Annotated in this window: 48 protein-coding genes and 1 pseudogene; 1 reads left to right on the forward strand and 48 read right to left on the reverse strand. The window is 43.9% G+C overall.

The features are described 5' to 3' along the window. Nucleotides 1–391 precede the first annotated feature (391 nt). The 48 genes and pseudogenes from murA to D0463_RS10760 form a co-directional block, all read right to left on the reverse strand. The gene (murA, locus tag D0463_RS10535) at nt 392–1696 is read right to left on the reverse strand and encodes a UDP-N-acetylglucosamine 1-carboxyvinyltransferase (protein WP_117307368.1); all 1305 of its coding nucleotides are present in this window, start codon (nt 1694–1696) and stop codon (nt 392–394) included. 32 nt (nt 1697–1728) lie between these two features. Then, a complete protein-coding gene (locus tag D0463_RS10540) occupies nt 1729–2478 on the reverse strand; it encodes a YwmB family TATA-box binding protein (protein WP_117307369.1) in 750 nt (249 codons plus the stop codon). 190 nt (nt 2479–2668) lie between these two features. Next, entirely contained in the window at nt 2669–2911 is a 243-nt protein-coding gene (locus D0463_RS10545; RefSeq protein ID WP_117307370.1) for a DUF1146 family protein, read from the reverse strand. 144 nt (nt 2912–3055) lie between these two features. Continuing rightward, nucleotides 3056–4576: an NADH-quinone oxidoreductase subunit NuoN gene (nuoN, locus tag D0463_RS10550; protein ID WP_117307371.1), complete on the reverse strand. Its 1521-nt coding sequence runs from the start codon at nt 4574–4576 to the stop codon at nt 3056–3058. A gap of 6 nt (nt 4577–4582) precedes the next feature. Continuing rightward, the gene (locus D0463_RS10555; protein ID WP_117307372.1) at nt 4583–6103 is read right to left on the reverse strand and encodes an NADH-quinone oxidoreductase subunit M; all 1521 of its coding nucleotides are present in this window, start codon (nt 6101–6103) and stop codon (nt 4583–4585) included. Beyond that, entirely contained in the window at nt 6100–7971 is a 1872-nt protein-coding gene (nuoL, locus tag D0463_RS10560; protein ID WP_117307373.1) for an NADH-quinone oxidoreductase subunit L, read from the reverse strand. Before nuoL ends, D0463_RS10555 begins: the two co-directional genes overlap by 4 nt. 139 nt (nt 7972–8110) lie before the next feature. Then, entirely contained in the window at nt 8111–8425 is a 315-nt protein-coding gene (nuoK, locus tag D0463_RS10565) for an NADH-quinone oxidoreductase subunit NuoK (protein ID WP_117307374.1), read from the reverse strand. Further along, a complete protein-coding gene (locus D0463_RS10570; RefSeq protein ID WP_117307375.1) occupies nt 8422–8943 on the reverse strand; it encodes an NADH-quinone oxidoreductase subunit J in 522 nt (173 codons plus the stop codon). Before D0463_RS10570 ends, nuoK begins: the two co-directional genes overlap by 4 nt. Continuing rightward, a complete protein-coding gene (gene nuoI, locus D0463_RS10575) occupies nt 8940–9359 on the reverse strand; it encodes an NADH-quinone oxidoreductase subunit NuoI (protein WP_117307410.1) in 420 nt (139 codons plus the stop codon). The genes D0463_RS10570 and nuoI overlap by 4 nt, the downstream gene beginning before the upstream one ends. A gap of 605 nt (nt 9360–9964) precedes the next feature. After that, the gene (nuoH, locus tag D0463_RS10580) at nt 9965–10972 is read right to left on the reverse strand and encodes an NADH-quinone oxidoreductase subunit NuoH (RefSeq protein WP_117307376.1); all 1008 of its coding nucleotides are present in this window, start codon (nt 10970–10972) and stop codon (nt 9965–9967) included. Beyond that, a complete protein-coding gene (locus tag D0463_RS10585; RefSeq protein ID WP_117307377.1) occupies nt 10972–12072 on the reverse strand; it encodes an NADH-quinone oxidoreductase subunit D in 1101 nt (366 codons plus the stop codon). Before D0463_RS10585 ends, nuoH begins: the two co-directional genes overlap by 1 nt. 3 nt (nt 12073–12075) lie before the next feature. Beyond that, entirely contained in the window at nt 12076–13245 is a 1170-nt protein-coding gene (locus D0463_RS10590) for an NADH-quinone oxidoreductase subunit C (protein WP_117307378.1), read from the reverse strand. Between the two features lie 2 nt (nt 13246–13247). Continuing rightward, nucleotides 13248–13760 (reverse strand): NuoB/complex I 20 kDa subunit family protein, encoded by a 513-nt coding sequence (locus D0463_RS10595; protein WP_117307379.1) that lies wholly within the window; start codon nt 13758–13760, stop codon nt 13248–13250. Further along, nucleotides 13751–14125, reverse strand: coding sequence for an NADH-quinone oxidoreductase subunit A (locus D0463_RS10600; protein WP_117307380.1), 375 nt, complete (start codon nt 14123–14125; stop codon nt 13751–13753). The genes D0463_RS10595 and D0463_RS10600 overlap by 10 nt, the downstream gene beginning before the upstream one ends. A gap of 208 nt (nt 14126–14333) precedes the next feature. Further along, nucleotides 14334–14738 (reverse strand): F0F1 ATP synthase subunit epsilon, encoded by a 405-nt coding sequence (locus tag D0463_RS10605; protein WP_117307381.1) that lies wholly within the window; start codon nt 14736–14738, stop codon nt 14334–14336. 25 nt (nt 14739–14763) lie between these two features. Then, the gene (gene atpD, locus D0463_RS10610) at nt 14764–16161 is read right to left on the reverse strand and encodes a F0F1 ATP synthase subunit beta (protein WP_117307382.1); all 1398 of its coding nucleotides are present in this window, start codon (nt 16159–16161) and stop codon (nt 14764–14766) included. An 85-nt stretch (nt 16162–16246) separates the two neighbouring features. Next, nucleotides 16247–17104 carry a F0F1 ATP synthase subunit gamma gene (locus D0463_RS10615; RefSeq protein WP_117307383.1) on the reverse strand — a complete coding sequence of 286 codons (858 nt, stop codon included), beginning with the start codon at nt 17102–17104 and terminating at the stop codon, nt 16247–16249. A gap of 35 nt (nt 17105–17139) precedes the next feature. Further along, nucleotides 17140–18648 (reverse strand): F0F1 ATP synthase subunit alpha, encoded by a 1509-nt coding sequence (gene atpA, locus D0463_RS10620; protein WP_117307384.1) that lies wholly within the window; start codon nt 18646–18648, stop codon nt 17140–17142. Between the two features lie 25 nt (nt 18649–18673). Beyond that, a complete protein-coding gene (locus D0463_RS10625; RefSeq protein ID WP_117307385.1) occupies nt 18674–19210 on the reverse strand; it encodes a F0F1 ATP synthase subunit delta in 537 nt (178 codons plus the stop codon). Beyond that, nucleotides 19207–19728: a F0F1 ATP synthase subunit B gene (atpF, locus tag D0463_RS10630; RefSeq protein WP_117307386.1), complete on the reverse strand. Its 522-nt coding sequence runs from the start codon at nt 19726–19728 to the stop codon at nt 19207–19209. Before atpF ends, D0463_RS10625 begins: the two co-directional genes overlap by 4 nt. 164 nt (nt 19729–19892) lie before the next feature. Next, nucleotides 19893–20105 (reverse strand): F0F1 ATP synthase subunit C, encoded by a 213-nt coding sequence (atpE, locus tag D0463_RS10635; RefSeq protein WP_117307387.1) that lies wholly within the window; start codon nt 20103–20105, stop codon nt 19893–19895. 63 nt (nt 20106–20168) lie between these two features. Next, nucleotides 20169–20864, reverse strand: coding sequence for a F0F1 ATP synthase subunit A (atpB, locus tag D0463_RS10640; RefSeq protein WP_117307388.1), 696 nt, complete (start codon nt 20862–20864; stop codon nt 20169–20171). A gap of 22 nt (nt 20865–20886) precedes the next feature. Next, entirely contained in the window at nt 20887–21255 is a 369-nt protein-coding gene (locus D0463_RS10645; RefSeq protein WP_117307389.1) for an ATP synthase subunit I, read from the reverse strand. Between the two features lie 327 nt (nt 21256–21582). After that, complete coding sequence (locus D0463_RS10650) at nt 21583–23805, reverse strand: S8 family serine peptidase (RefSeq protein ID WP_301950641.1); 2223 nt, start codon at nt 23803–23805, stop codon at nt 21583–21585. An 86-nt stretch (nt 23806–23891) separates the two neighbouring features. Further along, nucleotides 23892–25061, reverse strand: a complete 1170-nt coding sequence (gene wecB / locus D0463_RS10655; protein ID WP_117307390.1) for a non-hydrolyzing UDP-N-acetylglucosamine 2-epimerase — start codon at nt 25059–25061, stop codon at nt 23892–23894. Nucleotides 25062–25081: 20 nt separating this feature from the next. Next, nucleotides 25082–25711 (reverse strand): uracil phosphoribosyltransferase, encoded by a 630-nt coding sequence (gene upp, locus D0463_RS10660; RefSeq protein ID WP_117307391.1) that lies wholly within the window; start codon nt 25709–25711, stop codon nt 25082–25084. 234 nt (nt 25712–25945) lie between these two features. Further along, nucleotides 25946–27187: a serine hydroxymethyltransferase gene (gene glyA / locus D0463_RS10665; RefSeq protein ID WP_117307392.1), complete on the reverse strand. Its 1242-nt coding sequence runs from the start codon at nt 27185–27187 to the stop codon at nt 25946–25948. A 363-nt stretch (nt 27188–27550) separates the two neighbouring features. After that, complete coding sequence (locus D0463_RS10670; protein ID WP_117307393.1) at nt 27551–28135, reverse strand: TIGR01440 family protein; 585 nt, start codon at nt 28133–28135, stop codon at nt 27551–27553. A 32-nt stretch (nt 28136–28167) separates the two neighbouring features. Then, a complete protein-coding gene (rpiB, locus tag D0463_RS10675) occupies nt 28168–28614 on the reverse strand; it encodes a ribose 5-phosphate isomerase B (protein WP_117307394.1) in 447 nt (148 codons plus the stop codon). A 226-nt stretch (nt 28615–28840) separates the two neighbouring features. Then, nucleotides 28841–28999 (reverse strand): hypothetical protein, encoded by a 159-nt coding sequence (locus D0463_RS19390; RefSeq protein WP_160118407.1) that lies wholly within the window; start codon nt 28997–28999, stop codon nt 28841–28843. A 148-nt stretch (nt 29000–29147) separates the two neighbouring features. Beyond that, nucleotides 29148–30095, reverse strand: a complete 948-nt coding sequence (locus D0463_RS10680; RefSeq protein WP_483295732.1) for a methyl-accepting chemotaxis protein — start codon at nt 30093–30095, stop codon at nt 29148–29150. Beyond that, a pseudogene (locus D0463_RS20415) lies at nt 30090–30437 on the reverse strand (HAMP domain-containing protein); the annotation flags it as partial. The gene D0463_RS10680 and the pseudogene D0463_RS20415, both read right to left, overlap by 6 nt. Before the next feature lie 25 nt (nt 30438–30462). Continuing rightward, the gene (locus D0463_RS10685) at nt 30463–30906 is read right to left on the reverse strand and encodes a low molecular weight protein arginine phosphatase (RefSeq protein ID WP_117307396.1); all 444 of its coding nucleotides are present in this window, start codon (nt 30904–30906) and stop codon (nt 30463–30465) included. Between the two features lie 180 nt (nt 30907–31086). Continuing rightward, nucleotides 31087–31632, reverse strand: coding sequence for a manganese efflux pump MntP (locus D0463_RS10690; RefSeq protein ID WP_254052768.1), 546 nt, complete (start codon nt 31630–31632; stop codon nt 31087–31089). 423 nt (nt 31633–32055) lie between these two features. Continuing rightward, nucleotides 32056–33102 (reverse strand): L-threonylcarbamoyladenylate synthase, encoded by a 1047-nt coding sequence (locus D0463_RS10695; RefSeq protein ID WP_117307397.1) that lies wholly within the window; start codon nt 33100–33102, stop codon nt 32056–32058. Between the two features lie 192 nt (nt 33103–33294). Further along, a complete protein-coding gene (locus D0463_RS19395; protein WP_160118408.1) occupies nt 33295–33738 on the reverse strand; it encodes a GNAT family N-acetyltransferase in 444 nt (147 codons plus the stop codon). Between the two features lie 172 nt (nt 33739–33910). Next, on the reverse strand, nt 33911–34660 hold the full coding sequence (gene spoIIR, locus D0463_RS10705) for a stage II sporulation protein R (protein ID WP_117307398.1): 750 nt from the start codon (nt 34658–34660) through the stop codon (nt 33911–33913). A gap of 129 nt (nt 34661–34789) precedes the next feature. Further along, a complete protein-coding gene (gene prmC / locus D0463_RS10710; protein ID WP_117307399.1) occupies nt 34790–35644 on the reverse strand; it encodes a peptide chain release factor N(5)-glutamine methyltransferase in 855 nt (284 codons plus the stop codon). Then, nucleotides 35637–36707 carry a peptide chain release factor 1 gene (gene prfA, locus D0463_RS10715; RefSeq protein WP_117307400.1) on the reverse strand — a complete coding sequence of 357 codons (1071 nt, stop codon included), beginning with the start codon at nt 36705–36707 and terminating at the stop codon, nt 35637–35639. The genes prmC and prfA overlap by 8 nt, the downstream gene beginning before the upstream one ends. Before the next feature lie 102 nt (nt 36708–36809). After that, nucleotides 36810–37262: a hypothetical protein gene (locus D0463_RS10720; RefSeq protein ID WP_117307401.1), complete on the reverse strand. Its 453-nt coding sequence runs from the start codon at nt 37260–37262 to the stop codon at nt 36810–36812. A gap of 292 nt (nt 37263–37554) precedes the next feature. Next, nucleotides 37555–38175, reverse strand: a complete 621-nt coding sequence (locus D0463_RS10725) for a thymidine kinase (protein ID WP_117307414.1) — start codon at nt 38173–38175, stop codon at nt 37555–37557. Nucleotides 38176–38429: 254 nt separating this feature from the next. Next, nucleotides 38430–38630, reverse strand: coding sequence for a 50S ribosomal protein L31 (rpmE, locus tag D0463_RS10730; protein ID WP_117307402.1), 201 nt, complete (start codon nt 38628–38630; stop codon nt 38430–38432). 133 nt (nt 38631–38763) lie between these two features. After that, complete coding sequence (rho, locus tag D0463_RS10735; protein WP_117307403.1) at nt 38764–40053, reverse strand: transcription termination factor Rho; 1290 nt, start codon at nt 40051–40053, stop codon at nt 38764–38766. Nucleotides 40054–40280: 227 nt separating this feature from the next. Beyond that, nucleotides 40281–41243, reverse strand: coding sequence for a class II fructose-bisphosphatase (glpX, locus tag D0463_RS10740; protein ID WP_117307404.1), 963 nt, complete (start codon nt 41241–41243; stop codon nt 40281–40283). A 98-nt stretch (nt 41244–41341) separates the two neighbouring features. Continuing rightward, entirely contained in the window at nt 41342–42625 is a 1284-nt protein-coding gene (locus D0463_RS10745; RefSeq protein ID WP_117307405.1) for a UDP-N-acetylglucosamine 1-carboxyvinyltransferase, read from the reverse strand. A 212-nt stretch (nt 42626–42837) separates the two neighbouring features. Next, nucleotides 42838–43488, reverse strand: coding sequence for a fructose-6-phosphate aldolase (gene fsa, locus D0463_RS10750; protein WP_117307406.1), 651 nt, complete (start codon nt 43486–43488; stop codon nt 42838–42840). A 194-nt stretch (nt 43489–43682) separates the two neighbouring features. Continuing rightward, on the reverse strand, nt 43683–44540 hold the full coding sequence (locus D0463_RS10755; RefSeq protein ID WP_117307407.1) for a class II fructose-bisphosphate aldolase: 858 nt from the start codon (nt 44538–44540) through the stop codon (nt 43683–43685). 307 nt (nt 44541–44847) lie between these two features. After that, the gene (locus D0463_RS10760; RefSeq protein WP_117307408.1) at nt 44848–45222 is read right to left on the reverse strand and encodes a response regulator; all 375 of its coding nucleotides are present in this window, start codon (nt 45220–45222) and stop codon (nt 44848–44850) included. Between the two features lie 282 nt (nt 45223–45504). On the opposite strand from D0463_RS10760, the gene D0463_RS10765 reads away from it, so the two are divergent. Continuing rightward, a complete protein-coding gene (locus tag D0463_RS10765) occupies nt 45505–46044 on the forward strand; it encodes a DUF2529 domain-containing protein (RefSeq protein ID WP_117307409.1) in 540 nt (179 codons plus the stop codon). Nucleotides 46045–46384: the final 340 nt, after the last annotated feature.

Here is a 46384-nt window from a genome sequence, read left to right on the forward strand (position 1 = left end):
AATGGATTTTTTAGTTCAAATAATCTTTTGAGAAGAAAACTGCCACCATTTTAGCGAATATATCCCGGCATCGTTCATATTTCCGGTCATCGCTCATTTATCTTAGCAACCGCTCATATATTCCGGTCATCGCTCATTTATCTCAGCAACCGCTCATATATTCCAGAAATCGCTCATATATTCAAATAATCGCTCATAACCATGAAAATACTCTCTTTCTAGACCCTTGAAAATTGCTTTTTTAAATTAAATGACAATTACAGAAGAAACCTTCCATCATATGCAGAGAATATACCGCCCTTTCAAACGAAACGTACATCCTCCATACTCTTTAGAAATAGAAAAAACCGATTCCCACTTATACTAAAGGGAATCGGTTTTATTGTATATCTTATGCGTTTAAGTCTGCTACAATTGTTTCGTTTTCTACGATAGATTCTTCGTTGATGCGTTCCACATCTGCGCCAAGAGCGGCCAGTTTTCCGTGGAAATTCACATAGCCTCTGTCAAGATGCTTCAATTCGGTAACACGTGTAATACCGTCAGCTACCAATCCGGTTAGGATTAATGCTGCGGCAGCACGTAAATCCGTCGCCGCCACTTCGGCCCCTTGTAATTTAGTCGGTCCGTTCGTAATGACCGAACGGCCTTCAATCTTGATGTCCGCATTCATGCGACGGAATTCTTCCACATGCATGAAACGATTTTCAAAAACCGTTTCCGTGATCATGCTTGTTCCTTCCGCACGTAACGATAATGCCATCATCTGGGATTGCATATCGGTAGGGAAGCCAGGGTGAGGCATCGTTTTGATGTCCACTGCCTTCAATTTTTCCGGTCCAATCACACGCAAACCATCTTCTTCTTCCGTAATCGAAACACCCATTTCTTCCATTTTTGCAATCAAAGAAGATAAGTGTTCAGGAACCGCGCCTTTTACAAGGACGTTTCCGCCTGTAATCGCCGCAGCTGTCATGAAAGTTCCTGCCTCGATACGATCAGGAATAATCGAGTGCTCAGCACCGTACAATTTTTTTACGCCTTCAATTTTAAGTGTCCCTGTTCCTGCACCCTTCACTTTTGCCCCCATTTTATTAAGGAAGTTCGCAAGGTCTACAATTTCAGGTTCTTTTGCTACATTTTCAAGGATAGTCGTTCCCTCTGCAAGGGATGCTGCCATCATAATGTTCTCAGTTGCACCAACACTTGGGAAATCAAGGTACACTCTTGCGCCTTTTAACCTACCATCCACTTCTGCTTCGAGAAAGCCGTTTCCGACTTTAACGGTTGCACCCATAGCTTCAAAGCCTTTTAAGTGCTGGTCAAGCGGACGAGAACCAATTGCACATCCTCCAGGCAAAGCTACGCGTGCCCGGCCGTTTCTTGCTAGTAGGGACCCCATAACCAATACAGAAGCACGCATTTTTCGAACATATTCAAACGGTGCTTCATCGAATAGCTCTTTTGATGCATCTACAGTAACTGTATTATCGTGAAATGCAACCTCGGTGTTGAGGTTACGCAAAACTTCATTGATTGTATATACATCGGAGAGCGTTGGTACGTCTTTAATGATGCTTTTTCCATCACTTGCTAATAATGTTGCAGCGATAACCGGCAAAACGGCGTTTTTTGCGCCTTCGACTTTAACTGTCCCGCTTAGCCTTTTTCCGCCGCGGACGATGATTTTTTCCAAAAGTATTCCCCTCCGCGTCCATTTTCTCTATATTAATATTCAAATGTGACGATTGGTGTGCCAACTACAAAGGTAGTCTTACCGCCCAATCCGTCTGTCCTTAAAGCCAGTTGCAAGTTCAATTCTTCATTAGTTAGCGTTTGTTCAAACATAGATGTCTGCGCGGATACGGAAATGAAACGATCTTCCTTTATGCTTTCAATTTCCCGCGCTTGGAATAATTCTAATAATCTTCCAATTTCATTACGTAAAACCTTTTCAATATTATCATTGATTACGCCTTTAATACAAGAGAAAATTGTAGGATTTTCTCGAAATATGTCGGTTAACCTATTTTGAAAAGTTTTCCCGAAGAAAAGGGCATGCCGATCTTCCCAAGACTGACCCTTTACTTCATATATGATATACGAAACCGGTTCGGTTTTATTGTCGGTCGCCATCAGCTTAATCGACTCTGTCAATCCAGTTCCGGAATTCTTATATTCAGCTTGCGCCTTCCATTCACCTTTGTTTTTATCAACTTCCCATTTAAAATGCGGAAAAGCCTTGCTCAGTTTTTCTATTGCTTTGTTGAAATCTGTCTCACTTCGTATGTCGGTGTTTTTTTCTCTTGCATAAACAGTCCATTCTTCTATTTCTACGTTTCTATCATGCTGCAACCGTTCAGTCATTGTAATGATATCCGTTTTGTTCTTTGCCACAATTGTACTATTCCCAAACATAAAACCTATGAAACCAATAAATACTATGTATGGCAAAAACTTCTTCATTTTGTTTTTCATCTATACCACCCTCTCCTATCTTCTATTTTTTCCAGATAGCAGGGATGCATACTTCAAGTTTATCGTCAGCAATCGACAGGATGCCATTCTCGAATGACAAAATAAAATGAAACAAGACGGATAACACCAAACCTATTAATTTGTTCGTTACAAACTTCACAATAAATCTAGCAAAAAAATAAATAGCTCCTTATTCTTGATTAAACAAATAGGGAAGCTGTCCCGACCAAGAGAGATAATCCAGGAAGAAATTGCTGACAGCTGATCCAATTGCAACGGTGAGAAGAATATATAACACTCGTGCTTTCACAACTGAATTGGACCTTAACAATTTATCAAACTGTAAGGCTTGTAAAGCCCACCAGGTGACGGCAATAAAAAATAAATGTGCCACAATCCCGATCAGTGCCTGTTGGCCCATGGCTGAAAACATAAAGCGACCTCCTTAAAAACAACTCAAATTCTATTGTATCACATACCGGGCAACAAATTGAATGAAAAATTGGAAAAAATTTTACTTTTGTTGGTTTGTTCCATAAAAAAAGGAGCTCTAAAAGCCCCTCTCATCGTTTAATAGCTATTGAAAGAAATTCGAGAAATCATCAAAATTGCTGTGAAGGAAATCAAGCGGCAGGCTCGGAGCAACTCCGAAAACCACGGTGCCTAGCGCACAAACGGTCAGGACAATCGAAATTCCCGCCGGCATTCTCATTTTTTCATTCGTATGGGGCTGCCGGAAAAAAATCTGCGTCAAGATACCAAAATAATAGAAATAAGATATGACAGTCGCCCCCATCATGATGGAAGCTAAAACGTAATGACTGGGTTCGACCGCAAAGGAACCAAGGATAATGTTCAGCTTTCCGATAAACCCGGCTGTTCCCGGAATCCCCGCGAGCGAAAGAATAAAGATCCCCATCAGCACGGCCAGCACCGGCGAACGTTTATAAAGGCCGGCAAACTCTGAAATATCCTCTGATTCCGATTTATCGGTGAGCAGCTGGATGATCGCGAACGCTCCCAAATTCATCAGCATATACGCCAGTAAATAAAACCAAACCGTATCGAATAAAAAGGTTCCCCCGCCCAGGGTGGCCACAGCTACGAGCACATAGCCCGCCTGTGCAATGCTTGAATAAGCAAAAAGGCGTTTTATATTCCGAGACCGCAGCGCGATTACATTCCCGATAATCATCGTCGCACTAGCCAGGAATGCCACATAAACCAGATTCTTTTCAAGGAAGGTAAATGCTCCTGAACTATCACCAGGCGCGGTGATGTACAGATAAATCAAAATGCGGTATATGATTACAAACCCAGCTGTTTTCGAGATGACACTCAGAAATGCTGTGACCGGTGTCGGTGCACCCTGATAAACATCCGGTGCCCACATATGAAATGGGGCCGAAGCTATTTTGAAGGAAAGGCCGACAAGAATCATGAAAAAGGCGAGACCGAATAGGTATTGAAACTGGCTGTCAAAGTTCCCTACCATTCCTTCAGCCATTTCTCTTAAATTCGTCGTGCCTGTCAAACCGTAGAGATAGCTCATCCCGAATAAAGTGACTGCTGTAGAAATACCTCCATTAATGACGTATTTCATGGCCGATTCATTCGATTGAAGGTTCTTTTTTCTCATACCCGCCAATATGTAAGAAGAAATCGACAGCAATTCAAGCCCGACAAACAAAGTAATTAAGTCACCGCTCGAAGACATGATCATCGAACCGAGCAGGGCTGAAAGGAATAAATAATAAAATTCACCGCGGTACTCACCAATGCCTTCGGGCGGTTTATAGCTATGGGCAAGTAAGATGACCAGCGCGGCACCTGCCAGTAAAATCAGTTTAAAAGCAATCGCGAATGAATCTAGCTTAAAGGTGTCATAAAGGATACTTACCGTTTCTTGATTCATTAAACTGAGCAGGCTGACAAAAGCGAGCATGATTCCTGTTAGACCAAACCAGGCGAGCGAACGCCGGTTGAATTGCTTCGGGGCGAACAGGTCCAGAAGCGCGAGCAGGACAGCTGTGCCCAGGATGATAAACTCAGGTGCCATCGCTCCCCAATCATAAGAAAGCATTGTTTCCATATCCATCCCGCATCACCCCCCTAATCCTACCATTATGTTTTTCAATGCTTCCTGCAAGGGCGAACTCAAAATTGTCGGATAAACGCCTATCGCTATACTTAAAGCAAGCAAAACCAACGCAGGCACCCATTCAATTTTTCTAATATCGTAAATTCCTTCGGCTGCCGTATGTTTGAGAGAACCGAACGTTATGCCCAGCACTGCTCTCAGCAAATAAACAGCTGTTAAGATAATGCCGATTGCTCCAATTGCCGCAAGGACCGGTTCTTGCTCAAACAAACCGAGGAAGGCCATAAATTCGCTGACAAACCCGGACATGCCCGGCAAACCAAGTGAAGCCATCGCACCAGCGAGAAGAAATCCGGATGTGATCGGCATATTTTTTGCCAGTCCGCCTAAATCACTGATTGTTGATGTTCCAACCCGTTCATGCATGACACCGACAAGAAAGAATAACAATGCGGCAATTAATCCATGTGACACGACCTGGAATATGGCTCCCTGGATGCCTGCTTCATTCATGGCCCCCACCCCAAGGAGGACAATGCCCATATGGGAAATGGATGAATAAGCGAGTACCATTTTGAAGTCTGTCTGGATTAGTGCCAGAAAAGCTCCATAGAGAAAATTAATAACGCCAAGAATCGCGACGAATAACGCAATTTCCCGGAATTCAACTGGAAAGATCCCCATCCCAAAACGGATTAAACCGAAGGCACCGATTTTCAACAACACCCCCGCATGAAGCATAACAATCGCAGGCGGAGCCTGAACATGCACCTTAAGCATCCATGTATGCAGCGGGAAAATAGGAAGCTTGATACCGAATGCCACGAGTAAGCCAAACAGTAGCGCATACTTCATCGGTTCAGAAATCGGCGCAAACAGCGGAACTCCGCCTACAGTCATAATATGCTGCAACGCTTCAATATTCACAGTACCCGTCCGCGCAAATAACACCATAATTACAATCAGCAGGATCGCTGAACCGAGCCCGTTATACATCAAAAAACTGAAGGCTGCTTTTTCCTTTTCCAGATATCCCCACTTTCCGATTAAAAAGAACATCGGAATCAAGGTGATTTCAAAGAAGATGAAGAAAAGAATCAGATTTTGCGCCGTAAAAACGCCGAGCATTCCAATCTCGAGCAGGAGGAACAGCGTGAAATATCCCTTCCATTCCTTTTTGATATGTATCGAAGCAATGGCCGCAAGCGTTGCAAGCGTTGAGGTCAGGATGACCATGATTAATGAAAACCCGTCGACGGCGAGCTCGTAATCTACCGCAAACAGATTGGGATCATAATTTTTTAAGTTGCCGAACCTAAACCAGTCTGCTTTGATCGAGAACCTTGAAAGCTCTGTTCCTGTAGCGTACTGAAAATAGAGGTACAGCGAAATCAACAAGGGCGGCAATGTACCTAAAAACCCAAGCAATTTAAGGTTTCTTTCGTCAGTCTTCGGAACAATGAGCATGAGCAGCATTCCTAATATGGGGGAGAAAACTAAAAGTGTCAGTAGATTTAAGTTCATCCGAAATACCCCCCTGTGAGCGCAAAGATCACCAGCAGAACCGCTAATCCGAAGAAAGCAATCATTCCGTATACCTGAACCTGCCCGTTCTGAAGCCTTGAGCCAATCCTGCCGAGGCTTTGAACCGTTCCGGTGACAGCATACACAAAGCCTCCGACTATGAATCTATCAACATATGATAAGAAAAGGGCAATCCACCTAGTCAGTGCCACAAATGAAAACTGATACATTTCATCAACAAAGTATTTATTAGTTAACGTTATATAGGCAGTCGAATTTTCCCCGCCCAGCCAATCCCTTGAAATCAAGCGCTTCCCATAGATAAGATAAGCGAGCAAAACCCCGCCCAGTGAAACGAGAGTTGCGGCAATCATGATCCAGCCCGGTGCGTCACTATGCGATTTAGGCAAATACTCATTTCCCTCTGTCAGCCAATCGCCAAGAAATGTGCCGAACCACGGAGTATTCACATAACCGCTGATGATGGCAAGAACACCGAGTACAATCATTGGCAGTGTCATCACTCTTGGAGATTCGTGTACCCTCGTTTGTGAAGTGTTGGCTTCTCCTGTAAAAACCATGAAAAATAAACGGAACATATAAAATGCAGTAAGAAAAGCAGCGAACAAGGCAATCCAGAACAGCCCATGGTTTCCGTGCACCCAGGCCGAAACAAGAATTTCATCCTTACTGAAAAAACCTGAAAATAAAGGTACCCCAGAGATAGCCAATGCTCCAATCAGAAACAGTGGTCCGGTGATTTTGAGCTTTTTCCAGAGTCCTCCCATCTGTTCGATATTCTGCGTATGGACAGCATGGATGACACTTCCTGCCGCCAAAAACAACAATGCTTTAAAAAAAGCATGCGTCATAAGGTGAAACACGCCCGCTACATAACCAGCAGAACCGAGGGCCAGCATCATATAACCAAGCTGGGAAACCGTTGAATACGCGAGCACTTGCTTAATATCTTTCTGGACCAGTCCGATGCTTGCCGCAAAGATAGCGGTGAAGCCTCCCGTGACCGCGACTACCATCATCGCCGTTTCACTCGCCGAGAACAGCGGGAACATCGCGGCAACTAAATATACACCTGCAGCAACCATTGTCGCGGCGTGAATTAACGCCGAAACAGGCGTCGGTCCTTCCATCGCGTCAGGAAGCCATGAATGAAGCGGGAATTGTCCAGACTTTCCGACGGCCCCGACAAAAATCAAGATCGCGGTTAACGTAATCATTTCCGCTGAAATCTCCCCTGCCTGAACAGCCTGGAAGATTACATCATATTCGAAGCTGCCGACCTGCCAGAATAAGAGAATGATACCGATCAATAAACCGACATCCCCGATTCTTGTCATAATAAAAGCTTTTATGGCCGCTTTTTTGGCCTCCTCTTTCTTAAAATAAAAACCAATTAATAAGAATGAGCCTGCTCCTACAAGTTCCCAGAAAAAGTAAAGCTGCAGCAGATTAGGAGCCATAACAAGCCCGAGCATCGCGAATGTAAAGAATCCAAGATACGCATAAAATACCGGGAACCGCTCATCGCCATGCATATATCCTTTTGAATACATATGTACCAAAAAACTGACTAACGATACGATTACTAACATTAAAGCATTTAACTGGTTAATCTCCATTCCCGCCGTTAATTGTACATCCCCTATTGCGAGCCAGCCGGCCTCGGCTTTATAAGTCGGTGCCTGAAAGCGTTCAAATAACACGAGCACGGACCATACGAAAGAAGCAAAGGTGAACAACATTCCTACGTATGAACTGCCTGCTTCTTTTAAACGTTTACCGAATAGAAGAAGGAACAGAAATGAGACAAGCGGGAAAAGCGGTATAAGCCACGCAATCTCCATCATCGTATCAATCCCCTTTTTAAAAAAGCGTAAGCGTCTTGCAAATAAGGAAGACGACTAAAACCGCCACATCGTTATGTCTTCGTCGTTCTGACCCGTTAAAGGAACGTCGACGCCAGTCCATCCTGGGCAAGTCCAAATATTAGTGCTTCATGGAATCCATTTCATCAATATTAACCGTCTTGCGGTTGCGGTATAGCGCCATCAGGATGGCCAGCCCGACTGCTGCTTCCACCGCAGCGATCGTAATCGTAAATAATGAGAAAATCTGGCCGGTTATCGATGGCGTAACTCCGTACTTACTGAAAGCAACCAGGTTGATATTCGCTGCATTCAACATTAGCTCGATGCAAATCAAAACGATGATGACATTTCGTTTTGTCAAAACTCCATATAGCCCGATGCAAAACAAAACGAGCGCCAATACAAGGTAAGCCGATAAAGGTACAAAAGTCATGACTGATCTCCCTCCTCTTCATCATCCTTTTTCGCCAGGATGATAGCCCCCACAAGAGCTACCAATAATAGCACGGACGTTACCTCAAACGGAATGACGTACTTAGAGTATAGCTCGATTCCGATTTGTTCCGTGTTTGATTCATGGAGGGAAGTCTGCTTCTTGGGTATATCCAGATTATAAATGCCCATATACACGGCAAATCCAAATCCTAAGGTAGCAAGAATAACCATTAGTCTCTTCCAAATGCTTACCTTCGGTGCCTCTGCATCATTATGGCGGGTAAGCATGATTCCATACAGCATGATGACCGTAATCGCCCCTGCATAAATCATAATCTGGACAACAGCGACAAATTCGGCCGAAAGCAGTATATAGATGCCGGCAATACTGACAAATGTGAAAGTGAGCGCCACGACCATATGGACAACCTTTGTCAGATTCAATAGAAGTACACCGCAGATAATGGCTACAAGTGAGAGAGAGATAAAGGCTAAAAACTCACCTGACAGGCTCATACTTTATTCTCCTTCCGAATATTTTCGTCATTTTCATCAAGCCACTCCAGATTTTTAAACAGCTCATCCCGGCTATATTCAGCAAGCTCGAAGTTATTCGTCATTACAATGGCCTCAGTGGGGCACACTTCCGTACACAGGTCACATAATATGCAAATCTCGAAATTAATATCATAGGTATCAATGATCTTACCCTTCTTTGCAGGATCAGGATGTTTGTGGCCCGTTAACTGAATGCAATCGGTCGGGCAAATATTCACACATTGGTTACAGACAATACATTTCTCAGGATAAAACTTTTGGATTCCACGAAACCTGTCCGGAAGCGGAAGCGGCTTGTTCGGATAATCATAGGTTACTTTTTTCCGGGTCAGGTTTTTCATTGTATACCCTAACCCCTTCATTAAACCTAGCATTTTATCACCCCTTGCTTTCGTGTAAGCGGCAATGCCCATATTGGCAGGACCAGTTTTGTTGCGGACTTTTCCACTTTTGTTGCTGTTTTTTTCGTTTTGTTGCGGATGCAGGGACTTTTGTTGCGCGAATTCTATTTTTGTTACAAAGCCCTCTTTTTCTTGCGGACTTTTCCACTTTTGTTGCTGTTTTTTTCGTTTTGTTGTGGATGCAGGGACTTTTGTTGCGCGAATTCTGTTTTTGTTGCAAAGCCCTTTTTTTGTTGCGGACATCTCCACTTTTGTTGCTGTTTTTTCGTTTTGTTGCGGATGCAGGGACTTTTGTTGCGCGAATTCTATTTTTGTTGCAACGCCCTCTTTTTCTTGCGGATTTTTCCACTTTTGTTGCTGTTTTTTTCGTTTTGTTGCGGATGCAGGGACTTTTGTTGCGCGAATTCTATTTTTGTTGCAACGCCCTTTTTTTGTTGCGGACTTTTCCACTTTTGTTGCTGTTTTTTTCGTTTTGTTGCGGATGCAGGGACTTTTGTTGCGCGAATTCTGTTTTTGTTGCCGGACCTATTTTCGATGCCTTCACTGTATCTATGCTGCCGGGATGCTAGGTTTGTTGATCATATCGTGCTGAATATCTCCTTTAATATTGCCGTGACGAATATATTCGCTAACGCGACCGGCAGCAGCACCTTCCAGCCGAATTCCATCAGCTGATCAGCCCGGACACGCGGGAAAGTAACCCGAATCCAGATGAGCAGATAGATTACGAGACTGAATTTAAGCGCGAACCAGACCGCGCCTGGAATGAATCCTAAAAACGGAAACGGATTCCATCCACCTAAGAATAATATGGTAGTCAGCGCTGCCATTGCAAACATATACACATATTCCGAAAGCATGAACATCGCCCAGCGAAATCCTGAGTATTCGACATGATAACCCGCAACCAGCTCAGATTCCGCTTCAGGAAGGTCAAAGGGCACTCTGTTCAACTCAGCGACCGAGGCAATTAGAAAAACAATAAAGGCAACCGGCTGCAGGACGATATACCAGATGTTTTCCTGTGCGGCAACGATTTCATTCAGGTTCAAGCTTCCCGTTAACAAGATAATGCCGATGACAGACATGACCAGCGGAATTTCATAAGAGATCATTTGTGCCGCAGCACGCATTCCCCCGATCAGTGAATACTTATTATTCGATGCCCAACCCGCGGTTACCATGCCAACGGTAGTTAAACCGGAAACTGCGATATAATAAAGCAGCCCTACGCCAAGATCGGCAAATTGAAGCCTGTCAGTAAATGGCAATGTCGCAAGCACCATGAATGCCGGTGCAAAGGCAATGATGGGCGCAATGATGTAGAGCGGTTTGTCAGCGGCCTTTGGAATTGTATCTTCCTTGATTAACAGCTTCAAGACATCCGCTACCGTTTGCAGCAGGCCCCACCTGCCGCCAACCTGATTAGGCCCGATCCTCATTTGCATAAAGCCCATTACCTTTCGTTCGGAAAGAATGCCAAAGGTTACAAATCCCAAAACTACGAAAAGGAATATCACTGCTAGAAGAAAAAAGATTCCGAAATTCAAGAGACCAGGAGAGGATTGGAGCAATTCTTGGATCATCAGCCATCTACCTCCCCAAGAACAATATCAATCGCCCCTAAAATCGCTATAAGATTGGCCATATTTTCACCCTTCAGCAGCTTTGGCAGGATCTGCAGATTGTAGAAGGATGGTCTTCTAAATTTCAACCGATAAGGTTCCTTCTTTCCTTCACTTGCTATATAGCAGCCAATTTCACCCCGCGGAGATTCGATTCTTACAAATGCCTCTCCTTTTGGCGCTTTAATGATTTTCGGAACCTTGGCAAGAATCGCGCCCTCGGATGGAAATTGCCGGGCGGCTTGCTCGAGGATTTTCAGTGACTCCTCAATCTCCTCAAGGCGGCAATGATAGCGCGCCCAGGCATCTCCATCCTCCCGGACCGGGATATCGAAATCAAAACGGTCGTAAATCGAGTATGGCTCATTTTTACGTAAATCCCACTTAACACCTGTACATCTTAAATTCGCTCCGCTCAATGAATAATTAATCGCATCTTCCTTCGTGTAAGCTCCGATGCCTTTTACACGGTTCATAAAAATTTCATTCCCGGTAACGAGCTGATGGTACCCTTCCAACTGCTCTCTCATATAAGGAACGAAATCGCGCACCTTTTCAATCCAGCCCTCCGGAGCATCCCATTTAACGCCGCCAACACGCATATAGTTGAAGGTGAGTCTTGCCCCGGACAATTCATTCAACATATTGATTATCATTTCACGTTCCCTAAAAGCATAAAGGAATGGGCTCGTGGCTCCGAGATCAAGCAGATAAGTTCCCCACCATACGAGGTGTGAAGCAACGCGGCCTAATTCCATTGATATGACCCTCAAGTATTCAGCACGATCCGGGATTTCAATATCCATCATCGTTTCCACCGCATGACATAAGACATAATTGTTGGTCATGGCAGCTAAATAATCCATTCGGTCTGTATATGGAATGATTTGTGTATATTGAAGATTCTCAGCCAATTTCTCCGTACCCCGATGCAGATAACCAATTACTGGCGTGGCTTCCTTGATGATTTCGCCGTCAATTTTGATCACTAGCCGAAAAACGCCATGTGTACTGGGGTGCTGCGGACCTACATTAAGAAGCATTTCTTCCGTCCGAATCATATGCTACACCTCCACATCATACGGCTCGTAATCTTTTCGAAGCGGATGTCCAATCCAATCTTCCCCGAGCATGATTCTCTTTAAATCTGGATGGCCTGTAAAATTGATGCCAAGAAGATCATATGCCTCGCATTCAGGCCAATTGGCACCTTCCCACAATCGCACAAGGGATGGAACTTCCGGCTTATTCCGGTCAACCTTCACTTTTAAAGCCACGGCCTGCCGCTTGTTAAATGAATAGAGATGAACGTAAATTTCCATATGTGTTTCGAAGTCAGTGCCATGAATTTCTGACAGATAATTAAAGGCCAGCTGTTCATTATATTTCAAAAACTCAGCTATTTTACTATATGTATCCGGCTTGGCAACCAGGGTGGGAACATCTTTTGAAAGTTTATTAATATAGGATTCTTCAAGGACTTCTTTTCCTAGATGATTTTCGATCACATTTACATATTTATCAAGAAGGGGCTGATTGGGTGATGGTTTTACTTCTGCTGTGGATTCTTCTTCCAGATTGCCTGACAAAGCTGCTTTTGCTCTCGCGGCGGCTGCGGCTTTCGCTTTTGCGGCGGCGATTGCTTTTTTCTTTTCAAGGTCTCCACCATCTGTGGCTTCTCCCTCTGTTTCCTTCGCTTTCATTTTTGCAAGTGCCGCAGCCTTTGCCTTTGCTACAGCGACGGCTTTTTTCTTCGCCAAATCTTCTTCTCCTGCTGGCTCTGCCTCTGCTTCTACACTTTGTTCCTTCGCTTGTTTCCTTGCAAGTGCGGCTGCCTTTGCGGCGGCGGCGGCTGCGACTTTTTTCTTCGCCAAATCTTCTTCTCCTGCTAGCTCTGCCTCTGCTTCTGCACTTTGTTCCTTCGCTTGTTTCCTTGCGAGTGCGGCTGCTTTTGCGGCTGCGGCGGCTGCGGCTTTTTTCTTCGCCAAATCTTCTTCTCCTGCTGGCTCTGCCTCTGCTTCTGCACTTTGTTCCTTCGCTTGTTTCCTTGCGAGTGCGGCTGCTTTTGCGGCGGCTGCCGCGGCTGCTTTTTTCTTCGCCAGATCTTCCTCTCCTGCTGGCTCTGCCTCTGCTTCTGCACTTTGTTCCTTCGCTTGTTTCCTTGCGAGTGCGGCAGCCTTTGCAGCGGCTGCGGCTTCCTTCTTTAATTGTTCGAGGCTTTTTTCATCGCCCATGTCTACATCACCTGCTTCCCGGTTTTTGCTTCATGGCGAATCTTCTCTCTCAATTTATTTATTCCATAAATGAGCGCGGCCGGGTTTGGCGGACAACCCGGTATGTATACATCCACAGGAACAATTTGGTCCACGCCTTTTACAACCGCATATGATTTTATGTACGGGCCTCCCGCAGTTGCGCATGACCCCATTGCGATGACCCATTTGGGCTCGGGCATTTGATCGTATAAACGCCGTAAGATTGGTGCCATCTTTTTCGTAACGGTTCCCGATACAATCATGACATCAGATTGTCTGGGAGAAGTCCTAAAAAATGAGCCAAAACGATCCAAGTCGTAATGAGACGAACCAACGCCCATCATTTCAATCGCACAACAAGCCAGTCCAAACGTCATGGGCCATAGTGAATTACTTCGGGCCCAGGCCTTCACTTGTTCAAGGGTGGTTAAAAAAACGCTGCTGCGCAATTCTTCCATTTCCTCAGCTGTCATTCCATCTAATTTCAGTTCCATTTTAGCACCTTCTTCTTCCATGCATAGACAAGTCCAATGGCAAGCATGAATACGAAAATCAACATCTCGACGAGCGCGAAAATCCCAAGCTTCTCATAAGCCACTGCCCATGGATATAAAAACACGGTTTCCACATCAAAAATGACAAACATCAGTCCGAAAATATAGTAACGTACGTTGAACTGAACCCTGGAATCATGGAAAGGCTCAATTCCACTTTCATAAGTGGTATACTTCGCTTCCGTTGGTTTATACGGCCGAAGCAGCTTACCTATAAAAAGAGCTACTACAGGTAATAACACGCCTAAACATAGAAACACAAAAACTATCAGGTAATTATTCTGATAAATATGTAATCCTTCCATGCCCATCCTCCCTCATTCCATTCCGAAACTATAAGATCCCCATCATTACATCACTGGTTTTATAAGCTATGTAAACGTATACATTATATCACTATGACTTTATATTGTGTAGGCATTGTTTGGAAATTCTGCCTTTCTTTATACTATAATAGTATGCAAGAAAAAAAGCACTATCCATATGATTTATCATCATGGATAGTGCTTTTTGTTAAAAATTTCGCTCCGCAATTGTAATGCGGTTGAGGGCGCGCTTTAATGCAAGCTCCGCTCTCTTTGTATCAATATTGTCCTGTTTATCCTGTAAATTTTTTTCAGCGCGGGTTTGGGCGGCCTTGGCACGCGCGACATCGATGTTTTCCGCTCTCTCAGCTGATTGGGCTAGAATCGTAACGACATCCGGTCGTACTTCAAGAAAACCGCCGTTCACTGCAATATATTCAGTCTGGTTCCCATTTTTCAAACGAACAGCACCGATTTGCAATGGAGCAACCAACGGGACATGGCCTGGTAAAATACCGAGCTCCCCGCTTTGCGCTTTTGTACTAATCATTTCGACTTCAGCATCATATACTGGGCCATCGGGAGTAACAACACTGACTTTTACCGTCTTCATTTAAATACCCTCCTTGGTCCCTTCATTAAGCCATTTGCTTTGCGTTTTCAATGACTTCTTCGATTCTTCCGACAAGACGGAATGCATCTTCAGGAAGATTATCATACTTACCATCGAGAATTTCCTTGAAGCCTTTAACTGTCTCTTTTACCGGTACATAAGAACCTTTTTGCCCAGTGAATTGCTCAGCTACATGGAAGTTCTGCGATAAGAAGAATTGAATACGGCGGGCGCGACCAACAATAAGCTTATCGTCGTCACCAAGCTCATCCATACCAAGGATTGCAATGATATCTTGAAGCTCTTTGTAGCGCTGCAGTGTCTGCTGTACTTGACGGGCCACTTCGTAATGCTCTTCACCGACAATTTCAGGAGAAAGAGCGCGTGAAGTTGAAGCAAGCGGGTCAACCGCCGGGTAGATCCCCATCTCGGAAAGCTTACGCTCAAGGTTTGTTGTCGCATCCAAGTGAGCGAAAGTTGTAGCCGGAGCCGGATCTGTATAGTCATCCGCAGGAACGTAAATCGCTTGAATCGATGTTACAGAACCTACATTTGTAGATGTAATACGTTCTTGTAATTGTCCCATTTCAGTAGCAAGGGTAGGCTGGTAACCTACGGCTGATGGCATACGGCCGAGTAGGGCGGAAACCTCAGAACCCGCTTGTGTGAAACGGAAGATGTTATCGATAAAGAACAAAACGTCCTGTCCTTGGTCATCACGGAAATATTCGGCCATTGTCAGACCTGTCAAGGCAACACGCATACGTGCGCCTGGCGGCTCATTCATTTGTCCGAATACCATCGCTGTTTTCTTGATAACGCCTGAATCAGTCATCTCATGGAAAAGGTCATTTCCTTCACGAGTACGTTCCCCGACGCCGGCAAATACAGAAATACCGCCATGCTCTTGTGCGATGTTATTAATAAGTTCCTGGATTAAAACCGTTTTACCAACACCCGCTCCACCGAATAGACCGATCTTTCCACCTTTAATGTATGGCGCAAGAAGATCAACTACCTTGATACCCGTTTCTAAAATTTCCACTTCTGTAGAAAGTTGTTCAAAGGTTGGCGCCTGTCTGTGGATAGGATCTCTGCGACTATCGGCAGCAACCGGTGTATCCAGGTCGATATTTTCACCAAGTACGTTGAATACACGACCGAGCGTAACATCACCTACTGGTACCGAGATTGGTGCACCACTGTCGATAACATTCGCACCACGAGTTAACCCATCAGTGGATGACATCGCAACTGTACGGACTGTATCGTCCCCTAAATGAAGGGCTACTTCAAGTGTTAAACCAGTGCCAGACGCTGTATCTTCCACTTTTAAAGCATTGTAGATTTGAGGAAGCTGACCGCTCTCGAATTTAACGTCAACAACCGGACCCATAACTTGGGTAATGCGTCCTTTATTCATCTTGTTCCCTCCTAACATTACTTATCAAACCGGCATTCGGAGGCCACTAGTACTTTGCCCCCACAGCCCTAATACGTGTTTTATTCTATTCCAATGCAGCTGCGCCGCCAACAATCTCAGTGATTTCCTGTGTAATTGCAGCCTGACGGGCACGGTTGTATACCAATGATAGGCTGTCGATCAAATCTGCCGCGTTATCCGTTGCATTTTTCATTGCCGTCATACGAGCGGCATGCTCACTTGCTTTGCCATCCAATAATGCGCCATAAATCAAACTTTCCGCATATTGAGGAAGTAGGATTTCTAAAATCTCTTCTGCCGATGGCTCAAATTCATACGAAGTCAATCCCCCGGAAGCCTCGATATCCGTTAACGGAAGAAGCTTCTTCTCGGTAACATCCTGCTGAATGGCGCTGACATAATGGTTATAGTACATGTATAGTTCATCATAAACACCTTCAGAGAACAAACCGACTGCAGACTTTGCGAGTTCACTGATATCAGCGAAAGAAGGCTGGTCAGAAATCCCAACGATTTCAAGCTCTACATTCATATTGCGGCTTACAAAGAAATCACGGCCTACTCTGCCGATTGCAATGATTGCATACTCATCCGGTGAATTATGACGATTCTTTATCGTTTGGAAGACATGGCGCAGGATACTGCTGTTATAAGCTCCTGCCAAGCCCCGGTCCGACGTGATGACCAGGTAGCCGGTCTTTTTAACTGGACGGGATACCAGCATTGCATGCGAGGATCCACTGCTGCCGCTCGCGATACTTGCTACAACTTCCTGGATTTTTTCCATGTACGGGACAAATGCTTTCGCGTTTGATTCGGCACGGCTCCATTTAGAGGCAGAGACCATCTGCATCGCTTTCGTAATCTGGCTTGTTTTTTTCGTCGAATTTATACGACTTTTTATATCACGTAATGATGCCATTCATTTTCACCACCTTTTTACAATTTTTAGACCGATTACTCAGAAATAGCGAAAGTCTTTTTAAACTCGCTAATTGCGGCAACAATTTCATCCTCTTTCGGCAGCTCGCCTGTTGTACGGATGTGGTCTAATACTTGCTGGTGGTTATGGTCTAGATAGCTATAAAAATCATCTTCAAAACGGCGGATATCCACAACAGGAATATCATCTAAGTGACCGCGTGTTAAAGCAAAAAGAATCATAACTTGCTTTTCTACCTTAATCGGCTTGTTTAAATCCTGCTTTAGCACTTCAACGGTACGCGCACCGCGGTTAAGTTTGGCTTGTGTAGCTTTATCAAGATCAGATCCGAACTGAGAGAAAGCTTCCAATTCACGGAAAGCAGCAAGGTCGAGACGCAGTGTACCTGCAACCTTCTTCATCGCCTTGATTTGCGCAGAACCACCAACACGTGATACGGAAAGACCAGCGTTGATCGCAGGACGCACACCCGAGAAGAACAAGTCGGACTGTAAGAAAATTTGTCCATCTGTGATGGAGATAACGTTTGTTGGAATATAAGCGGAGATATCCCCTGCTTGCGTTTCAACGAATGGAAGAGCGGTAATCGAGCCTGCTCCATGAGTATCGTTCAGCTTAGCCGCGCGTTCCAATAAGCGGGAGTGCAAGTAGAATACATCCCCTGGGAAAGCTTCACGGCCTGGCGGACGGCGAAGTAACAGCGAAAGTTCACGGTATGCAGAGGCCTGCTTAGAAAGATCATCATAAACAATCAGAACATGCTTTCCGTTGAACATGAATTCTTCAGCCATAGAAACACCGGCATAAGGAGCCAGATAAAGAAGCGGAGCCGGTTGGGATGCAGATGCTGTTACCACGATTGTGTAGTCAAGGGCACCATGCTTACGAAGAGTTTCAACAGTTCCGCGAACCGTGGATTCTTTTTGGCCGATCGCAACATATATACAGATCATGTTTTGGTCTGCCTGGTTTAAGATTGTATCGATTGCAACAGAGGTTTTACCCGTTTGGCGGTCTCCGATGATTAATTCACGTTGTCCGCGTCCGATTGGCACAAGTGCATCGATCGCTTTAATACCTGTTTGCAATGGCTCATGAACAGATTTACGGTCCATAACCCCAGTTGCCGGGCTTTCGATTGGACGAGTTTTCGTAGTGTTGATTGGCCCAAGACCGTCTACCGGTTGTCCAAGCGGATTTACTACACGTCCGACTAATTCTTCACCTACCGGTACTTCCATGATGCGTCCGGTACGGCGAACCTCGCTGCCTTCTCGAATTTCGCTGTAAGGTCCAAGAATAACGATACCAACGTTATTTTCTTCAAGGTTTTGTGCCATACCCATGCTGCCATTTGAGAATTCGACGAGTTCTCCAGCCATGACATTATCTAAACCATGAACGCGTGCGATACCATCACCCACAACGATTACAGTACCGACGTCGCTTACTTGAATTTCCGACTGATAATTTTCAATCTGTTTTTTAATCAGTGCACTAATTTCTTCAGCTTTGATGCTCATGAATTTCACCCCTATCTAATGAATGTTAACCTAACAGTCCTCTTTCAAGACGTTCAAGCTTACCGCTTACGCTTCCGTCAAAAATGCGGTTGCCGATGCGCAGCTTAATTCCGCCCAGAACACTGCGGTCTACAATATTTTCAATTCGTAATGTTCGTTTTCCCACTTTAGCTGCAAATGCAGAAGAAACGGCTTCCCGTTCACTGTTGGTTAACGGGCGCACAGAATAAACAAGCGCTTCTGCCACCGACTTTTCTTCATTAGCAAGCTCAATAAATTCAAGGGCCATCTGTGAAATCACATCTGTGCGATGGCGGTCCGTCATCAACAACAGTGTATTCTTCACCTGGCTTGATAGATTTGCGAACGCTTCATCAATCAACTGCCTCTTTGCTTCAGCAGAAACTTTCGGATGCTGCAGGAAGGTCTCAAGTTCGTTGCTTGTTGAAAATACTTCTTTAACTGTCCGGAGCTCTTCCTCTATTGAATCTAGGAGATTTTGCTCTTTGGCTATTTCGAAGAGAGCTACGGCATAACGCTTCGCTACTGAAGTATCACTCATCGCTCTTCTCCTGCCTCTTGGATGTACTCATTGATCAATTTTTCCTGATCGGCTTCTGAAAGTTCTCTTTCAATAACTTTGGAAGCAATCAATACGGATAGGGAAGCAACCTGCTCGCGTAATGCCGCAACCGCTTTTTCCTTTTCCTGCACGATTTCACGTTTCGCCGATTCTTTCAAACGATCAGCTTCAGAACGTGCCGCTGTGATAATATCCTCACGCTGCACTTCGCCTTGTTTTTTTGCGTTTTCGATAAGCTGTCCAGCTTCTACACGCGATTGTTTTAGCAATTCACGCTGTTCTTCTAAATGCCTGCTCGCTTCCGCTCTGCTCGCTTCCGCCGCCTTTATTTCTTCTGCAACGTGTTCTTCACGTTGTGTCATGATGCCCATTAACGGACCCCATGCATATTTCTTAAGTAACGCTAACAAAACGAGGAACATGGCAAGCTGGAATAAAATATCCCCACCATTAAAGCCGCCTGCTGATGCCCCCAATACTAAACCATTTGTTAACACGCGATTCACTCCCTTCAGAAGTTATTAATACGCCGAGTAAAATTTTTCTTATAACGAACGTTTATTAAACACTGTATAGGAAATACTGTGAGTTATGGACATAAAGGAATGGCGAAGGTTCACATGGAACGCACTTCGCCATTTTTGAATTGTGAAAAGTTCTATTATTGACCTACTACCATGAACGCGATAACTACCGCGATAATAGGCATCGCCTCTACTAGACCTACCCCGATGAACATTGTTGTTTGAAGCATGCCGCGAGCTTCAGGCTGGCGAGCGATACCTTCTACTGTTCTAGAAACGATAAGACCATTACCAATACCTGCACCTAGTGCTGCTAAACCAATTGCGATTGCTGCTGCTATAAGACCCATTATAAATATCCTCCTTAAGTTGTTTGCATTTTTTTTATTATTTTAGTTCATAATGAACTTATATTAATGGTCGGAACTGACTTTGTGAGCCAGGTAAACCATTGTTAACGTAACGAAAATGAACGATTGGATGGCCCCTACGAAAATACTGTATCCCATCCAGACGATTGTAGGGATGATTGCCCCTATCAATCCAAGGAAACCACTTGCAGCCAATGTTCCCGCCAATAAACCAAGCAGAACTTCACCAGCGTAAATGTTACCGTATAAACGCAAACCGAGAGTCAGTGTATTTGAAAACTCCTCGATTAATGTCATTGGGTTTTTATAGGCTTTGAGATAACCCTTGAAGCCTTTCATTTGGATTCCGTAAAAGTGCGTTAAAGCTATAACCATAACTGCGAGAGTTAATGTTACAACCGGATCGGCTGTCGGCGATTTCCACCATAGATAATGATCGTATACAACCGCAAATGGAAGTCCCAGCATATTCGACACGAATAGATACATGAGCAAGGTCATGCCTAGTAATTGGAAGCGTCCACCCGTTTTCCAATCCATCGAACTACTTATCATGTTTTTAACAAAATCCATGACCCATTCCATAAAATTCTGCATGCCCGTCGGTTCCATCGCAAGCTTTCGGGTACTAAGGACAGCGATTAAAAACACAACCGCGGTTGCGACAGTAATCATTAAAATATTACTCAGGTTAAAGGTTAACCCCATAAATTCAGTTGTTGGTGATAAATGATTCAACGATATTCACCTCTCTTCCCCACTATCGACGTTTTAACTGTATGAGAAAATCTATAGCAATGACAATATAAGCTGTCATTAATCCCAACACCACACTGATTAAATTGAATTGTTGGGGATATGCGAGCGCAATAATCGCAGCAAGGGCGGCAGACGCCATCCTGGACATCGTCCCTAATGACCTGAACTTCCCCCCAGAGCTAATAGCTGCATTAAATGCGTACATTCTCCGCATGATCAGCCATAAATTAAAAAAGCTGAAAGCCACGCCAAGTGCTAATCCCGCAAAAATAGTCCGGAAATCAGTGAATCCCCATCCGAGGACGCAAATCGCCAGGAGATAAAGTAGATATTTAAGATGCCTGTTAAACATTAGCTGCATTTCTGGCATATTTTGAATGAGTCTCCCGAGAAATATATTGTTGAACAGTGCGGAGAATTGCATAAATATCTGCAAAAAGTCCAAAAGAGGACAATTTGATGACTAGACTTTTGGTTCCTTGCGGTTGATTAGTAGGAGGATATAAATATTTCCACTATGTATAGATGGAAAAATGAAAACCTTCTCATTTATATCCTTTGTTAGCATACAATAGGCTTATATTAATGTCAACGAATCCATAGTGAAATTTGTCACAACTTCGAAATCGTTAACGAAATGTTCACATTTAATTTCCGATAAGTAATTGACAAGCCAGCTAATTCGTATATACTCGTTCTACTCAATTAGAATGCTTGTGTCGATTCTGTCTTCTTTTCCAGATTTCTTCGCATAAATGACCGCTTTGTATATTCCTTTTGACGGGAGTTTATCCCGGGGAATTTCTTTTTTAATCATTCCACCCTCCTTATTCCTTCCCCAATCCATGAATCCGGCAAATTGGAGGGTCTCCATTTCGTATAAAGCAATTCCATATTCCTCCGCCCCTCTAGGTAAATACATTTCATAACGATACGTCCCCTCCTGATCGCCTGCACCAAAATCAAAGCCCATAACCCGCGGATAATCCGGCTCTTCTTTCACATATAAAAATGGCAGACTGATGTGATTGGTTCCTTCCATCAGGGTAAGATAGCCATCATAGATGTTTTTTTTCATTTCTTTTGGATTGACTTGGAGGCCGACCGCGATTTGTTTTTTCTCTCCCGGCTTAATTGTAAATGCAGAAGGGAGATCCCAGGTAACACCATACTCGCTTTTTGGCATGTTAAATGAGTAATGCTTGATTGTTTTGCCGTCATTTTTCACTATTACTTTTTCTCCATGTTTATCAATGCCCCCCTTTTTTTCATACATGCCAAAGGATAATGAGCTTGGAACGAGCAAGGAATCTGCTTTCACAGCCTGTTCAATCTGCAATCGTCCCGCTCCCTGTTCAAAGGTGCGGTATAATTCCCGGTCGGCTTTTTGCAATGGTTTGGAAGTAGACATCAATGCGGATTTAACCTGTTCCGGCGTCCAGTCAGGGTGAGCCTGCAAAATAAGCGCGCAGGCACCGGCAACGTGCGGGGCGGCCATGCTTGTCCCTTGCAAGGACAAATATCCAGAAGGAATCGTGCTTTTAATCGCTACTCCGGGCGCTAAGATATCCGGCTTTATTCCCCAACTGACCGTAACCGGTCCTCTTGAACTAAAATCAGCTAATTTATCTACTTCCTTCTTATATATAAATCGTACAACATAATCTTTCTTCGTAAGAATTTGTTTTTTTAATGTTTCTCCTTCTTTTTCATTGATCGTTACCGCCCGCATGGCAGTTTTTTCTTCAATGGATCCGGTGAATTCACCTTTTGTATTATTGTAAATAATGACTGCCTTTGCCCCGGCTCTTTCTGCGTTTCTTACCTTATCTAAAAAAGTGATTGTTCCGCGTTTAAGTAAAACCACTTTGTCTTTGGCTTTACGCAATTCCTTGCTATATCCTAGACCCCCGTAAATGATAGAAGACGAAAAGACGAGGTCCCATTTTTTCGAGCCTTGAAGCGGAAGCAAGCGGATATTCTGTTTCTGCCCGCCTAAGCCTGTGACGAGATATGGAACTTCAAGCGGTGGAGTCGAAGCACCTACCGATATCGCTTTCTCAGCTGTTCCCGGTGACCCAACCGTCCAGACGTCAGGGCCTGAATTTCCATTTGATGTGACAGCAACGATCCCATGATCGACCGCTTTATTCAACGCTTGAGAAATTGGAAGGTCAGGTCCGTTGATATTATTGCCCAATGAGAGATTCAGGACATCCACTCTATCTTTGATCGCTGCATCTATCGCAGCGAGAACTTGCTCTGTGTTGCCAACACCACCCGGACCGAGAGCACGATAAGCAAAAATCTCCGCTTCCGGCGCAACTCCTTTCATTTTGCCATTTGCCGCAATGATTCCCGCGACATGCGTTCCGTGAACAGTAGATAATCCACCGCGATTCTTTGTTTCCATTGGATCGTCATCCCCGTCAACAAGATCACGCCCAAAATGGTAGGATCTCCGCAGGTCCGGGTGTTCATAGTCCATACCCGTATCGATCACGCCAACCTTGACTCCTTTTCCTGTAATTCGCTGATGCTTTTCATCAAATAAATGACGGATCTTGTTCGCACCAATAAAAGGGACACTTTCTTCTATGTCTGCATGATAATAGGAAACCTGTGATATATAGCTAATCTGGCTTTCTTTTTTGAGCTTCGCGATTTCTTCCGATTTCCCGGTAACTGAAAATCCGGATAAAGCGTATTGATAAATGTGACCTATCTTTAATGAAGAATACTTTTTCACGAGGTTTTGGATGGAGGCTCGGTCTGCCGGTCGCTTTAACGCGACTATGACCGTCGTTTTTTTCGATGGATCTATCTTAGGCAGCGGAGGAATGCGGACAGCCGCAAGCGGGGCGGACATTGGGATGAGTAAAAACAATATCAATAACAGAAAAATGATTTTTCTTTTCACAATGACGCCTCCTTTTTTACATAGGGTTTCACCGCGGAAATAAGCTATGCAAAAAAGGAGGCTATTTGGAATGTGGTGCTATTTGTTTACAAACCACGCGTCTCATGTAACGGGTCATACGGGTTTGGCGGAGCATCGATTTTCTTAAAATAGAAGCGTATCGCCTCGGCAATACGTTTAGACGCAAAGCCGTCTCCGTACGGATTGGATGCTTTGGCCATTTCCTGATGTTTCTCACGATTTGTCAGTAATTCCGTGGCAAGACGGTATACATCTTCCTCATTCGTGCCTGCAAGTTTCAGGGTGCCTGCTTCAATTCCTTCGGGACGTTCGGTCGTATCCCTTAAGACAAGTACCGGAACTCCAAGGGAAGGAGCTTCTTCCTGCACTCCACCAGAATCAGTCAAAATCAGATGTGCTCTGGACGCAAAGTTATGGAAATCAAAGACATCAAGCGGTTCGATTAAATGAACGCGATCATCTTTTCCGAGGACATCATCAGCGATTTCTTGTACGACCGGATTTAGGTGGACCGGATAGATCACTTGCACATCTTCCTGCTCTCTGACGATCCTTTTGACAGCGCCGAAAATATTCCTCATCGGCTCGCCAAGATTTTCGCGGCGATGGGCCGTCAGCAAAATCAAGCGGTCTTTCCCGATTTTATCAAGCACAGGATGGGTGTATCCTTCGCTTTTTACAGTCGTGCGAAGCGCATCAATTGCGGTGTTCCCAGTGACAAAGATATCAGCTTCTTTTTTATTTTCGCCGTGGAGGTTTTGGGCAGCCTTCGGTGTCGGGGCGAAGTGCAAATCGGCGATGACCCCTGTCAGCTGCCTGTTCATTTCCTCGGGATACGGCGAATATTTATTCCATGTGCGAAGGCCTGCCTCAACATGCCCTACCACAATTTGATTGTAAAAAGCAGCCAGTCCGGCTATGAATGTAGTCGTCGTGTCACCGTGAACGAGGACAATGTCCGGTTTCGCTTCTTTCATAACCTTATCAAGACCCTCCAAGCCTCTTGTCGTAACGTCAACCAAGGTTTGGCGGTCTTTCATAATATTAAGGTCATAATCAGGCTTTATTGAAAAGATCTCCAGCACTTGATCAAGCATTTGCCGGTGCTGTGCTGTCACAGCAACAACCGATTCGAAATGTTCCGGCTGATCTTGCAGCTCCAGTACCAGCGGAGCCATTTTAATCGCCTCAGGTCTTGTTCCGAAAATGGTCATAACTTTTATCGGCTTGATCATCTGATTCACCTCCCTTGAAGTTACTTCGTTCCGAACAATCTGTCACCAGCGTCACCGAGTCCAGGAACGATGTAGCCATGGTCATTCAACTTCTCATCCAGTGCTGCGATATAAATATCCACGTCCGGGTGAGCCGCTTTCAATGCCTCCACACCTTCAGGGGCGGCAATTAAGCACATGAATTTAATATTTTTCGCTCCGCGTTTCTTAATAGAGTGAATGGCTTCAATCGCTGATCCCCCTGTGGCAAGCATAGGGTCAACGACGATAAATTCCCTTTCTTCTACATCGCTAGGGAGCTTGGCATAGTATTCTATCGGTTTTAATGTTTCGGGATCCCGGTAAAGACCGATGTGACCTACTTTTGCAGCCGGTATTAATTTCAGGATGCCATCGACCATCCCGATTCCCGCTCGCAGGATTGGAATCACTCCAAGCTTTTTCCCGGAAAGCATTTTAACTTTTGCTTTTCTGACCGGTGTTTCAATTTCCACTTCCTCAAGCGGCAAATCTCTGGTAATTTCAAAAGCCATTAATGTTGCGACTTCATCCACCAGTTCACGAAATTCCTTTGTTCCTGTTTTAATGTCTCGTATGTAAGCTAGCTTATGTTGAATTAACGGGTGATCAAACACATATACCTTTGCCATGAAAAGAATCTCTCCTTTGAATTGTTATTTTTTCGGAGTCGCACCATATCACACTTCTACTCATTTTACAGAAAAAGAAATCAGAAAGGAAGGAGATTGTCCCCCTTTTTTAAATAAAGAAAAACTCGTCGATTGACGAGCCGTAACGCGGAGATTAAACGTAGGCAGAAAGGACAGTTTATACTTTCCTCTCCGCCAAAAAAACCGTCCCCCTAAAAAGGGAACGGCTGTTGCTTAGAATGATGGGTATAGCTCGTATTTTCCTGAAAGTGCTTCGACACGTTGTGTAGCTTCTTCCAGCTTTGCTTTGTCTTCATGGTTTTTAAGGACTAATCCAATGATCGCTGCAATTTCGTCCATATCACCCAGTCCGAAGCCGCGTGATGTAACAGCTGCTGTTCCGATACGAATCCCGCTTGTCACGAATGGGCTTTCCGGGTCGTAAGGAATGGTATTTTTGTTTACGGTGATCCCGATCTCATCCAAAACCTCTTCCGCTACCTTGCCTGTCAGATTGATCGTACGAAGGTCCAATAATAGCAGGTGGTTATCCGTCCCGCCGGAAACGAGATTCAGCCCTTCCTTTGTCAACGCTTTGCCGAGGCGTTTGGCATTATCAATAATCTGCTGTGAGTATTGTTTGAAATCACCCTGAAGCGCCTCACCAAAAGCAACTGCTTTAGCGGCGATGACATGCATCAGCGGCCCACCCTGGATTCCGGGGAAAATCGATTTATCGATTTTCTTCGCGAATTCTTCTTTACATAAAATCATTCCGCCGCGGGGACCACGAAGTGTTTTATGCGTCGTAGTCGTCACAAAATCGGCAAACGGGACCGGATTTGGGTGATGTCCGGTTGCCACCAAACCTGCAATGTGAGCCATATCGACCATTAAGTAAGCGCCGACCTCATCGGCAATCTCCCGAAACCGTTTAAAATCGATTTCACGCGGATAGGCGCTTGCGCCCGCAACAATCAATTTTGGCTTATGTTGACGCGCTTTTTCCAATACATCATTATAGTCGATCAATTGCTTTTCCTGATCGACCCCGTATTCCACAAAATTATATTGTACACCGCTGAAATTAACCGGGCTGCCGTGTGTTAAATGGCCGCCATGTGACAAATTCATACCAAGAACCGTATCCCCTGCTTCAAGAATCGTGAAGTATACTGCCATATTTGCCTGCGCGCCCGAGTGAGGCTGTACGTTGACATGTTCTGCCCCGAATATTTTCTTCGCACGGTCACGGGCCAGATCTTCGACAACATCGACATATTCACAGCCACCGTAGTAACGCTTGCCTGGATAGCCTTCTGCATACTTGTTCGTTAAAACAGATCCTTGCGCTTCCATTACGGCTTCACTTACAAAGTTTTCAGACGCGATCAATTCAATCTTGCTTCGCTGACGCCCCAATTCTTGTTGAATCGCTTTAAAAACTTGTTCATCCTGTTTTGCTAAACGGTTCATGGAAATCCTCCTCTTGATCATAAGTTTATTTGTTTTTATGTATACTTTGCATTTGGAAATCCTTCAAAAATTCTTCTCTATTTTAACACGTTCATCGTAAGAGGCATAGTCTGAATATTAATTATTTCGAACATTTCAAGAAGGATTTGTTTAATCGTTCGCCTTTTGGAAGGTTATTGCTTTTCTAAAATACTTTTATTTTACTTTTCACCCTAAAAAGACAAAAAAACGGCCGGTAACAAGCCCGGTTAGAGTGGGTTAATGTCAGACTGCCGTTTTGAATTTCAATAAAATTAAAAGCAATTCGACCAATCGTGTCGATGTTGTTTAATCCCAGCTTCCCATCTCAAAAATTTGGTCCCTTTAGGTACAGCTTTCGTTATCAGTTCCATTTTCATAGACCGCTCGCACGCCACCAATCAATTTCGGCCGTGTTTTCGCCATTGTCACATGGGCATGCCCAATCTCTTTCACGGTGCTTCTAAACGGAACCGCCACATGTTTAAGATGCATGCCGATAAAAGTATCTCCTATGTCGATCCCGGCATCCGCTTTTATATGCTCGACTACGATCGCATCTGCCATATGATTATAGGCATAGGCAGCCATAGCCCCGCCTGCTGTCCGCACAGGAATAACCGAAACTTCCTCATAGCCTCGATTTCCAGCAATTTTTCTCGGTATCACTAATGCTCGGTTTACATGCTCGCAGCATTGAAAAGCGATTTGCACTCCCGTTGCATCTTGAAATGCTATTAATTCTTCATATAACATTTGGGCAACTTCCAATGATCCATCTGTACCGATGCGTTCACCGGCAACTTCACTTGTGCTACAGCCGATGACAAGCAATTTCTTTTCATTTAATTGAGCCTCTAATTGAAACTCTCGTAAAAGGGAATGAAATTGACTTTTCCACTCAGCTAGACTGTTTGCATCAATTCCCATAAAAAAACTCCTTTCGAGATCTTTCCGAAAAGTTATTGGTTCTTCGCCTCATACTCCGTTATTTTTCCTATGCGATTCGCATGTCGGCCTGCCTCGAACTCAGAAGTCAGCCAGGTTTGCGCGATTTCCCTGGCAAGGCCCGGTCCGATTACACGTTCCCCCATCGCCAAGATATTGCTGTCATTATGCTGGCGTGTTAATTTCGCGCTATACACATCGTGGACAAGCGCACAACGAACGCCCTTTACTTTATTAGCCGCAATCGACATGCCGATTCCCGTCCCGCAGATTAAAATGCCTCTGTCAAACTGTCCCTTCGCTACCTTTTCAGCTACCGGAAGCGCATAATCAGGATAGTCCACAGAAGTATCACACTCACAGCCAAAATCCTCATATTGAATACCTAGTTCATCCATCAGTTTCTTGATTTCCTCGCGTATATTAAGCCCGCCATGGTCGGAAGCAATCGCAACTTTCATATATATCCCCCTCTTTCATTAGCCGATTCTTTTTATATATTGTGTCACAAATATAGGAAAAGATAAAGAATCTGAAACAACGCTACTAATTGATGAGTCTATTAAGGTAGTCGGTTTGATGAGTTTTATAGCGGGGATTTTCGTTTTGTAGTCCGTTCCGGATTTCGTAGCTGGAATTTCGATTTTGTAGCCGATTGGATCAGTTTTGTAGCCGAAATTTTGGGTTTTATAGCGGGAATTTGCGTTTAGTAGCCGTTGCCCTTTTTTGTAGCGGAAATTCTGTTTTTGTTGCCGGCTTCATCAGGGTTGTAGCCGACATTTGTTCTTTTGTAGCGGAGATCTTCGTTTTGTAGCCGTCGCCCTTTTTTGTAGCGGGGATCTCCATTTTGAACCAGCTCCGGAGTTCGTAACAAAAATTAAAAGATGGCAACGGATCTTTGAGCTAGGTCGTAATTAGGAGTCAGGAATCTGTATATGTTCTTCTCAAAAAAAAGCTTTGGAAACCCCAAAGTTTCCAAAGCTTTTTTTGCTATTTATAGTTGAAAGCGAGTGATCGTTTTCTTTAATTTTGTTGCCTGCGCTTTTAATTCATCTGCCAGCTTGTCCACATCTTCAATTACCCCGGTTTGGTCCTGAGTCGCAGCCGTTACTTCTTCTGCACCCGCAGATGTTTCTTCTGCGATCGCGTCTACTTCCTGTGATTGGCGCGCGGTCATCTGGATGCTGTCCATTTGCCGATCGACTAATCCGGTAATATCCTGAACCGCCCCAGCGACCTTGTGAACGGCCTTTGTCATCTCTTCAATAGCGGTGTTTGTTTCATTGCCTTTTTGCGCTTCCTTATTAGCGCTGTCCACCTGTTCACTGATTTGTTTGACAACCCCCTGCACATCGGTCTGAATGTTTTGGATGAGCGAGGAAATGCCCTGTACCGCCTGCGCACTTTGATCAGCAAGCATTCGGACTTCCTCGGCGACTACCGCAAAACCTTTTCCATGTTCCCCGGCGCGGGCTGCTTCAATCGAAGCATTGAGGGCGAGCAGATTCGTCTGTGCAGCGATGTCGCCAACCAATTGAATGATTTGCTCAACCTTTTTTGCGTTCTCTTCCAGCCCTTTGACCGCATGCAAGGACTGCTGATTTTCTTCAGCCAACTGATGGATTCCGCTAACTAACGAATTAATGACATCCTTACTTCTTTCAAGCTCGGCAACCATTTCGTGTGACGTATCAGCAGAAGCGTTTGCTTTCGTCTGGACTTCTTTTGCGATCATGATGACATCTTCCACCGACTCGGCCGTATTTTGAATCGAAACCGCTGAATTATCTGCACCCAGTGATATTTCCTCAACCGTTCGCGCTATACTTTCCGCTTGTTCCGCAGCCAATGAAGAGGCATTTGAAATGGAGATTACTTTTTCATTCGTTTCCCGGAAGTTCTCTTCAATGCTTTGCACCATTCCTCTTAAATTATGAAGCATATGGTTAAAAGCAATGCCAAGGGAACGAATTTCGTCATCCGAATTTGATACTTCAGCATTCACTTTAATATTTCCGTCCGCTGCCTCCAAAGCAACTCTCTCAAGCTTTTGCAATGGTTTAATAATTAATCCTGCAGCGAAGAAGGTCAGGATCGCGGACCAGACGATTCCTAACGAAAGCGTAATGGCCGTAAACAAGGCTTCACTAATTCCTTCAAAAAATAAAGGATAGAGGACATAAATAAACAAATAGCTCGTTGAATACGTAATAACCGCAAGAGTCGTGCTTAGAATAATCAACTTTTTTCGCAATCCTAATTTGTAGGTCTTTTTTTCCCCCACAGCAATTTCCCCCTATCACCTTCCATTAAAGTCTCAACTTATCGATTAACTGGTCGATCAAATCGGAAAGCTCCCGGAAGGTTTCATTGTATATGTTTTGTGATCCTCCAAATGGATCGGAAACATCTCTATCTTTTATATCGGCAAAAATAAATTCTTTTAAGGTAAAAGTTTTATCAAGAGCCCTCGGATACGAATCCATGATCATCCATTTATGGTACTCTGTCATCGTAAATATATGTGTGGCCCAATTAATTTCCCGTTCCGTTAAAGGGGTCGATATGTGATTGTGTGTCATTGAATTTTTAGTTAGAACATCTTTTGCGTACGGAGAGGCACCCTGACCGGCAGCCGCAAATACACCCGCTGATTTCACTTCGATGCCGGGGATATTCTTGCTTCTCAATATCGCCTCAGCCATCGGGCTTCTACATGTATTTCCCGTGCAAACAAATAAAACTTTTATCATGGCGTCTGCCTCCTTTCTGCTATTATAAGCCAAAGCCTGCTATTTAACATATTCCCCCATTTAAACATACCATGTACAAGTTTGAAAACTCAGGAAAATTCTTTCAAAAGTTTGACAATTGTCCCTAAATTACTTCGAGAAACTTTCAAAAAAAAACCCCTGTCAAAGGGGCTTAAAACATCAGACGGTAAATAATAGCTTTAACCCGAATGCGAAGAGGATACTCCCGCCCAGTACCTCGCTGTACACACCTAGAAGCCCTTGTACCCTTCGGCCAAGCAGAAGTCCAAGCCACGTAAGAACGGTCGCTGCAAAACCAAAGCAAAAAAGCGCCACTGCCGTCTTTGCTCCATAAATCCCAAGCGTCAATCCGACTGAAAAACTATCCAAACTTACACTAAAGGCAAAGATAAACAGACCCATGCCCACTGGTGCAAGCAACGAACCTTCACCACCCCTAATCCCTGATATGAACATTTGCAGGCCAAGGATTACAAGCAACATCCCGCCGGCGTAAATAGCGAATGTTCCAAACTGGCCTGATAGAAAGCGGCCGGCTACAATACCTAGCAAAGGCATCCAAATATGAAAAAGCCCGACTGTCAAACCAATGATGAAGATCTGCCTAAGCCGTAGCTTAAACATCCCCATCCCCAATCCGACAGAAAAGGCATCCATCGCCAGCGCGAATGCCATAAGTATTAATGTAAGCAATTCTCCAGCCATTTGTTAAACCCTTCCTTCCCGTGGACGTGCTCCATTCATGTTATGCATGTCCATTTGGAAATAGAAGCGGCTCTGTGAACTGTTCAAATATCTAATTTTCCTCGTAAAGTATTACCAAAGATAAATGCCTAAATAAACAGCAAATTTTTCTCTGCTAAATTTATGTCTCCTTCTCAAGTTTAGTTAATGTTATCAAATTTGGGGCATCGCTCATTTATTCGATTTATCGCTCATATATTTGGTCCATCGCTCATATATTGAGATAATCGCTCATTTAGTCGGATAATCGATCATAAAAACAAAAAGATGCCTGTCAATCAGAATTTTTTCATTGCGCATGCAGGACTATTCAAGTTGAGCTGAATGTTTATACATGTCTACCTACTAAAAAAGGGCGACTAACCGCGCCCTCCTTCAAAAGATTCAAACTTGCTTTATCAATTGTTGCCCGGCCGCTTTTAGCAGCCTGTTCATGATTGCTTCACCAATGCCGGTTTCTGGAAAAACCTCACCAAAAATGATATCTACCCCGAGTTCATCGAATTTGCGTAAAGTGTCATATAAACCTGCAGCAACGCTGTGTAAATCATTAGAAGTACCAGGTGCTAAAATATAATCCGCCTTGAGCTCTGATTCATGCTCTTTTGCCGCAAACACCCCTACGTTTAACCTCTGTGACTTTTTTTCATCAATCAAGCCTTGTAGAAAGGACAGATCCCCATCCACCAGGATAAATGTAGCCTTTGGTGCATAGTGGGTATACTTCATGCCGGGAGATTTTGGGACAGCCGTTTTATTTTTCATGGCAGCATCCACTTTGACTTCACCAATAACCGCTTCAATTTCTTCACGAGGCAAACCGCCGGGACGTAGAATCAATGGGATGTCCTCTGTACAATCTAGCACGGTCGATTCCACTCCTACTCCCGTTGCTCCTCCATCCACGATCGCGGCGATTTTTCCTGATAAATCGTCCTTCACATGCTCGGCGGTTGTCGGGCTTGGTTTACCAGAGGTATTGGCACTAGGGGCCGCGATAGGCAGGCCACTTTGCTCAATGAGGGCGAGTGCAACCGGATGATCCGGCATTCTGACCGCAACTGTATTCAGACCAGCTGTCACAAGTTGTGATAACTGACCTGGCTTTTCCTTAAAAATCAAGGTGAGCGGGCCCGGCCAAAATGCGTCCATTAATTTTTCGGCCGTCTCGGGAATTTCCATTACCATCCCACCAAGCTGCTCACGGGATGCTATGTGGACAATTAACGGATTATCAGTCGGGCGTCCTTTTGCATTGAAAATTTTATTCACCGCTTCATCGCTTTTTGCGTTGGCGCCTAGTCCATATACAGTTTCTGTCGGAAAGGCGACCACTTCATTTTCTATTAATAATTGTGCGGATTGCCTGATTTGGGGATAATTAATTAAATCATCCACAAAGTTATCCACTTTCCAATATTTCGTTTTCATGTTAACACCTTCAATTCACTTTCCCATTCTAGTTATTCAGAACCCTAATATAGTCATAAAAACATGATTAAGGGCTAAATGATACTTTGAAAGTATAAAAGAAGAAAATAAAGAAAACAAGCTTTTATCCACAATTTGTGGATAAACCTATTATAATAGTGGATAACTTTGTGGATATGTTTATTGTTTTTACTATAAGGGACGATACATGAAGCGGCAGTTATCCATACCCGTAAGTTGCTTTCCGTGCTCTGAAGCGTAAAAAACAGCCGGCAGCTCCTCTGGTTCTATCTGTTTGAAGCCAAGCGCTTCGAATAAAGATAATGAGCTTTGTTTATTAGTGGCCAAGTACACACTGTGAAGATTCTGATTTTTGGCGATAAGCAATATCTGTTGCAGCAATGCTGGAATATTTTCGTGCGAAAATGATGGATCAAAAACGAACGACCTGAGCAGTCCGATATTTTTCATAGGCTCAAGGCCGACCGTTGCTATCATTTTTCCTGCCGTATCTCGGGCCAGCAAATAATAATCAAAATGGGGCCTTACCCCTTCTGCACTCACATTTGCGTTTATTAAAAATTGCTCCAGCTCATGAACATCCTTTTCTTCTGCTTGTTGAAAATTTGTTATCATAATCTATCATCTCCCTATTCTTTGCATGCATCTATCTTCTCTAGTAATAGGTATATGAACGTGCACAATAACTAGAACCATTTTTCTAAGCAAGTAATTGTGGATAAGTTGTTGGTAACTTTTAAAAAAAGAAAAGCCATCATACCCCGATGACAGCTATGTTACCCGTTTATTAAAAAACATCCTCAAATAATTCCGCAAAGAACGACTTGACTACAACAGGAGATTCATCCTGGTTTACGTACATCTGTTCATTATTTTCAATGTTATCGTCTGTTTCTTCCCGCTTTTCTCCTGTAGCTTTTTGCTCCTGCTTGCCCTTTGTTTCATCTGTTTGACCAGTTTCTTTCGCTTCTCCCTTTGACTTTGTTTCATTCGGATTCTCCTCCTCATAAGGACTTTGGCTTACGGCCGTTCCGTTTGAGAAATCGAGGAAGCAGAGCGGCGGGAACAATACGCACCACCAATTGGCTCCCTTCCCTTCTCCAAGCGTGATGACAACTGCTTCGTATTCACCCGCAGGATAAAGGAATTGTCCGTACAGCTTTGTCGGAAATTTCGCTTTTCCAAAGTGAACGTTTACCTTCTGATCTAAACCTTGTTTATCCACGATTTGTTCCGCCATTTTCTGAATTTCAGGCAAATGTGACTGGATGACTCTTTTCGCTTCTTCTATTGAGGTCAGTTCTTCCACCCACCCAGTGATATTTTGATTTACTTCATCCCTGATTAGCCTTTTGACATCTTGATCGGCTTTATTATCACTGTTGGCGAGAATCCGAAGTCGAATAGCTTCCTTAGGGATAACCACTGTCTCTTCTGACTTGGCAGCACTTTCAACCTTGGGCATATATATACTTAAAATCGTACCGATTGTTAAGATTAGTAGATAAGCAATGGATAAATACTTTTTATTTTTCATATCATTTCTCCTCCCCTTCACAAAAATAGTCTCGCCAGTTTGCCTGTATCTTAAACTAGTAAAATTATTTTTTTGAAAGAAGGTCAAATTAAAAAGGATTCGGCCCGTAAAAGCCAAATCCTTCGATTATTATAATTCCGCAAAAACCATCCGGTCTTTGCCGTTGATATCCAACTCAATCGATACAGCAGCATTTGGAAAAGTCTGTTGCAGCATGTCGGCCACAGCCTTTCCCTGTCCCGCTCCAATCTCAAAGCCCACCAAGCCAGGCCGATTGATAACCTGCGGCAGCTCATTCATGAAACGGCGGTAAAAATCAAGCCCGTCCCTCCCGGCAAATAAAGCCCTGTGTGGTTCATGCCCGGTAACAACAACTGACATCGTTTCTCGATCAGAAAGCGGGATATAGGGCGGATTGGATAGAACGATATCAAACTTTTCGCCCCTTTCCAAAAAAGGCTGCAGCATGTCTGCTTGAATGAAAGTAACGTCTGCTTCGAGCGTTTTTGCATTATTCCGGGCAACGTTGAGAGAAGCTTCCGCAATATCCGTTGCAATGACAGTCAAATCCGGTTCTTCAAGCTTCATCGTAATCGCAATCGCTCCGCTTCCCGTTCCTATATCAACCAATGCTAACCCCGCTTTTTCGCGGAATCGTTTTGAAATCTTCCTGAGCGTGTGCTCAATTAATTCTTCTGTTTCAGGTCGGGGAATGAGCACCTCTTTGTTGACCGCAAACGTACGCCCGTAAAAATCCTCTGCTCCGATAATATACTGAACAGGAGTTCCAGAGACATGAAGCTCAACGGCTCTTTTGAATTCTTCCGCAATCCGTTCAGGGAGGGTTGCTTGAAAATTAGCCAACAGCTGCGACCGGCTCATATCCATCAGATGCTTTAACAAAATCTCCCCTGCATTCTCATCTCTTCCGTTGGCTATTAAAAAAGAAGAAGCCCACTTTAGGGCTTCATATACTTTAGTCATCCGCGTTTTGAAGCCTGGAGGATTGATCCTCTAAGATAAGAGCATCAATAATTTCATCCAGCTTTCCTTCGATGATTTGATCCAGCTTCTGGATCGTCAGGCCGATGCGGTGGTCAGTCACACGGTTTTGCGGGAAGTTATACGTTCGAATCCGTTCTGAGCGATCCCCTGTCCCTACAGCAAGCTTCCTATTCTGGTCATATTCAGCCTGGGCTTCCTGCTGGAATTTATCATAAACACGGGCACGTAGAATCTTCATTGCTTTTTCTTTGTTTTTGATCTGTGACTTTTCATCCTGCATCGATACAACCGTGCCAGTCGGCAGATGCGTCAGGCGAACAGCAGACATTGTTGTATTTACACTTTGCCCGCCCGGTCCGCTGGAAGCAAAGGTATCAACGCGGATATCCTTTTCATGGATTTCTACTTCTACTTCTTCCGCTTCCGGAAGCACAGCGACTGTTGCCGTGGAAGTATGGATCCGGCCACCGGACTCTGTTTCCGGTACACGCTGAACACGGTGTGCGCCATTTTCAAACTTTAATTTGGAGTAGGCACCATTGCCGTTGATCATGAAAATAATTTCTTTAAAGCCGCCCAGTCCCGTTGGGTTTGAATCCATGACATCGATTTTCCAGCCCTGTGTTTCTGCATAACGGCTGTACATACGATACAGACTTCCTGCAAAAAGTGCAGCCTCGTCGCCCCCGGCCGCTCCGCGAACCTCCATGATCACGTTTTTATCATCATTCGGGTCTTTAGGAATAAGCAGAATCTTCAGCTTTGCTTCAAGCGAATGCATGTTTTCCTCAAGCTCAGTCAATTCTTCCTTGACCATCTCGCGCATGTCCGAATCGAGCTTCTCTTCAAGCATGGCTTTAGCGTCTTGGTGCTGTTCACGCACTTCCTTATATTCCTTATACGTTTGAACCGTTTCCTGGATATCCGATTGCTCCTTGGAGTACTCTCTCAGCTTTTTGGAGTCGTTAATGATTTCCGGGTCGCTTAATAATTCGTTCAATCTTTCATATCTATCTTCAACAGCCTGCAGTCGATCTAACACATTATTCACCTCATACATTCATTACGCGAAAAACGAATATAGTTATCTATAGCATGTTCATTATAGTATAGGTGATTAATGAACGTCAAAGAGATTCAAGCATCAATCCTTGTCCGTTTCCATGTTCACTTCAATACTGTACCTGGGCAGCGCTTGTTTTAGAAGCTCCTTCACCCGTTGCTTTTCTTTGTTTCTTTCTCCACTCGAATGAAATTTACCCTGTTCATGAATCGTGACACTCAATGTTTGGCCCTTTAGCCAGACAGCCCCTGCTTCAAATTCTGTATTTTTTTCAACTATGGCTCTAGCTTTTTCCACTTCAGATCCAGTAGTAGGCGTAATATTGGAATTGCTTCCGGGAGAGTTTAACAGCTGATCAGAAGGCTGTTCAGCCGCATCACCATTATCATTTACTGATGTCCCCGGTTTGTTGGAAATGAGCGTTGTCCCGTCTCTTGATTCTCCCTCATATGTAGAATCTCTGACTCCATTTGTGCCGCATCCTGTCATGATCACTAATAAGACCGTTACGCAAAATAGAAATCCTTTTCTCATACTAATCACACCCTCCTGTGACTAGCTTTCCCTATTCAAGAGGAATCTTTCAAGAATGTCAGGTGACAGAAGCAAAAGAAATTTCTGTGATATATTCTGAATTTCGATGATTTATCAGATTTCGGTGATATATCCTGAGTTTCGATGATATATTCTGTATTTCGATTATATATTCTGTTTTCGGAGGTATATCTTGAGTTTCGGTGATATACCTATATTTCGGAGATAAATCTTCAATTTCGATGATAAAACAAAAAACTGCTCAAGACAAAGTCTTCAGCAGCGAAATACATTACATTTCAGATAATTTTATACCTTTATCTTTGGTGATTTCCTTCTTGCCCGGAACCTCGTGATGGTGCCGGCAGCGGGCCTCATACGATTCTGAAGCGCCCACTAGAATGACAGGATCATCGAACGAAGCCGGGGCTCCGTTTATTAGCCTTTGTGTTCTGCTTGCCGCCGAGCCGCAAACGGCACAAACAGCTTGGAGCTTCGTGACTGATTCAGCCAATGACATCAGAAAAGGTACCGGGCCAAACGGTTCACCGCGGAAGTCCTGGTCAAGGCCAGCCAGGATGACACGATAACCGCTGTCCGCAAGATGCTGGGCAACTTCTACAATTTCCTCGTCGAAAAATTGTACTTCATCGATCGCAATGATATCTAACTTGTCATCAAGATTTTTAAAAATATCTGTAGAATGCGATATCGGTTTTGCGATGACCGACGTGCCATTATGCGATACGACAGCCTCTTTTGCATAGCGATTATCTAAAGCAGGCTTAAAAACAGCTATATTCTGCTTGGCAAATTGAGCGCGGTTCACCCTTTTAATCAATTCCTCGGATTTACCGGAAAACATGCTGCCACAAATAAGTTCTATCCAGCCTGATTGTTTCATTTCGTACATTGAAACTGCCTCTCCCTTCGACATCGATCCTTCCATTTTCGAAGGATCGCCTATAGCAAAATTATACCAGGACTTTTCTATTCCGCGCTCCAGTGCCTTCCTCAACAAAAAAATAAATCACACTAACCGGAGCCCGCCATCTATCTAAAAAGTATTATCTTTCATTAAAAAAACAGGCAAGAAAAAGTACTTGCCTGTTTCTAAGTTCTACAGCAGTAATAAAACTCCCATCCATAGATGGAAGTTTTATCAACTTACTTCATGCCGTATTTTTTATTGAAGCGGTCAACACGTCCGCCAGCTTCAGCGAATTTTTGACGTCCAGTATAGAATGGGTGGCATTCAGAGCAAGTCTCAACACGCACTTCATTTTTCACAGAACCAGTTTCAAAAGTGTTACCACAAGAACATGTAACGGTTATTTTTTTGTATTCCGGATGAATTCCAGCTTTCATTCTTTTCAGCTCCTTCTGCCCTGAATCATTCGAAACAGAGTTATATACTTCAAGGTGAGAAACCATCTCTCACATAAATTGTAAACACATTGACTTTATTATAGCAAGTAATGAACGATTTTGCAACTGCCTGTTAGATATTGCTAGAGCGTTTTACAGCAGGTGCTCCTTTTTTCATTTCTTCTTCCAGTTTAGCGAAAAACTCTTCATTTCCCTTGGTTTGCCTTAACCGGCGCAGGAACTTCTCCACGAAGTCAGGGGTATCCGACATCGTTTTTCGGATTGCCCAAAGCTTATCAAGATGGTCTTTAGGAATAAGCAGCTCTTCTTTACGCGTGCCTGAACGCCTAATATCGATGGCAGGGAAAATACGCCGCTCAGCCAATGCACGATCTAGGTGAAGCTCCATATTGCCTGTCCCTTTAAATTCCTCGTAAATGACATCGTCCATACGAGAACCCGTATCGACAAGCGCAGTAGCAAGAATCGTCAAGCTCCCGCCTTCTTCAATATTCCTCGCCGCCCCAAAGAACCGTTTTGGCCTGTGGAACGCGGCCGGATCAATACCGCCGGAAAGCGTTCTTCCACTTGGCGGAATCACGAGGTTGTAAGCCCGGGCCAAACGGGTGATACTATCCATCAGGATAATAACATCGCGTTTATGCTCGACGAGGCGCATCGCTCTCTCTAACACTAGTTCAGCCACTTTAATATGATTTTCCGGCACTTCATCAAACGTGGAGCTGACCACATCACCGGCAACGGATCGTTCGATATCCGTTACCTCTTCCGGACGTTCGTCGATCAACAGTACGATAAGCTCTGCTTCGGGATGGTTCGTTGTAATCGCGTTGGCAATCTCCTTGATTAGCATCGTTTTCCCTGCTTTTGGCGGAGCAACGACCAAGCCGCGCTGTCCAAAGCCGACAGGCGCCAAAACATCCATAATCCGGGTAGATAGATTTTTCGGCACAGTTTCCAATTTAATCTGCCTGACAGGATATAAAGCAGTCAAGCCTGGAAAGTGAACCCGCTCCTTCGCTGATTCAGGATTATCCCCATTCACGGCTTCCACATGCAGCAATCCGTAATATCGTTCGTTTTCTTTAGGAGGTCTTACTTTTCCTGAGACCTTGTCGCCGTTTCGGAGATCGAATCTGCGGATTTGAGAAGCTGAAATGTAAATATCCTCTGAGCTTGGAGAATAGTTAATCGGACGCAGGAACCCGAAGCCTTCGGATGGAATGATTTCCAGTACTCCCTCCATGAAGAGCAGTCCGTCTTGTTCTGCCTGCGCTTTTAAAATCGCAAAAATTAGTTCTTTTTTGGAGAGTTTGCTGTAATAGGATACTTTATATTCGCGTGCGTGCTCATATAGATCCTTCAATTTCATACTTTCTAAATTGGTAATAGTTAAATTCATTATGACACCACTCTTTATTTAATTGAACAGATAAGGATGATACATTCTTAGGGTAAAGAAGAAATAGTTGAAGGCTTCCATGAAGATTTGGAGTAGAAATGCAGAATGATCTCTTTATATTCTTAAAACAAGCTTAATTTTACTTTCTTTGTCGTAAATATTCAACTATAAATTTAAAAGAAAATAAAACGAGCGAAGGAATCGCCCGCTTTTTACGAGTTCTGTGATTATTTCATAACCAAGTTCGGCTTTTTCTTCAAGCTGTGGCTTCCGTCAATGAAACGGACGGTGCCAGACTTTGCTCGCATAACAAGGGAATGCGTCAGCCCATAATTCTCTTTAAACTGGACTCCCTTTAATAATTCTCCGTCTGTCACTCCGGTCGCGGCAAAAATGGCATCATCTCCCCGAACAAGGTCTTCCATTCTTAGTATGCTGTTCAAATCGATGCCCATTTTATTACAGCGCTCGGTTTCCTGGTCACTTTGCGGCAGAAGTTTGCCCTGAATTTCCCCGCCCAGACATTTTAGTGCTACAGCGGCGATTACCCCTTCAGGCGCTCCGCCTGTGCCGAATAAAATATCGACGCCGGTTTGGTCGAAGGCTGTGTTGATTGCCCCGGCCACATCCCCGTCATTAATCAATTTAATCCGCGCTCCTGCTTCGCGAAGCTCGTGGATAATCTTTGAGTGGCGTTCTCGGTGCAACACGGTCGCCACAACATCCTGGATATCTTTATTCTTTGCCTTAGCGACTGCTTTTAGGTTGTCCAAAACAGAAGCGTTAATATCAATTTGACCCACGGACTCAGGGCCAACCGCAATCTTATCCATGTACATATCCGGAGCATGAAGAAGGTTGCCATTATCAGCGATTGCAAGTACTGCTAAAGCATTCCATCCTCCCGAAGCAACAATGTTCGTTCCTTCCAAAGGGTCAACGGCTACATCCACACGAGGGCCAAAGCCAGTACCAAGCTTTTCGCCAATGTACAACATCGGCGCTTCGTCCATCTCGCCTTCTCCGATGACAACTGTGCCTTTCATCGGAACGGTATCAAACACATCCCGCATAGCCGATGTCGCTGCATCGTCCGCTTCATCCTTCTTTCCTCTTCCCATCCAGCGCGCGGAAGCTAATGCGGCTCCTTCCGTTACGCGCACCAGCTCCATAGATAAGCTTCTCTCCATTATTGCTTCCCCCTCAGTGCTACTTAACAATCCATTACATAATAAATAGTATAACACAATTCAATTATTATTGTAACACATTAAACACTGAGATTTGGTTAATTTTTCAACTGTTCGGCTTCCTCTTCGGACATCTTTTCCCGCCAGATTGTCGCGCCTAGGCCGGAGAGTTTTTCAACAAGATGGCTATAGCCCCGGTCAATATGTTCAAGACCAGTTACTTCGGTAATCCCTTCTGCCATTAACCCGGCAATGACCAGCGCGGCTCCTGCACGGAGATCACTTGCCTTTACCTTGGCACCTTGAAGCTGGACTGGGCCGGTTATAATCGCGGACCTGCCCTCGACCTTAATGTTGGCATTCATCCTGCGAAGCTCGTCGATATGTTTAAAACGGGCTCCATAAATGGTATCCGTCACAACGCTCGACCCTTCTGTCCTCGTCAATAACGATGTAAATGGCTGTTGCAAATCGGTTGGAAAACCAGGATAAACCAACGTTTTTATATCGACTGACTTAAACTCGGAACCAGGAGAAACGAAAATTTGGTCATCCCCGGCTTCGATGTTCACGCCCATTTCCCTCAGCTTTGCCGTTAAAGATTCTAGATGCTGTGGAATGACATTATCAATTAAAATGCCTTGTCCAACGGCAGCGGAGAGAATCATGAACGTTCCGGCTTCGATCCGGTCAGGAATAATCGTATGTTTACAACCGCTTAAGTTCTCAACCCCATCGATCCGGATGATATCTGTACCCGCACCTTTAATTCTTGCTCCCATGTTGGTCAGCAACGTCGCTACATCGATAATTTCCGGTTCTTTTGCAGCATTCTCAATGACGGTTCTTCCTTTAGCCAGAACAGCAGCTAGCATAATATTAATCGTGGCGCCCACACTGACCACATCCAGATAAATACGGGCTCCTCTTAGCTCGTCCGCTCGCAAATAAATCGCGCCCTGTTCATTGGTGATCTGCGCCCCCAGTGCTTCAAACCCCTTGATATGCTGGTCAATCGGGCGTGGCCCCAAATGACAGCCTCCAGGAAGGCCGATAACGGCCTTTTTGAATTTGCCAAGCATCGCCCCCATCAAGTAATAAGAAGCGCGGAGCTTTTTAACACGACCGTTTGGCAATGGCATCGAAATCATTTTGCTTGGATCAACCGTCATTTCTCCATCATTAAAAGAAACAGTTCCGCCTATTTCTTCAAGCAGACCTTTAAGAATTTGCACATCTGAGATATCAGGAAGACCTTCGATCGTAACAGGGGAATCCGCAAGAATGGTAGCAGGTATTAAAGCGACCGCGCTATTTTTCGCGCCGCTGACACGAATGCTTCCTTTCAGAGGATAGCCGCCGGCAATTTTGAGTTTTTCCATTGTAGACTCCCTTCTAATCTAAGCAGTCAAGAAGCTATTTTAACAAAATACCTTTTTAATCAGGTATTATTTTCCAATACAAATGGATAAATTATGGCATTTTTTTCTTACCATTTATTAGTTTACACAAAAAAAGAAAGCTCATGTAATATTTTTGAATTTTTTTATGATGGATAAGTATTCATATGTGCAGAAGAAGGAAGTGAATATGGTCAGCCTTCAGAACGGGCATTCCAGTCTGCGATAAAAGCTTCTATGCCTTTATCAGTTAATGGATGTTTAAATATCTGCAGCAGTAGTTTATACGGAATCGTGGCAATATGGGCTCCCTTTAGTGCTGCTTCCGTAATATGCATCGGATGCCGTATGGATGCAGCAATAATTTCCGATGGAATGTCATGAATAGCGAAAATGTCCGCAATATCGGAAATTAATTGCATGCCGTTGAACCCGATATCATCGAGACGCCCTAAAAATGGGGAAACATACGTCGCTCCCGCTCGAGCTGCAAGTAAGGCCTGATTGGCACTGAATATTAATGTTACGTTCGTTTTAATTCCATCCTTGGTTAGAGCAGAAACAGCTTTAAGTCCGTCCGGAGTCATCGGAACTTTGATCGTAATGTTCGGAGCAATCGCGGAAAGCTCCTTTGCTTCCCTCATCATCCCCTCAAAATCGAGTGAGATGACTTCGGCACTGACTGAATCCTGGACAAGGCTGGTAATTTCTCTTAGTCGGTCATGAAAAGAAACGTTTTTTTCCCGTGCAACCAGTGATGGATTCGTCGTTACACCGGCAAGAATGCCAAGTGAATGGACCTCCCGTATTTCATCGATGTTAGCGGTATCAATAAAGAATTTCATGTTTAAAACCTCCATCTCTTTTTCTATATAAGCATACAATACATACAATAATGAATTGTGTAAATGGCGAATTTTTTATTTTTTCTATAAATGATAAAGAAAAGAGCCTGTTATCCCGAGACACACTGCCACAGCAATGATGAACTTGCATTTTTCCCGGGATGTTCAGGCTCTTATTGTTTATTTTTAAATGACTAAGCTTTATCGTTTGAACCGAATTCACGGATCTTGCCAACAACTGTTTCCTTGATCGCGTCACGGCCCGGTCCGATGAATTTACGAGGATCATACACCTCGGAATCTTTACTTAGAACCTCGCGAACAGCCTTAGTAAAGGAGATTTGGTTTTCGGTATTTACGTTGATTTTTGAAGTTCCTAAAGATACAGCTTTTTGAATATCTTTAGTTGGAATGCCCGTACCACCGTGTAGTACTAATGGAATTTTTGTTAAATCACGGACTTCTTCCATTTCTTTAAAGCCGATGTTCGGCTCGCCTTTGTAAGGGCCATGGACAGAACCCAATGCAGGTGCAAAGCAGTCAACGCCTGTGCGTCTAACCAATTCTTCACATTCTTTCGGATCTGCATAAATGACTCCGTCTGCTATTACATCATCTTCCTGGCCGCCAACAGTTCCTAGCTCCGCTTCGACAGAAACGCCTTTTGAGTGAGCATAATCAACAACCTTGGAAGTGGTTTCGATATTCTCTTCTAACGGATGGTGAGAGGCATCGATCATAACAGAAGTGAATCCTGCATCGATCGCTTCCTTACATTTATCAAAGCTTGAACCATGGTCAAGATGTATAGCTACAGGTACTGTGATTTTCATGTCTTCCATTAAACCTTGGACCATCATCACAGTCGTTTTAAACCCGCCCATATGGCGAGCGGCTCCTTCTGATACACCAAGGATTACCGGTGATTTTTCCTGCTCGGCGGCAGCTAATATAGCTTGGGTCCACTCCAGGTTATTGATATTGAACTGACCGACCGCATACTTACCTTCCAACGCTTTATTAAGCATATCCTTCATTGATACTAAAGGCATTTGATTTCCTCCTTATAGCAAATGTTTTCCTGCAGACGCAGATTCTTTCTAAAATATTCCCTTACTTATGTATTTACTATACCTCATGCAGGCGGGGAATATTAAAAACACTATTAGCATATCAGTCCATGAAAAAAACAGCAACCAATTAACTTATTGGGGGAATATTAAGAAAAATGGAATCGTTTTCTACAAAAAACACGGTCATATTTCAGGATAATATCATTCCTGAAATACAGCCGTAGGGTTACACATTCAATATATGAGGTTTTTTCTATTTAAGATTTTTCAATATGAATTCCATTTACTATTCGGACTTTCGGACAGGTAAATACTCTTTAACCGCTTTCCGTATGTCATCGATATCAAAAGGTTTAGCAAAATGAGTCATCGCACCTAAATCCTTGGCTTTCTGAATCATGTCTAATTCTCCATAGGCAGTCATGATGATGACTCGAATATCCTGATCAATCTGTTTCATTCGTTTCAAAATTTCTATGCCGTCCATTCCCGGAATTTTCATGTCTAACAGCACTAAATCAGGGGAATGATTTGTAACAATGTCCAGCGCTTGCACCCCGTTTGCTGCCTGAAATGTATTGTAACCTTCCTTGCTGAGCACTTCATTGAGCAGAATTCTGATTCCAAATTGATCATCTACAATTAATATTTTTTCTGCCATTCCCTCACCTCTTTCCTATCTGAAAGAATAAATAGCTATAAACTTGATGAATTATGATCTAGATACCTTTTGCCCAGTTTATGTATGGCATGTAACCCGTGTTTTCCCCCTATTACATTTGCATATTGAATGTCTACTTTATATTTTTATTCGCTAAATATTTCTCGAATCCTGCAGTCAAGTGGAAACAAATTCAAGAATTTATTTCTCAGCCGTACGATTCGCCTTCGCAAAATCGTTGTTTTATAATGAATACTACGATTATTTAAAGGAGACCACTACATGCTGAAAATGTTTTCGACCCAGACGACCGGGTTATTTAAAAAGATTATGGATGGTGAGGAATTCGCATTTGAGGACTGTGCCCGATTGCTCGCCCAGGCTTCCATTGGGGATGGCACCATATATTTACACGGCTTTGGCGAAATGAAGGGAATATTATCAGAAGCCTTCGAAGGGGTTGAACCATTTCCAAATGTGATGGTTCTTTACGATGATAATGAAGAGCTTGCTTCGCTCACGAATGCAGACCGGGTGCTATTCTTTACGCGTTCCTCGGATGATAGTGAGGCGTTAAGTCTTGCCAAATATCTGCAGGAAGAAGGGGTCCCCTTCACCGCGGTTTCCACCCTTGTTCCGTCGTCAGGCTTATCGCTGGACGAACTGGCGGATGTGCATATTGATTTACGGCTTCAAAAAGGCTTGGTTCCAGATGATAACGGAAAACGGGTTGGTTTCCCCTCCCTGATGGTGGCTTTGTTTGCTTATTATGGCATTAGGTTCACGTTGGATGAAATCTTACAGGAGTATGGAGAGGAATAACTGTATAAAAGCTTATCATTGTCAGGTGGGGTAACTCTGGCTTTGTATTTCTACTTGAGTTTTTTGATTGTTGTTCGATTATCTGGATTTGTGAGCGATTATTTGATTATATGAGCGTTTACCCAGATTTACGAGCGATCATCAGAATATATGAGCGTTCACCCAGGTTTACGAGCGATCATCAGAATATATGAGCGTTTACCCAGATTTACGAGCGATTATCTGATGATATGAGCGTTCACCCAGATTTGTGAGCGATTATTTGATTATATGAGCGTTTATCCAGATTTACGAGCGATTATCCGAATATATGAGCGTTCACCCAGATTTATGAGCGATC

This window comes from Bacillus sp. V59.32b, assembly GCF_003429085.1.
Taxonomy (GTDB): Bacteria; Bacillota; Bacilli; order Bacillales; family DSM-1321; genus Peribacillus.

Coding starts and splice junctions, on each gene's coding strand:
- D0463_RS10540 (WP_117307369.1), bottom strand. CDS start 2,478: ATGAAAAACAAAATGAAGAAGTTTTTGCCATACATAGTATTTATTGGT.
- D0463_RS10545 (WP_117307370.1), bottom strand. CDS start 2,911: ATGTTTTCAGCCATGGGCCAACAGGCACTGATCGGGATTGTGGCACAT.
- nuoN (WP_117307371.1), bottom strand. CDS start 4,576: ATGGATATGGAAACAATGCTTTCTTATGATTGGGGAGCGATGGCACCT.
- D0463_RS10555 (WP_117307372.1), bottom strand. CDS start 6,103: ATGAACTTAAATCTACTGACACTTTTAGTTTTCTCCCCCATATTAGGA.
- nuoL (WP_117307373.1), bottom strand. CDS start 7,971: ATGATGGAGATTGCGTGGCTTATACCGCTTTTCCCGCTTGTCTCATTT.
- nuoK (WP_117307374.1), bottom strand. CDS start 8,425: ATGACTTTTGTACCTTTATCGGCTTACCTTGTATTGGCGCTCGTTTTG.
- D0463_RS10570 (WP_117307375.1), bottom strand. CDS start 8,943: ATGAGCCTGTCAGGTGAGTTTTTAGCCTTTATCTCTCTCTCACTTGTA.
- nuoI (WP_117307410.1), bottom strand. CDS start 9,359: ATGCTAGGTTTAATGAAGGGGTTAGGGTATACAATGAAAAACCTGACC.
- nuoH (WP_117307376.1), bottom strand. CDS start 10,972: ATGATCCAAGAATTGCTCCAATCCTCTCCTGGTCTCTTGAATTTCGGA.
- D0463_RS10585 (WP_117307377.1), bottom strand. CDS start 12,072: ATGATTCGGACGGAAGAAATGCTTCTTAATGTAGGTCCGCAGCACCCC.
- D0463_RS10590 (WP_117307378.1), bottom strand. CDS start 13,245: ATGGGCGATGAAAAAAGCCTCGAACAATTAAAGAAGGAAGCCGCAGCC.
- D0463_RS10595 (WP_117307379.1), bottom strand. CDS start 13,760: ATGGAACTGAAATTAGATGGAATGACAGCTGAGGAAATGGAAGAATTG.
- D0463_RS10600 (WP_117307380.1), bottom strand. CDS start 14,125: ATGGAAGGATTACATATTTATCAGAATAATTACCTGATAGTTTTTGTG.
- D0463_RS10605 (WP_117307381.1), bottom strand. CDS start 14,738: ATGAAGACGGTAAAAGTCAGTGTTGTTACTCCCGATGGCCCAGTATAT.
- atpD (WP_117307382.1), bottom strand. CDS start 16,161: ATGAATAAAGGACGCATTACCCAAGTTATGGGTCCGGTTGTTGACGTT.
- D0463_RS10615 (WP_117307383.1), bottom strand. CDS start 17,104: ATGGCATCATTACGTGATATAAAAAGTCGTATAAATTCGACGAAAAAA.
- atpA (WP_117307384.1), bottom strand. CDS start 18,648: ATGAGCATCAAAGCTGAAGAAATTAGTGCACTGATTAAAAAACAGATT.
- D0463_RS10625 (WP_117307385.1), bottom strand. CDS start 19,210: ATGAGTGATACTTCAGTAGCGAAGCGTTATGCCGTAGCTCTCTTCGAA.
- atpE (WP_117307387.1), bottom strand. CDS start 20,105: ATGGGTCTTATAGCAGCAGCAATCGCAATTGGTTTAGCAGCACTAGGT.
- D0463_RS10645 (WP_117307389.1), bottom strand. CDS start 21,255: ATGCCAGAAATGCAGCTAATGTTTAACAGGCATCTTAAATATCTACTT.
- wecB (WP_117307390.1), bottom strand. CDS start 25,061: ATGATCAAGCCGATAAAAGTTATGACCATTTTCGGAACAAGACCTGAG.
- upp (WP_117307391.1), bottom strand. CDS start 25,711: ATGGCAAAGGTATATGTGTTTGATCACCCGTTAATTCAACATAAGCTA.
- glyA (WP_117307392.1), bottom strand. CDS start 27,187: ATGAACCGTTTAGCAAAACAGGATGAACAAGTTTTTAAAGCGATTCAA.
- D0463_RS10670 (WP_117307393.1), bottom strand. CDS start 28,135: ATGGGAATTGATGCAAACAGTCTAGCTGAGTGGAAAAGTCAATTTCAT.
- rpiB (WP_117307394.1), bottom strand. CDS start 28,614: ATGAAAGTTGCGATTGCTTCCGACCATGGCGGGCTTAATATACGCGAG.
- D0463_RS19390 (WP_160118407.1), bottom strand. CDS start 28,999: ATGGAGATCCCCGCTACAAAAAAGGGCGACGGCTACAAAACGAAGATC.
- D0463_RS10680 (WP_483295732.1), bottom strand. CDS start 30,095: ATGCTTCATAATTTAAGAGGAATGGTGCAAAGCATTGAAGAGAACTTC.
- D0463_RS10685 (WP_117307396.1), bottom strand. CDS start 30,906: ATGATAAAAGTTTTATTTGTTTGCACGGGAAATACATGTAGAAGCCCG.
- D0463_RS10690 (WP_254052768.1), bottom strand. CDS start 31,632: ATGGCTGGAGAATTGCTTACATTAATACTTATGGCATTCGCGCTGGCG.
- D0463_RS10695 (WP_117307397.1), bottom strand. CDS start 33,102: ATGAAAACGAAATATTGGAAAGTGGATAACTTTGTGGATGATTTAATT.
- D0463_RS19395 (WP_160118408.1), bottom strand. CDS start 33,738: ATGATAACAAATTTTCAACAAGCAGAAGAAAAGGATGTTCATGAGCTG.
- spoIIR (WP_117307398.1), bottom strand. CDS start 34,660: ATGAAAAATAAAAAGTATTTATCCATTGCTTATCTACTAATCTTAACA.
- prmC (WP_117307399.1), bottom strand. CDS start 35,644: ATGACTAAAGTATATGAAGCCCTAAAGTGGGCTTCTTCTTTTTTAATA.
- D0463_RS10720 (WP_117307401.1), bottom strand. CDS start 37,262: ATGAGAAAAGGATTTCTATTTTGCGTAACGGTCTTATTAGTGATCATG.
- D0463_RS10725 (WP_117307414.1), bottom strand. CDS start 38,175: ATGTACGAAATGAAACAATCAGGCTGGATAGAACTTATTTGTGGCAGC.
- rpmE (WP_117307402.1), bottom strand. CDS start 38,630: ATGAAAGCTGGAATTCATCCGGAATACAAAAAAATAACCGTTACATGT.
- rho (WP_117307403.1), bottom strand. CDS start 40,053: ATGAATTTAACTATTACCAATTTAGAAAGTATGAAATTGAAGGATCTA.
- glpX (WP_117307404.1), bottom strand. CDS start 41,243: ATGGAGAGAAGCTTATCTATGGAGCTGGTGCGCGTAACGGAAGGAGCC.
- D0463_RS10745 (WP_117307405.1), bottom strand. CDS start 42,625: ATGGAAAAACTCAAAATTGCCGGCGGCTATCCTCTGAAAGGAAGCATT.
- fsa (WP_117307406.1), bottom strand. CDS start 43,488: ATGAAATTCTTTATTGATACCGCTAACATCGATGAAATACGGGAGGTC.
- D0463_RS10755 (WP_117307407.1), bottom strand. CDS start 44,540: ATGCCTTTAGTATCAATGAAGGATATGCTTAATAAAGCGTTGGAAGGT.
- D0463_RS10760 (WP_117307408.1), bottom strand. CDS start 45,222: ATGGCAGAAAAAATATTAATTGTAGATGATCAATTTGGAATCAGAATT.
- D0463_RS10765 (WP_117307409.1), top strand. CDS start 45,505: ATGCTGAAAATGTTTTCGACCCAGACGACCGGGTTATTTAAAAAGATT.